The organism is Corynebacterium sp. HMSC08D02 (assembly GCF_001807505.1).
Taxonomy (GTDB): Bacteria; Actinomycetota; Actinomycetes; order Mycobacteriales; family Mycobacteriaceae; genus Corynebacterium; species Corynebacterium pseudogenitalium.
In genome coordinates this window covers 118,519-160,172 of sequence record NZ_KV789260.1, presented here as the reverse complement: position 1 = coordinate 160,172, position 41,654 = coordinate 118,519, and the positions used below count along the sequence as shown (strand labels likewise).

The 41,654-nt window shown below is 62.5% G+C and carries 46 protein-coding genes (1 of these 46 running past the window's edge); 25 read left to right on the top strand and 21 right to left on the bottom strand.

The window, feature by feature from the left end; translation table 11 throughout:
- Nucleotides 1-465 precede the first annotated feature (465 nt).
- Nucleotides 466-1,443: a pseudouridine synthase gene (locus HMPREF3170_RS11115; RefSeq protein ID WP_070479705.1), complete on the bottom strand. Its 978-nt coding sequence runs from the start codon at nucleotides 1,441-1,443 to the stop codon at nucleotides 466-468.
- A 22-nt stretch (nucleotides 1,444-1,465) separates the two neighbouring features.
- Between HMPREF3170_RS11115 and HMPREF3170_RS11795 the strand changes: the two genes are divergently transcribed.
- The 4 genes from HMPREF3170_RS11795 (at nucleotide 1,466) to HMPREF3170_RS11100 (ending at nucleotide 3,767) form a co-directional block, all read left to right on the top strand.
- Nucleotides 1,466-1,612: a hypothetical protein gene (locus tag HMPREF3170_RS11795; protein WP_168156154.1), complete on the top strand. Its 147-nt coding sequence runs from the start codon at nucleotides 1,466-1,468 to the stop codon at nucleotides 1,610-1,612.
- 76 nt (nucleotides 1,613-1,688) lie between these two features.
- Entirely contained in the window at nucleotides 1,689-2,582 is an 894-nt protein-coding gene (locus HMPREF3170_RS11110; protein ID WP_070361739.1) for a universal stress protein, read from the top strand.
- Between the two features lie 142 nt (nucleotides 2,583-2,724).
- Nucleotides 2,725-2,994: a GlsB/YeaQ/YmgE family stress response membrane protein gene (locus tag HMPREF3170_RS11105; RefSeq protein ID WP_070361740.1), complete on the top strand. Its 270-nt coding sequence runs from the start codon at nucleotides 2,725-2,727 to the stop codon at nucleotides 2,992-2,994.
- Nucleotides 2,995-3,134: 140 nt separating this feature from the next.
- Nucleotides 3,135-3,767, top strand: coding sequence for a TetR/AcrR family transcriptional regulator (locus tag HMPREF3170_RS11100; RefSeq protein ID WP_070361741.1), 633 nt, complete (start codon nucleotides 3,135-3,137; stop codon nucleotides 3,765-3,767).
- Here the strand turns inward: HMPREF3170_RS11100 and yidC are convergent.
- Entirely contained in the window at nucleotides 3,730-4,836 is a 1,107-nt protein-coding gene (yidC, locus tag HMPREF3170_RS11095; RefSeq protein WP_070479703.1) for a membrane protein insertase YidC, read from the bottom strand. The genes HMPREF3170_RS11100 and yidC overlap by 38 nt on opposite strands.
- A gap of 16 nt (nucleotides 4,837-4,852) precedes the next feature.
- Here yidC and HMPREF3170_RS11090 point away from each other — a divergent pair, with 16 nt between their 5' ends.
- The gene (locus tag HMPREF3170_RS11090) at nucleotides 4,853-5,644 is read left to right on the top strand and encodes a class E sortase (protein WP_070361743.1); all 792 of its coding nucleotides are present in this window, start codon (nucleotides 4,853-4,855) and stop codon (nucleotides 5,642-5,644) included.
- Nucleotides 5,645-5,647: 3 nt separating this feature from the next.
- On the top strand, nucleotides 5,648-5,800 hold the full coding sequence (locus HMPREF3170_RS11790) for a hypothetical protein (RefSeq protein ID WP_168156155.1): 153 nt from the start codon (nucleotides 5,648-5,650) through the stop codon (nucleotides 5,798-5,800).
- A gap of 4 nt (nucleotides 5,801-5,804) precedes the next feature.
- On the opposite strand, the gene HMPREF3170_RS11085 is transcribed toward HMPREF3170_RS11790, so the two are convergent.
- Nucleotides 5,805-6,365 (bottom strand): DUF2020 domain-containing protein, encoded by a 561-nt coding sequence (locus HMPREF3170_RS11085; protein ID WP_083291002.1) that lies wholly within the window; start codon nucleotides 6,363-6,365, stop codon nucleotides 5,805-5,807.
- Here HMPREF3170_RS11085 and HMPREF3170_RS11080 point away from each other — a divergent pair.
- Complete coding sequence (locus HMPREF3170_RS11080; RefSeq protein WP_070479701.1) at nucleotides 6,364-7,626, top strand: sensor histidine kinase; 1,263 nt, start codon at nucleotides 6,364-6,366, stop codon at nucleotides 7,624-7,626. The two genes, HMPREF3170_RS11085 and HMPREF3170_RS11080, sit on opposite strands and share 2 nt — an antisense overlap.
- A complete protein-coding gene (locus tag HMPREF3170_RS11075) occupies nucleotides 7,623-8,261 on the top strand; it encodes a LuxR C-terminal-related transcriptional regulator (protein ID WP_070361745.1) in 639 nt (212 codons plus the stop codon). Before HMPREF3170_RS11080 ends, HMPREF3170_RS11075 begins: the two co-directional genes overlap by 4 nt.
- On the opposite strand, the gene HMPREF3170_RS11070 is transcribed toward HMPREF3170_RS11075, so the two are convergent.
- Together HMPREF3170_RS11070 and HMPREF3170_RS11065 are read right to left on the bottom strand one after the other, a co-directional pair.
- Entirely contained in the window at nucleotides 8,258-8,578 is a 321-nt protein-coding gene (locus HMPREF3170_RS11070) for a histone-like nucleoid-structuring protein Lsr2 (protein ID WP_070361746.1), read from the bottom strand. The two genes, HMPREF3170_RS11075 and HMPREF3170_RS11070, sit on opposite strands and share 4 nt — an antisense overlap.
- A gap of 93 nt (nucleotides 8,579-8,671) precedes the next feature.
- Complete coding sequence (locus HMPREF3170_RS11065) at nucleotides 8,672-9,301, bottom strand: DUF6474 family protein (RefSeq protein ID WP_070361747.1); 630 nt, start codon at nucleotides 9,299-9,301, stop codon at nucleotides 8,672-8,674.
- A gap of 86 nt (nucleotides 9,302-9,387) precedes the next feature.
- Here HMPREF3170_RS11065 and HMPREF3170_RS11060 point away from each other — a divergent pair, with 86 nt between their 5' ends.
- Entirely contained in the window at nucleotides 9,388-10,866 is a 1,479-nt protein-coding gene (locus HMPREF3170_RS11060) for a TM0106 family RecB-like putative nuclease (protein ID WP_246814979.1), read from the top strand.
- 24 nt (nucleotides 10,867-10,890) lie between these two features.
- Here HMPREF3170_RS11060 and HMPREF3170_RS11055 read toward each other — a convergent pair whose 3' ends face one another.
- Nucleotides 10,891-12,066 (bottom strand): MFS transporter, encoded by a 1,176-nt coding sequence (locus HMPREF3170_RS11055; RefSeq protein ID WP_083291001.1) that lies wholly within the window; start codon nucleotides 12,064-12,066, stop codon nucleotides 10,891-10,893.
- Between the two features lie 519 nt (nucleotides 12,067-12,585).
- Entirely contained in the window at nucleotides 12,586-13,188 is a 603-nt protein-coding gene (locus HMPREF3170_RS11050) for a superoxide dismutase (RefSeq protein ID WP_070361750.1), read from the bottom strand.
- Between the two features lie 83 nt (nucleotides 13,189-13,271).
- On the opposite strand from HMPREF3170_RS11050, the gene msrA reads away from it, so the two are divergent.
- The 3 genes from msrA to HMPREF3170_RS11035 are packed head-to-tail and all read left to right on the top strand — an operon-like array spanning nucleotide 13,272 to nucleotide 15,567.
- On the top strand, nucleotides 13,272-13,913 hold the full coding sequence (gene msrA / locus HMPREF3170_RS11045) for a peptide-methionine (S)-S-oxide reductase MsrA (RefSeq protein WP_070479696.1): 642 nt from the start codon (nucleotides 13,272-13,274) through the stop codon (nucleotides 13,911-13,913).
- Nucleotides 13,913-14,641, top strand: a complete 729-nt coding sequence (locus HMPREF3170_RS11040) for a glycerophosphodiester phosphodiesterase family protein (protein ID WP_070479694.1) — start codon at nucleotides 13,913-13,915, stop codon at nucleotides 14,639-14,641. Before msrA ends, HMPREF3170_RS11040 begins: the two co-directional genes overlap by 1 nt.
- 20 nt (nucleotides 14,642-14,661) lie before the next feature.
- On the top strand, nucleotides 14,662-15,567 hold the full coding sequence (locus tag HMPREF3170_RS11035; RefSeq protein ID WP_070479692.1) for a DUF5926 family protein: 906 nt from the start codon (nucleotides 14,662-14,664) through the stop codon (nucleotides 15,565-15,567).
- A 39-nt stretch (nucleotides 15,568-15,606) separates the two neighbouring features.
- Here HMPREF3170_RS11035 and HMPREF3170_RS11030 read toward each other — a convergent pair whose 3' ends face one another.
- Together HMPREF3170_RS11030 and HMPREF3170_RS11025 are read right to left on the bottom strand one after the other, a co-directional pair.
- Complete coding sequence (locus tag HMPREF3170_RS11030; protein WP_083291000.1) at nucleotides 15,607-16,869, bottom strand: LCP family glycopolymer transferase; 1,263 nt, start codon at nucleotides 16,867-16,869, stop codon at nucleotides 15,607-15,609.
- On the bottom strand, nucleotides 16,866-17,561 hold the full coding sequence (locus tag HMPREF3170_RS11025; protein WP_070479691.1) for a CPBP family intramembrane glutamic endopeptidase: 696 nt from the start codon (nucleotides 17,559-17,561) through the stop codon (nucleotides 16,866-16,868). Before HMPREF3170_RS11025 ends, HMPREF3170_RS11030 begins: the two co-directional genes overlap by 4 nt.
- 18 nt (nucleotides 17,562-17,579) lie before the next feature.
- Here HMPREF3170_RS11025 and pheA point away from each other — a divergent pair, with 18 nt between their 5' ends.
- Nucleotides 17,580-18,470 (top strand): prephenate dehydratase, encoded by an 891-nt coding sequence (gene pheA, locus HMPREF3170_RS11020; protein ID WP_070479729.1) that lies wholly within the window; start codon nucleotides 17,580-17,582, stop codon nucleotides 18,468-18,470.
- 16 nt (nucleotides 18,471-18,486) lie between these two features.
- Here pheA and HMPREF3170_RS11015 read toward each other — a convergent pair whose 3' ends face one another.
- The 3 genes from HMPREF3170_RS11015 to HMPREF3170_RS11005 are packed head-to-tail and all read right to left on the bottom strand — an operon-like array spanning nucleotide 18,487 to nucleotide 20,603.
- Entirely contained in the window at nucleotides 18,487-18,834 is a 348-nt protein-coding gene (locus tag HMPREF3170_RS11015; RefSeq protein WP_070479728.1) for a metallopeptidase family protein, read from the bottom strand.
- Nucleotides 18,834-19,850 carry a septum formation family protein gene (locus HMPREF3170_RS11010; RefSeq protein WP_070479689.1) on the bottom strand — a complete coding sequence of 339 codons (1,017 nt, stop codon included), beginning with the start codon at nucleotides 19,848-19,850 and terminating at the stop codon, nucleotides 18,834-18,836. Before HMPREF3170_RS11010 ends, HMPREF3170_RS11015 begins: the two co-directional genes overlap by 1 nt.
- A gap of 3 nt (nucleotides 19,851-19,853) precedes the next feature.
- Nucleotides 19,854-20,603, bottom strand: coding sequence for a GntR family transcriptional regulator (locus HMPREF3170_RS11005; protein WP_070479687.1), 750 nt, complete (start codon nucleotides 20,601-20,603; stop codon nucleotides 19,854-19,856).
- Between the two features lie 88 nt (nucleotides 20,604-20,691).
- Between HMPREF3170_RS11005 and serS the strand changes: the two genes are divergently transcribed.
- Genes serS through glpK form a run of 4 tightly spaced genes read left to right on the top strand, consistent with a single transcriptional unit; the run spans nucleotide 20,692 to nucleotide 25,059 of the window.
- Nucleotides 20,692-21,945 (top strand): serine--tRNA ligase, encoded by a 1,254-nt coding sequence (gene serS / locus HMPREF3170_RS11000; RefSeq protein WP_070479726.1) that lies wholly within the window; start codon nucleotides 20,692-20,694, stop codon nucleotides 21,943-21,945.
- Nucleotides 21,945-22,766 (top strand): lysophospholipid acyltransferase family protein, encoded by an 822-nt coding sequence (locus tag HMPREF3170_RS10995; RefSeq protein ID WP_070479686.1) that lies wholly within the window; start codon nucleotides 21,945-21,947, stop codon nucleotides 22,764-22,766. The genes serS and HMPREF3170_RS10995 overlap by 1 nt, the downstream gene beginning before the upstream one ends.
- A gap of 1 nt (nucleotide 22,767) precedes the next feature.
- On the top strand, nucleotides 22,768-23,595 hold the full coding sequence (locus HMPREF3170_RS10990) for a Cof-type HAD-IIB family hydrolase (RefSeq protein ID WP_070479684.1): 828 nt from the start codon (nucleotides 22,768-22,770) through the stop codon (nucleotides 23,593-23,595).
- Nucleotides 23,596-23,598: 3 nt separating this feature from the next.
- Complete coding sequence (glpK, locus tag HMPREF3170_RS10985) at nucleotides 23,599-25,059, top strand: glycerol kinase GlpK (protein WP_070479682.1); 1,461 nt, start codon at nucleotides 23,599-23,601, stop codon at nucleotides 25,057-25,059.
- A 13-nt stretch (nucleotides 25,060-25,072) separates the two neighbouring features.
- Here glpK and HMPREF3170_RS10980 read toward each other — a convergent pair whose 3' ends face one another.
- Nucleotides 25,073-26,959, bottom strand: a complete 1,887-nt coding sequence (locus tag HMPREF3170_RS10980) for an N-acetylmuramoyl-L-alanine amidase (protein ID WP_070479681.1) — start codon at nucleotides 26,957-26,959, stop codon at nucleotides 25,073-25,075.
- Nucleotides 26,960-27,092: 133 nt separating this feature from the next.
- Here HMPREF3170_RS10980 and glf point away from each other — a divergent pair, with 133 nt between their 5' ends.
- On the top strand, nucleotides 27,093-28,271 hold the full coding sequence (glf, locus tag HMPREF3170_RS10975) for a UDP-galactopyranose mutase (RefSeq protein WP_070361762.1): 1,179 nt from the start codon (nucleotides 27,093-27,095) through the stop codon (nucleotides 28,269-28,271).
- Between the two features lie 240 nt (nucleotides 28,272-28,511).
- Here the strand turns inward: glf and HMPREF3170_RS11785 are convergent, their stop codons facing one another.
- The 4 genes from HMPREF3170_RS11785 to HMPREF3170_RS11455 all read right to left on the bottom strand — a co-directional run bounded on the left by HMPREF3170_RS11785 (nucleotide 28,512) and on the right by HMPREF3170_RS11455 (nucleotide 31,316).
- On the bottom strand, nucleotides 28,512-28,649 hold the full coding sequence (locus tag HMPREF3170_RS11785) for a hypothetical protein (protein ID WP_168161647.1): 138 nt from the start codon (nucleotides 28,647-28,649) through the stop codon (nucleotides 28,512-28,514).
- Between the two features lie 45 nt (nucleotides 28,650-28,694).
- Entirely contained in the window at nucleotides 28,695-29,849 is a 1,155-nt protein-coding gene (locus HMPREF3170_RS10970) for a Fic family protein (RefSeq protein WP_246814978.1), read from the bottom strand.
- A 395-nt stretch (nucleotides 29,850-30,244) separates the two neighbouring features.
- Nucleotides 30,245-30,961, bottom strand: coding sequence for a hypothetical protein (locus tag HMPREF3170_RS10965; RefSeq protein WP_070479677.1), 717 nt, complete (start codon nucleotides 30,959-30,961; stop codon nucleotides 30,245-30,247).
- Nucleotides 30,962-31,094: 133 nt separating this feature from the next.
- Nucleotides 31,095-31,316, bottom strand: coding sequence for a PspC domain-containing protein (locus tag HMPREF3170_RS11455; RefSeq protein WP_083290999.1), 222 nt, complete (start codon nucleotides 31,314-31,316; stop codon nucleotides 31,095-31,097).
- A gap of 356 nt (nucleotides 31,317-31,672) precedes the next feature.
- Between HMPREF3170_RS11455 and HMPREF3170_RS10960 the strand changes: the two genes are divergently transcribed.
- Genes HMPREF3170_RS10960 through HMPREF3170_RS10945 form a run of 4 tightly spaced genes read left to right on the top strand, consistent with a single transcriptional unit; the run spans nucleotide 31,673 to nucleotide 35,372 of the window.
- A complete protein-coding gene (locus HMPREF3170_RS10960; protein ID WP_070479675.1) occupies nucleotides 31,673-32,575 on the top strand; it encodes a siderophore-interacting protein in 903 nt (300 codons plus the stop codon).
- A 12-nt stretch (nucleotides 32,576-32,587) separates the two neighbouring features.
- Nucleotides 32,588-33,610: a FecCD family ABC transporter permease gene (locus HMPREF3170_RS10955; protein ID WP_070479674.1), complete on the top strand. Its 1,023-nt coding sequence runs from the start codon at nucleotides 32,588-32,590 to the stop codon at nucleotides 33,608-33,610.
- Nucleotides 33,610-34,605 carry a FecCD family ABC transporter permease gene (locus HMPREF3170_RS10950; protein ID WP_083290998.1) on the top strand — a complete coding sequence of 332 codons (996 nt, stop codon included), beginning with the start codon at nucleotides 33,610-33,612 and terminating at the stop codon, nucleotides 34,603-34,605. Before HMPREF3170_RS10955 ends, HMPREF3170_RS10950 begins: the two co-directional genes overlap by 1 nt.
- Complete coding sequence (locus tag HMPREF3170_RS10945; protein WP_070479672.1) at nucleotides 34,602-35,372, top strand: ABC transporter ATP-binding protein; 771 nt, start codon at nucleotides 34,602-34,604, stop codon at nucleotides 35,370-35,372. The genes HMPREF3170_RS10950 and HMPREF3170_RS10945 overlap by 4 nt, the downstream gene beginning before the upstream one ends.
- Before the next feature lie 9 nt (nucleotides 35,373-35,381).
- Here HMPREF3170_RS10945 and HMPREF3170_RS10940 read toward each other — a convergent pair whose 3' ends face one another.
- Nucleotides 35,382-36,335, bottom strand: coding sequence for an iron-siderophore ABC transporter substrate-binding protein (locus HMPREF3170_RS10940; protein ID WP_246814977.1), 954 nt, complete (start codon nucleotides 36,333-36,335; stop codon nucleotides 35,382-35,384).
- Between the two features lie 99 nt (nucleotides 36,336-36,434).
- On the bottom strand, nucleotides 36,435-36,989 hold the full coding sequence (locus HMPREF3170_RS11610) for a CBS domain-containing protein (protein ID WP_240492774.1): 555 nt from the start codon (nucleotides 36,987-36,989) through the stop codon (nucleotides 36,435-36,437).
- Nucleotides 36,990-37,251: 262 nt separating this feature from the next.
- Between HMPREF3170_RS11610 and HMPREF3170_RS10930 the strand changes: the two genes are divergently transcribed.
- Together HMPREF3170_RS10930 and HMPREF3170_RS10925 are read left to right on the top strand one after the other, a co-directional pair.
- Complete coding sequence (locus HMPREF3170_RS10930; RefSeq protein ID WP_070479670.1) at nucleotides 37,252-38,472, top strand: ATP-binding protein; 1,221 nt, start codon at nucleotides 37,252-37,254, stop codon at nucleotides 38,470-38,472.
- 102 nt (nucleotides 38,473-38,574) lie between these two features.
- Nucleotides 38,575-38,967 (top strand): hypothetical protein, encoded by a 393-nt coding sequence (locus HMPREF3170_RS10925; RefSeq protein WP_141742289.1) that lies wholly within the window; start codon nucleotides 38,575-38,577, stop codon nucleotides 38,965-38,967.
- Here the strand turns inward: HMPREF3170_RS10925 and HMPREF3170_RS11780 are convergent.
- Both HMPREF3170_RS11780 and HMPREF3170_RS10920 read right to left on the bottom strand, forming a co-directional pair.
- The gene (locus HMPREF3170_RS11780) at nucleotides 38,964-39,104 is read right to left on the bottom strand and encodes a hypothetical protein (RefSeq protein ID WP_168156157.1); all 141 of its coding nucleotides are present in this window, start codon (nucleotides 39,102-39,104) and stop codon (nucleotides 38,964-38,966) included. The two genes, HMPREF3170_RS10925 and HMPREF3170_RS11780, sit on opposite strands and share 4 nt — an antisense overlap.
- A 21-nt stretch (nucleotides 39,105-39,125) precedes the next feature.
- Nucleotides 39,126-39,641, bottom strand: coding sequence for a VanZ family protein (locus HMPREF3170_RS10920; protein WP_070479666.1), 516 nt, complete (start codon nucleotides 39,639-39,641; stop codon nucleotides 39,126-39,128).
- A gap of 434 nt (nucleotides 39,642-40,075) precedes the next feature.
- Here HMPREF3170_RS10920 and HMPREF3170_RS10915 point away from each other — a divergent pair, with 434 nt between their 5' ends.
- Nucleotides 40,076-41,654: the 5' portion of a glycosyltransferase gene (locus tag HMPREF3170_RS10915; RefSeq protein ID WP_256365846.1), read on the top strand. 371 nt of this gene lie beyond the right edge of the window; the window shows 1,579 of its 1,950 coding nt (coding positions 1-1,579); its start codon is at nucleotides 40,076-40,078; its stop codon lies off the right edge, out of view.

Here is a 41,654-nt window from a genome sequence, read left to right as displayed (position 1 = left end):
GCCGGCCTATAACTTCATTTTCTTGTGTGTGGTGAGTGTGTGTTGTTGTGGCACATACTCACCACACTTTTTTGTTTTGGTGGGGGTGTGCACCACGTGCGTGGGGGTGTGGTGTGGCTCGGGTGTGGGGGTGTGCGCACCAGATTCTTGCTTTGCCCTTAGTGCCAGTGTCGTTGTGTTTTACCAGTAGGTGTGTACGGCTTGCGGGAATGTGGTTTGTGGGATCCCAGGGGTGGTGACACAGGGACGCAGTTCTGTTGGTTGTTTGTGGTACACACCCAGGTTGTACAGGGGTGCGTGGTTTGTCATTGCGTGTATGGGTAGTACGGGTTGCTCGACACCAAATTTCCTTGCGCAGGGGGCGTGAGCTGGGGAAACGCCACCGCACAGTCTCGAAGACCCGGAATGTGGTGCACAGCTGCCTCGGCTACCGTTGGAGACACACTATTGGTACTCCGAGAGGGTTTATGGCCAGGGCACCGATGGGTCGGTCGTGAAGTGGACGGCCTTGCTGGAGAGCGGGTCGGTGAAGGCAACGGAAATGCATTCCAACAGCATTGGTTTGGTGAAGTCGTCCTCCCCAAAAGGATGTGGGACGGGGTAGATAGAGTCGCCGATGATGGGCACCCCGGCGTCCAACATCTGGATTCTCAGTTGGTGCGTGCGTCCACTGATCGGTTCGAGGAGATAGCGCCCGAGCGGTCCTTCCACTCCGTAGCGTTCTTGTAGCACTGTTTCCTCTTCTGACGGCAAACGGGACGCGCCAAGGAACATCGTTTCTGAATTGGGTTCCGCGCCGCGGACAATCTTGGAAGCAACTTCGCCGTGTTCTTTGACGATGTGATGCCGCCAAGGTCCGGCAGGTAGCGAAGGATCATAAGGAGCAACCGCGGAATACAGGCGGCGGACTTCTCGGCGGGCGAACATGTCCTGGTACGCCCCGCGGACTTCACGGCGCTTCGTCAGTAGCAACAATCCACTCGTCATGCGGTCGAGGCGATGCGCCGGTGTGAGCTCCTCGTTGCCGGTCTCGCGGCGAAGGCGGACGGTGAGGGTCTCCGTGATGTGGGCGGCGCGTGGCATCGTCGCCAAGAACGGCGGTTTGTTGACGACGAGGACGTTATCGTCTTCGAACACCACGGTGTGAGTAAACGGTACGGGAGTTTCGGGGGCGGGGCGTCGATAAAAGAAGACGTCTGTGCCTGGCTGCAAGATATCGTTGGGAGAGAGCGGGGTGCCGTCGCGCAGGACGACTTCGCCGACGGCGAAGCGCTGGAGGACGGCTGCGGCGTCGTCATCGGGGTGGCGGTGGCGCTGCCCCTTGATGACTTCGGTGAGGAAGTCGCCGGCGGTAATGGGGGCGTCGGGGACGCGGACTCGTGACGCGCCGAGGCCATCGCGCGGAGGCAGTGGCGGGGGCGACTTCCTTCGTTTTCTACTCATATCCTTTGCTAGATTAGTCGCTATGGATCTTGGAGCGATGTTGCAACCAGTACTGGCGTTCTTCAATGAAGGTATCGGGAAGGTGATCGCGGACGTGCTGCGAGCACTCTATGAGACGTTCTTCCCTGCGAACTCTGAGGGCGCGAAGCCCGTGGAAATTCCCAAATAAGGGCCACGATATCGATGTGGGTTTTGTCTACAATGGGGGTAGAAACTGCCTACCTTCTTGAGAAAGGGCGAAACACATGTCGAATGAAGAAATGGTCGTCGTAGCTGTGGACGGAAGCCCGGCTTCCCACAACGCGGTCCGCTGGGCGGCGAACACCGCCGCGAAGCGCGGCATCGCGCTGCAGCTGGCTGCAAGCTACACCATGCCGCAGTTCCTGTACGCGGAAGGGATGGTTCCGCCGAAGGAGCTGTTCGACGATCTGCAGAAGGAAACCATCCAGAAGGTCGAGGAAGCGCGTGACATCGCGCTTGAGGTCGCCCCAGATATCAAGATTGGGCACGCAATCGCGGAGGGATCCCCGATTGACATGCTGCTTGAGATGTCGCGTACCGCGACCATGATCGTGATGGGGTCGCGTGGCCTTGGCGGGCTTTCCGGGATGGTCCTCGGCTCTGTGTCTGGTGCGGTTGTCTCCCACGCAAGCTGCCCGGTTGTGGTGGTCCGCGAGGACAACAACGTGACGGAAGAGAATAAGTACGGCCCGGTCGTAGTCGGCGTTGATGGCTCTGAGGTTTCCCGCCATGCGACGGAGGTCGCCTTTGAGGAGGCGCACGCTCGCGGTGCGGAGTTGATTGCGGTGCACACGTGGATCGATACTCAGGTGCAGGGGCCGGGCGCTGGGTTCTCTGTCACGGACGAGCACTGGAAGGCTGTGCAGGAGGAGAAGGACGAGATCCTCAATGGCTACCTGGAGGACTCCGCCGCGAAGTACCCAGATGTGCAGATCCGCAAGGTGATTACGCGTGACCGTCCAGTCCGCGCGCTTACCGAGGCCGCTGAAGGCGCACAGCTCCTGGTCACCGGTTCCCACGGTCGTGGCGGGTTCAAGGGCATGCTGCTCGGCTCGACGTCGCGTGCGCTGCTGCAGTCCGCGCCGTGCCCGATGATGGTTGTTCGTCCGAACGACTAATCTCGCGGAACGCAACCAAGTCCCAGCGGTGCCGTTTCCAGATCGTTACCCGTTGGTGTCCGAATCGTAGTGGCATTATGCCCGAATGGGAGGCACCATGGTCAGTAGACATTAAACGATCGTTATAGAAGGAGACGTGCACATGCTGGGACTTGGCTTTTTCGGCTGGATTATTATCGGTGGACTTGCGGGCTGGATCGCTTCGAAGATTAAGGGCAAGGACGCCGATATGGGCATCGGCCTGAATATTATTGTCGGCATTATCGGTGGCCTGATTGGCGGCTGGTTGCTGGCGAAGTTCGGAGTGGACGTCGACAATGGCGGGCTCTGGTTTAGCTTCTTCACCTGCATCCTTGGTGCGGTGATCCTGCTGACCATCGTCAACTTTGTGAAAGGCAAACAACGCCAATAGCCAGTAGCGCGAAAAGCGCGTGATGTATGTACCGGCCGGAGGGACACACCCCCGGCCGGTATTTTTCTTTTCAGAAACTACGGTACGCGGTATGGTGAACGTACTGGTTTGTCTACTAGAGATTTTGGAGGAGCAGTCGCGTGAGCAGCGGTACAACCAGCAAGGCAAAGAGTGCTTCCAGGAGGCGGAATCGTCCCAGCCCCCGGCAGCGGCTGCTGGACGCCGCCACGAAACTCTTCCAAGAAGAAGGCATCCGCGTCATCGGTATTGACCGTATTTTGAGGGAGGCGGACGTCGCGAAGGCGTCGTTGTACTCTCTGCTTGGGTCGAAAGACAACCTGGTCATCGCGTACATTGAGCGGCTGGACGAGGAATACCGGCAGCGTTGGGCGGAGCGCACCGAGCACGTCTACGACGCGGATGGGAAGGTGCTGGCGTTCTTCGACATGGCGATTGAGGAGGAGCCGGACCGGGAATTCCGTGGCTCGCCGTTCCTGAACGCGGCGAACGAGTATCCGCGCCCGGACACGGAGTCGGAGGAACGCATCGTTGCGGCGTGTAAGAAGCACCGCCAGTGGATGTACGACACGATTACGCACCTGCTCAGCGTGAAGAACGGCTACAACTCGGCCTCGCAGACGAATGAGCTGCTGATCTTCCTCGACGGCGGACTGGCGGGAGCCCGCTTCGTGCGCGATACCGCGCCGCTGGAAACCGCTCGTTCGTTGGCGAAAGCTACGCTTGGGACTCCTCCTGCTGACTATTCGATTTAGCCTCCCGCTGCACTTTCGACCGCTCTTTCTCGATGGCCTTTTTGGCGCGCTTCTCGTCGCGCTTGGCCTCGGCTAGGGCGGATTTTTCTGCGCGGATGTCGCGGCGAACCGCTGGGATGGTCGTCGGTCGCACGAGCGCGCCAGCCTTCTTGCGGCGCCAGGCCCGTTTGCGCTCGCGCTTCTCCCGCTTCTTTTCGACGTACGCTTCGCGCGCCTCGCGTACATGGTTGCGGTGAATCTCTTCGGAGGGGAAACGCTTTACAAGCAACGCCCAGAGCAGAACGGTCTGTGAGGCGGTCCAGAAGTTGTTGACTACCCAGTACAGCAGTAGCGCGATCGGTACGAGGCCGAGCAGGCCCGCCGTGGTCAGGGACAGCGCAATGAAGGGGATCATCCAGTACAGGAACCGGTAGCTGCCGCGGGTGAACGCGTTTTCCCACTCGAGGGTGGTGCGGTTGCGGATCTGGGAGAGCAGCAGGTTGATGCTGGTGAAGCAGATGGCGGCGATGAGCATCGGTATGGCCAGGCCGCGAACGGCGTCGACCGTAGTGCCGAGGGAGGCAAACTGCTCTGGTGTCATGGAGACGTAGGCGGGGAGGGGGACGTCGAAAAGCGTGGTGTTGCGGAAGCTTTCGATCTCGTCTGGGGTGAGCAGGCCGATCCGGTGGGCGTCGCCGACGTCGGGGACGGCGAGCCAGTACAGCAGGCGGTACAGGCCGAAGAAGAACGGCAGCTGGATCATGGCGGGAACGCAGCCGGCGAGCGGGTTGTAGCCGTGCTCGCTGCGGAGTTTCTTGATGGCTTCGCGCTCCGCCTCGATGTCCTCGAGTGCGGTGGAGCTGCCGTAGCGGTCCGCGATGGCTTTCATGTGCGGGCGCATCATGTAGCTGGTGCGGCCTACCTTGTACGTCTTCCAGGAAAACGGTGCGATGGCGCCGCGCACTGTGATGACCAGCAGGATGATGGATGCGATCCAGGCGCCAGAGACGGGGGCGCCGAGGACGTCGGCGAGGAGCCAGTGCCAGAACTGCAGCACGGCGGATACGGGATAGACGAGGATTTCCATCATTCGCTAATGTTAGGCCATGGTTTACCAACAACCCAGACGCAAGGTGCGCGCCTCCCAGGTGTTCGGCGAGGTGCTGCTGACCATCGGGGCGTTGTTGTTGCTGTTCGCGTTTTACGAGTCCTATTGGACGAATATCGCTTCCGGCAAGATGCAGAACGAAGCGCAGGACACGTTGTCGGAGCAATGGAAGAACCCGCGCCAGCTGCGCGCGCCACAGCTTGGCGACGCATTCGCGCGCATGTACATTCCTGCGTTCGGGTCGGACTACCAGTTCGCCATCATCGAGGGCACCGACGAGAACGAGTTGTTGGTGGGTCCGGGCCGCTACCCGGACACGCAGATGCCGGGCGAGCCGGGCAACTTCGCGGTGGCGGGGCACCGCGTGGGCAAGGGCGCGCCGTTCAATGACCTTGGGGCGCTGAACAGCTGCGACGCCATCGTGGTGGAGACGCAGGATTCCTGGGTGACGTACCGCGTGCTGCCGATGGGCCTGGATCCGCAGGAACGCCGGGACGTGGCGGCGGGCTGCGTGCCAGCCGAGATCAACGAGCCGATCGCGACGGGCGAGTACCGCAACGTGGTGGGCAGGCACATTACGCTGCCGGGAGACGTGAACGTGATCAACCCGATCCCGGAGCAGCCCTCCATTGAGGTGCGCCCGGACATGCTGGGCATGATCACGCTGACCACGTGCCACCCGCAGTTTTCGAACGCGGAGCGCATGATCATCCACGCCGTGCAGACTGAGGTGCTGGCGAAAACACCGGGCGAGCAAACGCTGCCGCAGGCGATGTCGGAGGTGAAATAGACAATGTATGGAGCACTTTGGCGGATGCTGCCGGGGCCTACGCCGGTGAAGTGGCTGCTCGCGATCGTGATCGCGGTGGCCGTGTTCTTCCTGCTGATGGAAGTGGTGTTTCCGTGGGTGTCGGCACAGATGCCCTACAACGACGTTGCAGTGTAACGCCCTAGAGCTGCAGGTTCTTGATGGTCTCCTCGGCGACGAGCTGCGCCTTGATGGACTCGTCCTGGTTGGTGAACACGGTCACGGCGGTGTTGCCCTTGGCCACGGAGTAGGCGGCGCCGATCCGGTTGGGTACGGCCCCGCCGCCGTGGCGTCCGCCGTTCCACCCGGCTGGCTGGTTGGCGGGTTCGGTGTAGTCGATGGGTGTTGCCCAATCGACAACGGCCATGGCGTCCTCGGGGCTGTCCATGTGCCGCACGATGACGGTCAGCTGCGGCTCGGGCGGGTAGGACCAGAACTGGCAGGCTGGGGGGTCGAAGCGGGCGTCGATACCTACGCCGGTGACGCGCTGGCCGTTGGCGTCGGCGACCCAGTCGGTGTCGAGGTATGGGCAGGGCTGCCACGCGTTGCGGTCGGTGGCGGGCAGGGCGTCGAGAGGCAGGGCGGCTTGTTGCTTCTCGACGCCCCCTTCGCCCGCGGGCGCCGGATCCGGGTCGGGGGCGGCGCACCCGGCGAGGACGCCAAATGCCATGACTGCTGCGAGGGTGGGTAGTGTCAAACGCATGGGTTCCAGATTAGCTGTGTTGTCGCCGGGCCCCGGCGAAACCACTGAGGTGCCGGTAAACCGTTCTTTGGATATCGGTATCACGGTGTTGTCGGTGTCGCTGGTGCTGGTGTCGCTGGCGGCGCTGGCGCGGATGTCGCTGGATGAGGCGCTGCTGCACATCACTCTGGTGACGACGTTTTCTTTCCTCCTGTTCTACGGGATGACCGAGATGCACTACTGGGCAACCCCGGGCCGCGTGCTGTGGCTCGTGGGGCTGACCGGCGTGTGGATGCTGGACACGACGATCTCCGTGGTTGCGATGTACTGGGTGTTCATCCTGTTCTTCGTGTACATGCGGGCGTTCAACGACTGGCGAGGTATTGCCGGGGTTGCTGCTGGGCTTGTGATCACGGTGCTGGTACAGCTGCCGGATCATCTCACGCTGGGCAGCGTGTTGGGGCCGGCGCTGTCGGCGGTGGTGGTCCTGGCGATCAACTATGCCTTCACCACGATTACGAAGGTGAGCGACGAGCGCGCCGAGCTCATCAACGAGTTACTGGAGACACGCGAACAGCTAGCAACTACGGAGCGCGCAGCCGGTGTGGCGCAGGAGCGGGAACGGCTCGCGCACGAGATTCACGACACGGTGGCGCAGAACCTGTCCTCGATCCAGATGCTGCTGCACGCCGCGGAGCGCGACCTGTTGGCAACGGACCTTTCGGGGGAAGAGCTGGCGGCGCCGTTGAAGAGGATGGAGACGGCACGTAGGGCGGCGTCGAGAAACTTGGCGGAGACCCGTGCGATTATTGCGGCGCTGACGCCGGCGCCGCTGAGCACGACGTCGCTGGAGGAGGCACTGCGGCGCATCGCGGCGGACTTCGGTACGACGGGCGACATGGACATCGAGGTGGAGGTCGACGGTGAGCCGCAGCAGCTGCCAATGCGCATCGAGGCCGGCCTGCTGCGTATTACGCAGGGCGCGGTGTCGAACGCGGTGAAGCACTCCGAGGCGAGCCGCATGCGCATCACGCTGACGTTTGGGGATGACGAGGTCCGCCTTGATGTGGTGGACAACGGCAAGGGCTTCGACGTAGCGAGCCAGGCCAAAAAGCCCTCAGGGTTAGGCCATTTGGGCCTCGATGCCATGCGTTCTCGGGCCGAGGAATTGGGCGGTGAGCTGGCAATTGAGTCCCAGCCCGGCGGGCCGACAGCGCTTTCTGTGGCGGTACCGAGTAGTATCAAACAAAAGACTGACCAGGTGGAGAGGAAAACTTCATGATTCGTGTGTTGCTGGCTGATGACCATGAGATCGTCCGGCTGGGGCTTCGGGCCGTGCTCGAGGAGGCCGAAGACATTATGGTCGTCGGCGAAGTTGCCACAGCTGAGGGCGCGATCGCGATGGCGCAGGCCGGTGGCATCGACGTGATTTTGATGGACCTCCGCTTCGGCGCGGGCGTCGAGGGCACCCGCGTGACCACGGGCGCGCAGGCAACGGCGCAGATCATCGCCTCGATGACGAACCCGCCGAAGGTGCTCATGGTGACCAACTACGACACCGACGCCGACATCCTCGGCGCGATCGAGGCCGGAGCCGTCGGCTACCTGCTGAAGGACGCCCCGCCGGAGGAGCTCGTCGCCGCGGTGCGCTCCACCGCGCGTGGCGACGCCACCATGTCCCCGGTGGTGCGCGAGCGCCTCGAGACGCGCGACCGCACTCCGCGCTCCTCGCTCACGCCGCGTGAGCTGGAGGTGCTGCAGTTGGTGGCGGCGGGGTCGTCGAATAGGGAGATTGGCACGGAGCTCATGCTTTCTGAGGCGACCGTGAAGTCCCACCTCGTGCACATTTACGACAAGTTGGGTGTGCGTTCCCGTACTTCCGCCGTGGCATCGGCGCGCGAGCAGGGCGTGCTCTAGTAGTAGGGGTGGGCTTCGTGGAATGCTTCCACGATGCCGAGGGGGATCTTGCCGCGGTTGGCAATGGGCAGGCCTTCGGTCTGCGCCCAACGGCGGATCTCGGCGGGGTCAAGGGCCCGATCGGTCGCGTCGCACGCCTCCCTGGCTGCTTCGACGTACGGCTTGAGCTGCGCCAGGAAGCGCTCCGCGTTCTCCGGCTTGAGGTCCAGCACGTAATTCTTCCCCTGTAACCCGAAGCGGATCACGCGAACATCCGCCTCGTGCAGGGGCGTGTGGTCCAGGTCGTCGAAAAACTGGGTGATATTTTGCCGGGCCATGAAGGCTGTCCTTTCTCCGGTACTCCCAAGAGCGATACTTGGGAGTAGTGCTCGCGTTTGGAGGAAGTCTAGCAAATACTTTGGCCGATAATACTAATTAAGTTTCTTCTGCACTTCCGCGGACAGTTTCTGCAGGTCTTCATCAATAGAGTTGTGTGCCAGGCGCTGCTGTACCGGGTTCATGTGCTCGGCGTTTTCCACCGCGGTCTGCAGCTCCGCGAGGCGGACCTTCGCGTCGGTGGCGAAGCCCTTCGGCAGCTCGGCGGTCTTGACCTGGCCCTCGAGGGCGTCGACGCGCGACTTCAGCTGCCCGCCGCGCTCAGAAAAGCGCGAGACCTCCTGGGAGGACAGGCCGACGCTCTGCGCGCGCTGCTGCACCTGCTTTTGCTGGTAGGACGTCCAGCCCTTGTAGAACAGCGGCAACAGCACCGGCAGGAGCAGACGGGTCGCGCCGAGCCACTGCTTGGCTTTCTTCTTCGTAATGCCGGACTCCTCAATGCGCTGCAGATGTGCCTTCGCTAGCCGCTCCTCGTGCTTGCGCTTCTGCTTCAGGCCCTGCTTCTCTGCCTTCAGCAGGCGCTTCTCGGCCTTGTCCAGCAGCTTTGCGGTGCGGAAGTCCTGCTTCGCCTCCTCCTTGGCAAGCTTGCGGGCGTGCGCCTGCGCGGCCTTAATCTCAGCCTTGGCCTTCGTGCGTGCTTTCCGGATGGATTTGAACAGTCCCATGCGAGTTAACTCCTTTACGCTTCAGCGTTCGTTTGGACACCAACCTTACCTGTTTCTCCACTGCGCCTAGTAGAATATTGCCCATTGTGAGTACGTCGAAGCAGCAGGATGGCACACGCATGCGGCCGTCGGATCTTGTGGGGTGCCGCTTCCGGTTCCGCCGGAGGTGCCAGCTCCCGGACTACCCGTCGCGCGAGGAGGCCGAGGCGCACCTGCCGCAGCGCATCGCAGTGCAGGAGGCGGTACTCGCCCAGCTGCCTACTAAGCCAGCGCTTGGCGACGGCCGGCGCCGCCTCTTCACCCGCGCCGACGCCGCGGACGCCACCACCGAGGGCGTCTTCGACCTGATGCGCCGCGGCACCCACCTGATCACGCGGGCGACGCTCCATGGGGACATCGCCGGGGTGGCGGTCGAGGTGGACGTCGACATCCTGGTGCGCACCGCCGACGGGTACGTGCCAGTGATCATCTCGAACCACAGAGTCGCGCGCACGCACCCGACCTCGACGCTGCAGGCCGTGCCGGTTGGGCGCCTCGGGCTGGGGGCACCACTGCGGGTAGCGGGCAAGTACCGCCACCACACCATCGACGGCTACCGGCTAGCCATGGCGCACCTCCTGCTCGGGGAGCGCTCCGCGGGCCGCGGCGGCGTCATTGGGCAGGATAGGTCGCTGGCGTACGGAGTGGACGTCGAAAAGTATGTCGCGCCGCTGCTGCTCGCGCTCGCCGAGCCCACGCCCGAGCACCCAACCCGCTACAAACAGTGCGCCACCTGCAGGTTCTGGCCACTGTGCCTGCCTGAGCTCGAGGCGCGCGACGACATCTCGCTGGTGCTACCCGGCGGCAAGGGTGACCGCTTCCGCGCCCAGGGCATCACGACGGTCCAACAGCTTATCGACGCCCAGCTCGGCGAACCTTCCCGCATCGCCGAAGCCTGGCGCGCCGGGATCCCCCTGCTCAGGAGACCGGGACCGATCGGTATTCGCCGCGCGGACGTCGAGATCGACATCGACATGGAGTCCTACATGGACCAAGGCGCCTACCTGTGGGGCACCTTCGACGGCGAGCGCTACCGGCCGTTCGTGACGTGGGAGGAAGTCGGCGGCGACGCGGAGGAAGCCAACTTCGGTGCGTTCTGGCGCTGGCTCCTCGACCAGCGTGCCCAAGCCCACGCGGAAGGCAAAACGTTTGCCGCCTACTGCTACGCCGCCGCCGGCGAAAACCACTGGCTGCGCATGTCCGCGCAGCGCTTCGCCAGCATCGACGCCAAGGAAGTCCAGGAGTTCATCGCTTCCGACGAATGGGTCGACGTGTTCGCGGCGGTGCGCAAGCACCTCGTCGGCACCGACGGGCTGGGGCTGAAAGTGCTCGGGCCCATCGTCGGCTTCCACTGGGAGGACGACGACATGGACGGCGAAGCCTCCATCGACCGCCGCTTCGCCGCCGTCCGCGGCGACGAGGACGCAAAACAGACCCTACTGCAGTACAACGAAGACGACTGCCGGGCCACCCGTGCCGTCCGCGAATTCCTTGCCGCCGACGCCCCCGGCATCCCTTTGCTCTAGCTTTGGGGTTTAGCGCCTGGTGTTTTAACGCCTAGTGTTGCGGGCCACCGCCGCGGTAATCAGCACCAGCACCACAACGAGGCAGGCCAGCACCATCGTGAACCCGGCCCAAGGCAGCAGCTCGTACACCCAGCCCGACGCCGCCCCCACCATAGAGGACCCCATGTAGTACCAGAACACGTACATGCTGGACGCCTCCGCGCGGTCGCGCTCCGCGATGATGCCCACCCACGCAGAAGCCGTCGAGTGCATCGCGAAGAAGCTCGCCGTAAACACCAGCAGACCGGCCAGCAGCGCCACCAGGTTCGGTATCGCTGCCAGTACCAGCCCCGCAACCATCAGCGACGCCCCGCCAATCACCACGTGCCCGCGACCGTACTTGCCCACCAGCGCACCAGCACGCGACGCCGACCACGTTCCCGACAGGTACAGCAAAAACGCCAGCCCCACCAGCGACGGCGGCAGGCCAAAGTAGTCAATCGCGCGGAACCCCAGGTAGTTGTACAGGGAAACGAACACTCCCATCCCGATGAACGCCGTCGCACATAGCGCCAGAATCCGCGGGTTCCTCGCGTGCCGAACCATCGCGCGGAACTCATTACCCGGCCGCAGCTTCGCCTTCGGCGTGAAGTTCCGCTGCGCAGGAAGCAGGATCGCCGTTGCAATCGCCAGTGCAAGCGCCGTCACGCTACTGGCCGCGAGCGCCCACCGCCACGACGTGACCGCCAGCAACCCCGTCGGGATCAACCTACCCGTCAGCCCGCCGATTGTGTTGCCGGCGATGTACAAGCCCATCGCGCCGGGCAGGTCCTTGGCGTCGAGCTCCTCGGAGAGCCAGGTCATCGCAACGGCCGGGGTGCCGGCGATCGCGACGCCTTGCAGGGCGCGCAGGAGCACCAGCTGTTCCATCGACTGTGCCAGCGGCAATAACAGCCCAATGCCCGTTGCCACCAGCGCCGACACGATCAGCACGCGTCCGCGCCCATACTTCTCCGAAAGTATCGACGCCGGCACCACACACAGCGCCAACCCTCCCGTCGCCGCCGACACCGTCAGCGCCGTCGTGGACGGGGAAGCGTCGAACGCCTCCGCCAGGGTGGGGAGTAGCGCCTGGGTGGCGTAGAGGGCGTTAAAGATTCCGAGCCCGGCGAGCAGCATCGCAATCGTTGCGCGACGATACTCCGGGCTCCCTTTCTTCATGCTCCATATCCTGGCACTTTGTGGCGGGGACCTCAAGGAGCGTTCTAGATTGCTGCACCACATTCCTGTTTTCTGGTGGGCGGATTTGTAAAAGCCCATGTCGGTTTGTGTGCGTGGTGGAATGTGGTGCGCAGGTCGTGAGACGGCCACCCGAAAACCGCTCCCGTCGACCTCTTTCGGTCGACCAACCCTGGTCAGCGCAAAATCGACAAAACGTACCAAAATGACCGAAAACGCCGTGACCTGCATCGGTCGACCGGAGCAGGTCGACCGGAACGCAGAACCGCCGAAACAGGGAACAGGCCCAGCTAACCCCGCTCCCTACCCCCTCTTGCGCGGCAGGTTAGCCTACCCTAATATTCCTAGTGGGTCCTGGTTCCTTCAACGGACTCGTCGTGAATACAGATAAACCCGCCGTGTTTCATACCCCTGTATGAAACACGGCGGGTGGCCATGTAAAGCGCTCCTCGCGAGAGCGCCTTTAATCTAACAGAATTACATGGCGTTGTCTATACCGACTTACTTGGAAGCCGCTGCGAAGCGCTCGTTGACGTCGTCCCAGTTGACAACGTTCCACCAAGCCTTGACGTAATCGCCCTTGACGTTCTTGTACTGCAGGTAGAAGGCGTGCTCCCACATGTCGAGCATCAGCAGTGGGGTGAAGTCAACGGAGATGTTGCCCTGCTGGTCGGTGAGTTGCTCGATGATGAGGCGGCCTGCGATGTGGTCGTAACCCAGGACTGCCCAGCCGGAGCCGTGCAGGCTGGTTGCAACGCCGGAGAAGTGTGCCTGGAACTTCTCGAAGGAACCGAAGTCGCGGTCGATTGCCTCGGCGATTGCGCCGGTTGGTGCGCCGCCTGCGTTCGGTGCCATGTTCTTCCAGAAGATGGAGTGGTTGGTGTGGCCACCCAGGTTAAATGCCAGGTTCTTGGACAGTGCACGCAGCTTGTCCGGGTTGGCGTCGCCGTTGCGCTCTGCTTCGAGGGCCTCGAGGGCGGCGTTTGCGCCAGCGACGTAGTTCGCGTGGTGCTTGTCGTGGTGCAGCTCCATAATCTCGGCCGAGATATGTGGCTCGAGTGCGTCGTATGCGTATGGGAGCTCTGGAAGTTCGTAAACAGCCATTGTCAGTTCCTTTCGTTTGGGGTTGGTGACGTGCCCCATAATAGACAAGAATCACATTCCCGCAATGGCGTACGCTGATTTTTATGGGTTTCTTGTTTGCACCGGAGCCGAAGCTGGTTCCTGAAGATCGCACGTTGCCGGGTCGTGATGAGCCGGTGTTGGCGCATCCGCGTCCGCATGCTGTGTTGGGGACGCCGATTACTGGTCCGTGGCGCGAGGGCCAGCGCCGCTTGCTGGTGGGTATTGGGTGTTTTTGGGGTGCTGAGAAGATGTTTTGGCAGATGGAGGGGGTGGAGTCGACGTCGGTTGGGTATGGCGGGGGCGTGACGCCGAACCCGACGTATCGGGAGGTGTGCAGTGGGCAGACGAACCACGTTGAGCTGGTGGAGGTGGTCTACGACCCGGAGCGCGTCTCGTTGAAGGAGTTGGTGCGTGCGGCGCTTGAGGTGCACGACCCGACGCAGGGTTTCCGTCAGGGCAATGATGTGGGGACGCAGTACCGCTCGGCGTTCTTCACCGACACGGAGCACGAGGCGCAGGACATCAAAGGGTGGGTTGCGCACTACGGTGAGCAGCTTGTCGACGCCGGCTTTGCCCCAATTACGACTGAGGTGGGGTGGGGCGTCGATTATTACTTGGCGGAGGATGAGCACCAGCAGTATCTGCACAAGGTGCCGAACGGGTACTGCCCGCACCACTCGACCGGCGTGGAGTGTGGAATCTAATGTTGCCGAAGATTGTGGCGCATCGTGGATTCTCGGCGATGTACCCGGAGTCGACGCACCTGGCGTTCGAGGCTGGCCTGAAGCTGCCGATTCACGGCGTGGAGTGCGATGTGCGGCTGACGCGCGACGGGCGGCTGGTGGTGTTCCATGACGGACTGGTGGACCGCACGACGGACGGGATGGGGCGCGTGTCCACGATGGACTTCTGCGACCTGCGCGAGCTGAACTGCGGCACGAAGGAGTGCCCGCAGCAGGTGATGCTGCTCGAAGAGCTGCTCGAGCTGCTGCAGGACTACCCGGACAAGCACCTTTATATTGAGACGAAGCACCCGACGCGCTACGGCCCCGAGGTGGACGAGGCGACATTTCGGGCGCTGGCGTACGCGGGCATGCTGGATTCGGAGCAGGTCACAATCATTTCCTTCTCGCATAAGGCGGTGCGGTATTTCACGCGGATGGCGCCGGACCTGCTCACGTATTACCTGTTCCGGCTGCGTGAAGCGAAGTGGAACCCGAAGTCCGTGATGCTTTCGAGCCCGTACGGGATTGGGCCGGGGTTGGCGCATGTGCAGCGGCGCCCGGAGCTGATCGGCAAGTATGGATGCCCGACGTACGTGTGGACGGTCAACGACCCGAAGGATATGCGGTGGTGTGCCGAACACGGCATCGATGCGATCGCGACCGACCACCCACAGTTGGCGCTGCAGACGTACGCAGGGCTGCTGTAGCGCCTGTACGATGTGTGTCTATGGCTAAAAAGAACCGTAGAAAGCAAGAGAATCTCCCAGAGGGAATGAGCCGCCGCCAGGCGAAACTCGCTGCCCGCGCCGCTGAGCGCGAGGCGCTGCAGAAGGACCCACGCCCGTACGAGGGCCTGGCCGCTGAGGCCGAGTTGGTGGCGCTGCAGGAGTTCGTGCCGTCCGCGACCGCGCAGGTGATCGTGAAGGACACCCCGGTGCAGCTGGTGACGGTGCTGCCAGGCGCCGTTGCGGCGATGGTGCGCGAGGGCGGCGAGCGCCTGGTCGCGCTGCAGGTTGCTGCGCACTCCCAGAACCCGGGCCGTGACCTCGCGTACGCCCTGAACTGGGTGCTGAGTGCCAAGGAGGGCGAGCAGCTCCAGTCCACCGCGGCCGACGGCCAGCAGCCGACCCTGAAGGACATCTTCCCGGTTGACGCCGCCTTGGACGTCACCTCCTACGACGACTTCTCCTGGTGGTTCCCGGAGGATGCCCAGGTTCCGCCGCAGATTCAGCAGGCGATGGCGGCCGCGAACGACGCCGTCATCCCGTCCGTCGAGGTCAAGTCGGACGCGCCGGGCGCCGTGTGGTGGGTCAACCCGGGCGGCGGCAAGGCCCACATCCGCTGGGTGCGCACCGAGGATAACGAGAGCCAGATGCTCTCGGCGCTGGCGCGCATCGCGGCGCGCGGTGAGCTCAACCTGGGTGAAGGCACGAAGTTCGCTGGCGCGTTCCGCACCCATGGTGTTGTGGTCCCGGTGTGGGACCTGGACCCGGCGGTGGAGCCTGCGTCCTACGCGGATGCGTTGGTGGCGCTGAACAAGGCCATCGAGGCCGAGTACGCGAACGAGGCCCAGCTCAGCGCCGACGAGCGCAAGCAGCTGGACAACATCAAGTCCCGCCAGGTCACCATCTAAACAGAGGGCGACCGGGCTACACGGGGGCTATTCGGGGGCCTACCTGAGTGACGAGAAGAGCTGCTCGGCAGCGACCTCGTCCCACAGGATCACGTTGCCGACGTCCGCGTCCATAAACCCGCCCACCGGGATGGTTTCCGTGTTCAGACCCATGCTGAACGCCAGCCCGATGCGGGCCAGGTTCCATACGTGGTCCTTGCTGCCCACGGTGAACATGGCCGGGGCGGTCCACAGCAGTGGCAGCGCCCGGAACGGGTTGAGCAGCACGCCGGGAGAGAGGATGCGGCTGGTCAGGGCGCCGAGGAACTCGCGCTGGCGCCCGACGCGGTCCAGGTCGCCCTGGGCGGTGGCGCGGGTGCGCACGTACCCAAGGCCGGTCGCGCCGTCCATCGTTTGGCAGCCGGGCTCGACGAACAGGTTGGCCAGCGGGTCCTGGATGGGCTCCGCCACGCAGATTTCTACGCCGCCGACGGCGTCGACGATGTTTGCCAACCCACCCATGCCGATTTCCGCGTAGCGGTCCACACGCAGGCCAGTGGCCTGCTCAACGGTCTGGATGAGCAGCTGCGGGCCGCCGTAGGCGAACGCCGCGTTGATCTTTTCCTGCCCGTAGCCGGGCACGGCCACATAGGAGTCGCGCGGGATGGACACCAGCGTCGCCTTCCCGAACAGCGGCAGGTGCAGCAGCATGATCGTGTCGGTGCGGGTGGTGCCCAGGTCGCCGCCGGTGCCGAGGCGCGCCGCGTCCTCCTCGCTCAGGCCCGTGCGCGAGTCGGACCCGACGAGCAGCCAGTTCGTGCCCGAGGTGTTCGCGATGCGCTCGGCGGGCAGGGCGTCGACGCGGGAGAGTCGGGCGTCGACAAGGAAGGTGAGGGCGAGCAGCACCACGAGGAGGGCGGCGAGCAGACGGCCGCAGCCACCTTTTCGACGCCCCCTCCGCCGCTGCGTGCGCTGCCGTGGGGGTCGCTGTGGCCGCTGCGTGACCTGCATCGGGACGTGCTCGCGCTCCGGGCGCTGCTGCGGCGGCCTGTGCTGCGCTGGACGTTGCTGCGCCGGGTACTGGCGCGGCCGGTATTCGCGCGGTTCGTAGTCGCGCGGGTTGTACTGTCGTGTTTCCTGCGGCTCGCGCCGCTCCGGCCGGATGGCTGGCCGTTCCTGCCAGGCAGGGGGCCGTTGCTGCTCCCGCTGCGGGCGACGCTTCCGGATGGGGCGTCCGTAGCGGTCCACGAGCGGTTGGCCGTCCCTGCCAAGCACGAAGTCCTCGAGGTTATCCCGGGGATCGTTGGAATGCGGCGTATTCATGGCAACAGTGTAGACGGCAGGAGTGGGTAGGCGAGAAAAGCGACGGCGTCGATAAGGAAGTGTGCGAGGATGAGTGGCCAGACTTTGCCGGTGCGGTGGTAGTAGTAGGCGAAGACGGCGCCCATCGCGAGGTTGCCGAAGCCCGCGGAAACCCCCTGGTAGAGGTGGTAGGAGCCGCGCAGGATCGCGGAGGCGGCGATCGTGGCGGGTACCGACCAGCGCATCTGCCGCAGCCGGGTGCAGAGGTACATCACCACCACGACTTCCTCGGCGAACCCGTTGGCGAACGCCCACAAGAGGGAGGTGGGGATCTGGACGGCCTCGGTGGTGGGGATGACTACCTTGGACCAGCCGAAGTGCACCGCCCCGATGTAGAGCGCCAGCCCCGGGATACCGATAAGGGCCGCGAACCCGGCGCCGCGCAGCCAGTCGCGCCACTTCGGCGCCACCCATGCGGTGCCCAGCAGATACCACGCCAGGCCGCCCCACCCGATGAGCGAAAGGGCTGAGACCGCCTGGAGCGCCACGTCGAGCCAGCCGATGGAGCTCGCCTGGGAGTAGAGCGTCGTCGATTGCTCGTTGAGGGGCGCCTGCAACAGCGAGTCGACTAGACGCAGCGCGGCGCGCAGCCCGCTGGCGCCGAAGGTGACGGCCAGCACAAGGAGGACTTCGACGCGGTACCGAGTGTGCATGCAGGCTACAGTAGCCCCATGACAACGATTGCGTACCTCGGCCCGGCGGGAACGTTCACGGAGCAGGCCGTCTGGAACTTTGATCTGCCCGACGCACAGCTTGTGCCTGTGGATTCCCCGGCGGAGGCGCTCAACGAGGTGCGCGCCGGGCACGCGGACTACGCGGTGGTTGCGGTGGAGAACTCGGTTGACGGCGCGGTCACCGCGACCACGGATGCGCTGGCGGAGGCTCCCGGGGTGCAGATTTACGGTGAGACCGAGCTGGAGATCGCCTTCGCCATCATGACGCGCCCCGGTGCTTCACTTGTCGACGCCACCCGCTTCGCCACCCACCCCGTGGCCTACCAGCAGGTCAAGCGCTGGATGGCCGAGCACGCCCCGAACGCGACCTTCCACCCGGCGACATCGAACGGCGCGGCAGCGCAGCTCGTCGCTGAGGGTGAGGCGGACGTGGCCGCGGCCCCGGAGCGCGCGGCGGAGCTGCTCGGACTCGAGGTGCACGCGCGCAGCGTGGCCGACTTGTCCACGGCGCGGACGCGCTTTGTGCTGGTTGGTCCGTCCGGGAAACCAACGCCGCGCACAGGCAACGACAGGACGTCGATCGTGTTCCAGACCCCGAACGAGCCTGGCACGCTGGTGGCGGCGTTGCAGGAGTTCGCGTTCCGCGGCGTGCACCTTTCCCGTATTGAGTCACGCCCAACACGCAAGGAGCCGAACACGTACTCCTTCCACGTGGACATCGTGGGGCATATCGACGACACCGCCGTGGCGGAGGCGTTACGGGCTGTGTACCTGCGGTCCTCGCAGATTACGTATCTGGGTTCGTGGCCGTGCGCGCAGCAGGCAACCTGGCCGAGTGGTAACCCGCGCCTCGCAGAGGCCCAGTCCTGGGTAGACGGGCTGCGCTAAGCAGGGATAGCTTCGGCTAACCCCAGCCGAGTTCGTGCAGCTCGTGCTCCTCGAGCCCGAAGTAGTGGCCGACCTCGTGGAGGACGGTCACCTTTACCTCGTGGCGCAGTTCTTCTTCATCGCGGCACATCGCCTCGAGTGCGTCCTTGTACACGAATACCGCGTCCGGCAGGAACCCGCTGTGGTTTGAGTGCTGCTCAGTAAGTGGGATGCCCTCGAACAGGCCCAGCAGCGTGGGTTCGTCCGGGTTGAAGTCGCGGGCCAGCACCACCATGTTCGTCATGTGGCGGGCGAACTCCTCGGGGATGGTGTCCAGGGCGTCATTAATCATCTCCTCGAAGGCGTCCTGGCTGACCGGCTCCATCATGGTCGGGGCTGCTCCTCCCGAAGCGGGCGGCGCTCCGGGCGCTCCGGTGGCGGGTTGCCGTCGATCTTGAGCACTTCGCGCCCGGCGGTCGCGGACCCGGTCAGGGTAGCGAACTGCCCCTCCGGATTCGAAAAGACCAGCGCGCAGTTCACGCTGTGCGAGCCGCCCTCCCACGCGGACGGCTTCTGTGTGGTCCAGAACGGCTGTAGCGCGATCTGGTAGAGGTTTTCCTCCGCGCCCATGTACTTCTGGGCGGCGTCGGTGCATACGTCGCGCAGGTGGTTGTCCTGCTCCTCGATGCTCGGGGTGCGGTCGGGGAAAACTGGTGCGAGGTCCACCGTGCTGGTGATCTCCATCTGGTGTGGCTCGTTGCAATCCACGCTGCTCAGGCTGGAGGTGCCGTCGATGGCCACGCACTCCCCGGGATTAAAGGTGCGCGCCTGGTCCTGCTCGGACACGCGGCCCGTGGTCAGGATTGGGGTGCCGTCGCGGTCGGTTTCCTGCAGGCCGCACAGCATGGTGCGGTCACCCTCTTCCCACGCGGCCGCGGGCGGCAGGATCGGCGCGATCGAGTAGCGCCCGTTCGGGTCGAAGGCGCCGTTGAGGTAGCGCAGGGTTGCTCCTCCGCACAGCTCCTCGCGCAGCTGCGCCTGGCGGGTCTGGTTCGGCATCGGCGCAGACGGCCCGAACTCGGAGGTGGGATAGGTGGCCAGGTCCTCGCGCGCGGAGATTTCAAAGCGGTGCTCGAGTGCGCAGTCGGTTTGCTCGAAGGCGGTGATGTGGCCCTCGGCATCGGCTTCCCAGGTCAGGCAGGCGCCTTGGTCCGCCGTGGTGAACGGCGCTGGCTTGTTCTTGCTCTGTCGCTTCGGAGTGGACGTCGATACCCCAGATGAATCAGTGCCGCCTTGCGGCGCGGGCGACGCGTTGTAGGTGTAGGAGCCGAAGCCGACTGCACCCGCGAGCAGCGCGACGAGAAAGCCGCGCAGCGCTGTTGTCCTGCTAGCCATGTGCATTTCCTATCCCTCGAGGTTGCGCAGTACCTGTGTGAGCAGACTATAACGATCCGTCCGGTACACACTGGCACAGTATTCCACACGTGTGCCATGGCTTTGCGCATAGCGCACGATTCGCAGCAGCGCGCGGTTCGCTGGCACGTCGAGCAGCGGGGCGACGGTCGCGCCGGCATTCACGGCGGTCACGGTCTGCTCAGCTTTGGTGATGCCGAGGTTGTAACGCTTATCGAGTACCTCGTACACCGACGCCTGCAGTTCATGTTCCAGCAGGTCAGGGACGAGCTCGCCGTTGTACCAGCCGTCGTCGACGGCGTAGGGTTGGGCGTCGCCAAGCCGGAGGCGACGCAGGTGAATGTGCTCAGCGTGCGGCGAGGTGCCGAAGTACTCGGCGACCTCTCGCGGTGCGACTGCTCGCTCCGACAGCAAAATATTTGACGACGCCACTACGCCCTGCGCCTGCATCTCCTCAGAGAAACTGGCCAGCTGCAGCTTGCTCACCAGCGGGCTCGGCGCCACGAACGTGCCTTTGCCCCGGACCCGGCGGAGCTTGCCCTGGGCGACGAGGTCCCCGATCGCGCGTCGCACCGTGATCCGGGAGACCCGGTAGGTCTCCTCGAGGGCGCGTTCGCCGGGCAGCGGGTCTCCGGGGGACAGTTCGTTGCGGCAGTACTCTTCGAGGATGATGCGTAGCTGCGCGTGTTTCGGGAGGGGGCCTTCCTGGATTTCGGTGGGGGGCTGCTCGGGCGTGGACATACCCCCACCATAGCGCACTGGTTATTACCAGAGCGGGGCGGTGGTGCAGGTGGCGTATCGAGGGGCGGAACCGGGTAGAGTTGTGGGCGTGATTGATCTGAAATTTCTGCGCGAACATGCAAACGACGTCCGAGAGTCCCAAACCGCCCGTGGCGAGGATCCCTCCCTCGTCGATCAGCTGCTAGCGGCCGACGAGCAGCGCCGCGAGGCAATCCAGGCAGCAGATGAGCTGCGTGCGGAACAGAAGGCCTTCGGCAAGAAGATTGGCCAGGCCTCCCCGGAGGAGCGCCCAGTGCTGCTCGAGGGCTCGAACGAACTCAAGGCGAAGGTCAAGGCCGCCGAGACCAAGCAGGCTGAGGCCGAGCAGGCCGTGCAGGACCTGCAGTACAAGATCCCGAACCCGATCCAGGGCGCACCGGCTGGCGGCGAGGAGGACTTCGTGGTCCTCGAGCACGTCGGCGAGGTCCCGACCTTCGACTTTGAGGTGAAGGACCACCTCGAGCTGGGTGAGAACCTCGGCATTATTGACATGAAGCGTGGCACCAAGGTTGGCGGCGCACGCTTCTACTACCTGGTCGGCGACGGCGCCTGGATGCAGCTGGGCATGATGATGCTCGCCGCGCAGAAGGCCCGCGAGGCCGGCTTCAAGGTCATGATCCCGCCGGTTCTGGTCCGCCCCGACGTCATGCAGGGCACCGGCTTCCTCGACGAGCACGATGAGGAGATCTACTACCTCGAGCGCGACGACCTCTACCTGGTTGGCACCTCCGAGGTGGCGCTGGCCGGCTACCACACCGACGAAATTATTGACCTCTCGGACGGCCCGCTGCTCTACGCCGGCTGGTCCAGTTGCTTCCGCCGCGAGGCCGGCTCCTACGGCAAGGACACCCGCGGCATCCTGCGCGTCCACCAGTTCGACAAGCTGGAGATGTTCGCGTACTGCAAGCCTGAGGACGCCGAAGAGATGCACCAGAAGCTGCTCGGACTCGAGCGCGAGATGCTCGCCGCAGTCGAGGTGCCGTACCGCATTATCGACGTCGCCGCTGGTGACCTCGGCTCGTCCGCTGCACGCAAGTTCGACACCGAGGCGTGGGTGCCGTCGCAAGATACGTACCGCGAGCTGACGTCGACCTCGAACTGCACCACGTTCCAGGCGCGCCGCCTGTCCATCCGCTACCGCGACGAGAACGGCAAGACCCAGACCGCCGCCACCTTGAACGGCACGCTCGCGACGACGCGCTGGCTCGTCGCAATCCTCGAGAACAATCAGCAGGCCGACGGCTCGGTCAAGGTGCCTGAGGCGCTGCGCCCGTGGGTTGGGAAGGACGTACTGGTTCCCTAATGCGCACGATTGATGGACTGTTTGAAGTAGCAGACGGCTATACCGCCCCGCGGCCGCACAGCGGTGATATGCAGAACCGCTTCTACCAGCGGATTGTGCGCGCGGCAAAGCGCTACTTCCGGTTCGCCGGGACGAAGGCGACGGTCCACGGCCTCGAGCACGTCCCGCTGGACGGCGGGGCGATGCTGGCGATCAACCACACCGGCTACCTTGACTTCATGCTGGCGGGCATTGGCCCGTACCTGCGCGGGGAGCGCCTGGTGCGGTTCATGGCGAAGAAGGAAGTCTTCGGCATTCCGGTGCTGCGGTGGCTGCTGCGCAACATGGGACACGTCCCTGTGGACCGCTCGGCGGGCGCCGGGGCTATCGACGCCGCCGTTGCCGCCCTGCGCGAAGGGGCGATCGTCGGCATCTTCCCGGAGGGCACGATTTCGCGCTCCTTCGAGATTGCGGACTTTAAGACGGGCGCCGTGCGCATCGCTCGCCAGGCCGGAGTGCCGCTCGTGCCCTGCGTGATCTGGGGCTCCCAGCGCCTGTGGACCAAAGACCAGCCGAAACGGCTCGGACGCTCGGGCATTCCGGTCATCATCCGCTACGGGGAACCCGTTGCTGTCGACGGCACCGTTGAAGAAGCCACGGGTAGGCTCAAGGCAGCGATGGAAGCCATGCTGGAGACCACCCGCGCCGAGTACGACACGCGCTTCGGCCCATTTGAGCCCGGCGAGCCATGGATGCCGGCCTCGCTCGGAGGGAGCGCACCGACTCTTGAAGAAGCAGCCGAAATTCGCCGAAAAGAACGCGAGGCAAAGAAAGGGAAATAACATGAACGCCCCCAGCCTGATCATCAGTGACATCGATGGCACATTCCTCAACTCCTACGGGCGGGTGACGCCGCGCCTGTTGGAGGTCGTCGCGCGGGCTGTGCGCGGCGGAACCAAGTTCGGGCTGGCCACCGGGCGCCCCCACCGCTGGCTGCTGCCGGTGCTCGAGCAGCTGCCGTTCGAGCCGGTCTGTGTGGCCGCCAACGGCGCCGTCATCTACGACCCAGAACACGACGAAGTGGTGAAATCCTTCGCGCTGTCCCCGGAGAGTATGCAGGAGACCGTGGAGGTCGTCGAAAAGGTGATGGGGGAAGCCGACGTGACCGTGGGCTACGGGGTGGAACGGCTGAGCCAGAGCGCGCTCGACCCGGAGGAAGAGTGCTTCCTGATCACGCCGGAGTACAACCCGGACGCCTGGGACGCCCGCTTCGGCGTCGTCCACGTCGAGGAGCTGCTGGCAGAACCTGCGGCGAAGCTGCTCGTGCGCTGCCCGGACCTGATGGCGGCAGAGATGTTCGACATGATCGCCCCCGAGATCGACCAGGACATCGCGCACGTGACCTACTCCATGGAGGAGGGGCTGCTCGAGTTCTCGCGCCCCGGCGTGACCAAGGCGGCAGGTGTTTCCTACCTGGCGGCCCAATACGGGATCGACCCGTCTCAGGTGGTGGCGTTCGGCGACATGCAAAACGATGTTGAGATGCTGGCGTGGGCCGGCATGGGCGTTGCCATGGGCAACGCGACGGACGCGGTGAAGGACGCCGCTGATATTGTGACCGCAACGAATGATGAAGACGGCGTGGCACAAGTACTGGAGCACTGGTTTTAACTCATGACGTTGCTGGCGGCTATTGATCAAGGCACAACATCAACCCGGTTCGTAGTCGCCACTACGGGCGGCAAGGTGATCGCGCAGGCGCAGTTCGAGCACCGGCAGATCCTGCCGCGCGAAGGCTGGGTCGAGCACGACCCACTCGAGATCTGGCGCAACACGCGCCGCGCCATGAGCGACGCCGTGGCCAGCGCAGATATCGACGAAGCCGCCATCGCCACTTTGGGCCTGACCAACCAGCGTGAAACCGCCGTCATCTGGGAGCGCGCAACCGGTAAACCCATCTACAACGCCATCGTGTGGCAGGACACCCGCACTTCCTACGACGGCGACGCCACCGAGTTCCAGGCCACCACCGGGCTGCTACGCAACTCGTATCCGGCCGGGCCAAAGTGGGCCTGGATCCTCGACCACGTCGACGGCGCCCGCGAGCGCGCCGCCCGCGGCGAGCTGCTCGCCGGCACCATGGATACCTGGCTGATCTGGAACCTCACCGGCGGCCAGCGCGACCCTGACAACGCGCTGCACGTCACCGACGTGACCAACGCCAGCCGCACCCTCCTGATGGACCTGGAGACCCTCCAGTGGGACCCCGCCCTGTGCGAGGCCATCGGCGTGCCGCCCGAAATCCTGCCGGAAATCCGCCCATCCGTCGGCGACTTCGGCCAGGTCCGCAACCAGGGTCCGCTGGCCAACGTGCCCATTTGCGGCGTGCTCGGCGACCAGCAGTCGGCGCTCTTCGGCCAAGGCGGCCTCGAAGAGGGTGCTGCGAAGATGACCTACGGCACCGGCCTGTTCATGCTGCTCAACACCGGCACCACGCCCACCTTCAGCGAGACCGGCATGCTCAGCACCGTTGCCTACCAGTGCGCCGGGCAGCCCGCCGTCTACGCCCTGGAGGGCTCCGTCGCGGTGGGCGGATCGCTCATCCAGTGGCTTCGCGACCAGCTCGGGATCCTGCGCACCGCCGCCGAATCCGAGAAACTCGCCAGCGAGGTCCAGGACAGCGGCGGTGTCGTCATCGTGCCTGCGTTCTCCGGGCTGTTCGCGCCGCGCTGGCGCCCGGACGCCCGCGGCGTCATCACCGGTCTGACCCGCTTCGTGGACCGCCGCCACATCGCGCGCGCCGCCCTCGAAGCAACATGCCTACAGACCCGCGAGGTCGTCGAAGCGATGGGCGTCGAACTGCGCGAGCTGCGCGTCGACGGCGGCATGACCTCCAACGACCTCCTCATGCAGATGCAGGCCGACATCCTGGGCACCCGCGTCGTGCGCCCCGGCAACATCGAAACCACCGTCATGGGCGCGGCCTCGGCGGCGGGGATGGGCGCCGGGCTTCTCGACGCTCCACTTTCCCTCGGCACGCCCACAACCTGGGAAGATACGGCAAACGCGGCGACTCGCGAAGTGCTTGTCGCCGCGTGGGAAGATGCGGTACGCCGTTCCTATAACCTTGCCTAGCCGCTAGCCGTTGCTAGTGCACGCCAATGTTGATGGTGTTGGTGTGCTGGTTGTACGTGATGTCGCCGCCTTGGAAGTCGACGCGGAAGAGGCCGTCGCCAATCGGGTGCTCGGAGTTGACCGGCAGGCCGAGCGGGCCGGCGTCGAGACCTTGCTGGAGCCAGGCGTTCGCGATCTTCGTGAACATCGTGAACGCTTCGCCCTTCGCGTTGCGCACGGCGATGCCGTTCTGGAAGAAGCCGAAGTCGTTGCCGCCCACGCCGCCGACGCCACCGATGACGGCGCCGAGCGTCGGCTCGAACTGCTTCCACACCGCAGCCAGGTCGTTCTGGCCAGCGAACTTCAGCATCGGCTCGATGTACGGGGCGATTTGCTGCAGCGTCAGCCCCGGAGCGATCTCCACACCTGCGAGGTTCTGGATGCCTCCCGGCAGCAGGTCGTTCGCCTTCGCGTACAGGAAGATCAGGCCAGCCAAGGTGCCGACGGCCGCTGCGATCGCCACTGCGTCACCCGAGGCAATACCTGACAGGGAAATGTTGTCGGAGGAGCCCGAGTTGGTCACCTGGGTCGTGGTGCCGTCAGGGTTCGTGACGGTGTCCGATTCCTTCTTACCGGAGCCCAGTGCGTCGAGCAGGTCGCCGACCGTGGTGTCGGTGACCGGTCCCGTGTAGTCGCCAGGAGGGGTGAACTCGGAGGAGTTCTTCAGCGCGCGGTACTTCGTGTTCGCGATGGTGCGCACCGTGCCCATCTGGTTGTACAAGTTCTGACCTGGGCACTCGTTGTAGTGGAAGTCCCGGTGCGCGTTGATGTTCGGGAACATCCCGCCCTGGCCAGCGCGATACTTGCTGCCCTTGAAATCGAAGTCGGCGTAGTGGTAGCTCGAGCCCATCGGGTCGAACCCGGAGACAGCAGCCTTCCAGCCGATGATGTCGCCCAGCGCCTGCAGCGACGCCTGCGTCGGCACCGCGGTCTGGTAGTTGCCCAGCACGGACACGCCCCAGGTGTTCTGGTTGAAGCCACCCACGTGCGCGCCCTGGACCGCGCGGTCGAGCCCGCCGTACCGGCCCTCGTAGATGTTGCCGTACTTATCGACCATGGCGTTGTAGCCCACATCGCCCCAGCCCAGGGTGTAGGTGTGGTAGTTCCAGATGCCACGCACGATGCCCGGCGCCTGCGCCTCGGTGTAGTTGTTGGAGCCAGCGGTGTGGTGGACCGTCGCGGCCGTGACCGGCGCGGTGTATGTCGGGTTGCTGTTCTTGCCAGCGCCCCACTGCGCGCGCGTGATGACCTTTGGCATCCCGTAGGTGTAGGAGTCGACGACTGGCTTGATGGTGCCGTTGGTGGTGCCGGTGCCGCCGTCGATAAAGACGGCCTGGATGTCGGTGGCCGCATTCGGTGCGGTCGAGCCCTTGCGGCCGTTTTCCAGGAGGTCAACGTTGCCCGTGGAGACCTGAACACGCTTCGTCGGCTCCACGAAGATCGGCTCGGTGCCAAACGTGTCGGTGCCGGGTGCTGCATCGAGCGGATCCATCTCGAACCACTCCGTCCAGCTGCCGTCGGCACGCTGGGCACGCACGTAGGCGACGATGTCGCGGTCGCCCTTCCACGTCAGGCCAAACAGCGTGAACTCGCGGTCGCGGGTGAACTCCTTGACCACACGACGCTCCTCGGTCTCCTCACCCTGGGTGCGCACCGCTGCGTCATCCACGGTGATATTTGCACCCTTGGCGAAGGACTCGCTGGCGTTATAGACGTCCATCTGCGCCGGTGCCGCCGACTGGACCTGGACAATGTGGTTGCCGCCGAACGCTCCGGCGACAACGAGGGCCACGGACATCACCGCAGCCATCAGAGGGCGCATCCTGGAGGATTGCCCATTCAGGCGCTTCCGCTGTTGCACGTTTTAACTCCTGTGGCTATAGGGATAAAGGTTACTCCAGTGAAGTGTAGTGCAAGTTAAAGTCTCAAGTGATTCTTGAGGCTTGGCGTGTCGTGCGGAGGGGCGTCGAAAAGAAGTGTGACAAAATGGCCGTATGACTTACGACCTCATTGTTGTTGGATCCGGATTTTTCGGCCTCACCGTGGCAGAGCAGGCCGCCAGCGAGCTAGGCAAGCGGGTGCTCGTGGTGGAGAAGCGCAACCACATCGGCGGCAACGCCTACTCCGAAAAGGAGCCGGAAACCGGCATTGAGGTGCACAAGTACGGTGCGCACCTGTTCCACACCTCCAACGAGCGCGTGTGGGAGTACGTCAACCGCTTCACCTCCTTTACCGACTACCAGCACCGCGTCTTCGCGATGCACGACGGCACCGCCTACCAGTTCCCAATGGGTCTGGGCCTGATCAACCAGTTCTTTGGCAAGTACTACTCGCCGGACGAGGCCCGCAAGCTGATCGAGGAGCAGCGCGAGGGCCGCGATCCCGCCGAGGCTACGAACCTCGAAGAGCGTGGCATCGCGCTGATCGGCAAGCCGCTGTACGAGGCATTCGTGAAGCACTACACCGCCAAGCAGTGGCAGACCGATCCCACCGAACTACCGCCGGAAATCATCTCCCGCCTGCCAGTTCGCTACACCTTCAATAACCGCTACTTCAACGACAAGTACGAAGGCTTGCCCGTCGACGGCTACGCCGCCTGGCTCGAGAACATGGCCGACCACGAACTTATCGACGTCCGCCTCGACACCGACTGGTTCGACATTCGCGACGAATTCACCGGGATCCCAGTGGTCTACACTGGTCCACTCGACCGCTACTTCGACTATGCCGAAGGTCACCTCGGCTGGCGCACCCTCGACTTCGAACAGGAAGTACTGGACACAGGCGACTTCCAGGGCACCTCGGTGATGAACTACAACGACGCCGACGTCCCCTACACCCGCATCCACGAGTTCCGCCACTTCCATCCAGAGCGCACCGAGTACCCAACGGACAAGACGGTGATCGTGAAGGAGTACTCCCGCTTCGCCACGGACGACGACGAGGTCTACTACCCAATCAACACCCCCGAAGACCGCGCCAAGCTGCTGAAATACCGCGAACTCGCCGCCGAGGAATCCCGCAAGAACGGCGTCCTGTTCGGCGGCCGCCTGGGCACCTACCAGTACCTGGACATGCACATGGCCATCGGCGCTGCCCTGTCCCTGTTCGACAACCACCTGCGCCCCCACTTCGAGGACGGCGAGCCGCTGGACCAGAAGCGCGGGCACTAGGGGTTCGCTTGGGGTTTCGGCGGGGTCTTGAGGGGTGAGTGCCAAAGGACGCACCCGTTTATATCTAGAACATTTCTTACCTGCTAGTTTGAATGTCTAGGGTAATTCGGGTTGTGTCTATTGGCACTCTTTCTCTTGTACGCGCACCAAATTCCCGCGTCGACTTCGCGCGACCTGGGGAAACGTCTCGGCGCCCAACCGAAATTCGGGGATTTGGTGCGCGCAGCTCTTGGCCCTACGCTACGGCTTCTTCCTATCGGTGATGCGTACCAGGCAGCCAGCGGCTGCGCCCACCAGCGCGGCCCACCGAATATTCGGCACAGGTCCTGCCACGATCAGTGCGATGCATGCCAGCGTCGCCGTTGCCATCAAAGTCAACCAAGTGATTCTTGTCGAAGGCATCGCGGCGCTGGGCTCTGCGTCTCAAGTGCGTCGCCTCCGCTCGGCGAACTCATCGAGCAAATCCAACACGTCGGGGGCTCGCCAGGCGCGGGTGCGTCTGTCCAGCTGTGCTCCGGTAACGATGCCGACCTGCGCGAGTGCTTCGAGCGCATTTCCTGCTGAGGTCTGCGTCGCTCCTAATTCCTCTACCACAATCCGCGTGGTGATTACCGGCCGCTGCAACAACAACGGGAGCACTCTCCATACAAGGGCATCGGAGCGTGCGGCCAACTGTTGCTTCCACTCATCCAGCAGCGTATTCAGTTCATCTGCGATCCACGTGCCGTACTCGACGGCTTCGAGCGCACTTGCTGCGAAAAGGTTGACGATTTGGTCGGCGTCACCTTGCCGGTATGCGTCCAGTGCAGCAAAGTAGTCATCAATATGGGATAGCAAACCTGCAGAGATTGGCACCGACCCATTGACACTGATGCCGTGGGTTTTCAGCAACACATGAACGAGGGCTCTCCCTGTCCTCCCGTTTCCGTCCGCGAAGGGGTGGATGGTTTCCAACTGAGCGTGTGTAATCGCGGCCTGCGCCAACGCTGGGATGTCGCGGCGCGACATGAACCTCTCCAGATCCGCCAACAGCTCCGGTACATGATCGTGGTGCGGCGGAACGAACAATGCACCGCCCGGGTGGTGGTTGTCCGGTCCACCGATCCACACCGGCTGCTCGCGCAGTCGACCTGCGATCCTCGGTGCAGCGTCCTGCAGAAGCACACTGTGCATTGCCAACAACGTTTCAGTTGTTGCTGTATCAACTGCAATCGCCCGTTGCATCTGTCGAACATTCGCCACGATCAGCTTTGCATTGGCCGACCCCGAACCAGAAAGTTCCGCTTCAAATATCTTGCGAGACGAAGAGGTAAGCTGTTCAATTCTACTCGATGCGACGGCTTCACTGCGCAACAAAAGTGGGATAAAAGGAATGAGGTCTGTGGCGTGTGTGGCGTCGAAACGCGTCACCGCGATGGTTGCTCGATCCGCGGCTGCAAGCGTTTCAGGGCGTAGCTGCAATTCCTCGTCAGCGATGCGCGGGACTATGGCGCTCTCGTATTTTCGCGGCGTACGTAGCTGCGCCCGACGCGATATATTCTCGGTTGCAGCCTGCCACGGCAAAGTCTCATAAGTCACACTCGGCCACACCATACGTCATAAGTTAGCATGCAAAGTTGTGATGTCGTACCCAACCTATAAACTTAGACATCTATCCTTTGCTATTTGAAGCAACATCAAAGGATAGGTGGAAAGCGCACCTGCTCCCAATGATTGCCTCACCATCTGTACCGAATGGGTGAACAATTGCCAGCCTGGGCATGATGGCAGTGTCTAGAGCATCTGTCAGGGCGAAGTGGCATGGGCGCTCGGTTGAGGGCTTTGTGCTGTCGGTGGGGATGGACCTCCAAAATGACGAGTGAAACCATTTCAAAGTGCCGAACGTGCTGGTAGAAGACTATGAGCGGGTAGTGCTATCGATCTGATCGGTGCAGATCCGCCGGAAGGCACAAGCCACGCTTACACGTTTTTCCTCAGCAGCTGCGCGGGGATTCGCTGCGCGATGCTTGCTTCAGTAGATGTTCGCGGGTGCCTGCGCGGATAATCTCGAGAATGCAAGCAACCTTGACGGCAAGCTGCACCTCGTGGAGCATGTATGCCTCGACCGGGAGTACGGAATAAAACATTTGCGCAGCTTGAATAATGACCACAGCGCCAACCAGGTACTTCCAATTCATCTCATAAAACGCGAGCGTGGCCAGGGTACAGACGGTGCCTACCAAGATTGCCTCCGGGGACGGCCACGCATGGGCAGTGAGTAGCCGCCCCGCAGTAAGAATGAGAAAAGCGGCCGTGATCGCGCCGGGCATCGATAGCCTGCTCGTGTCTTGACGAAGTACTAACACGGGATTGGCCTGCTCTATGTGGGAAATGATGAGGACGTAGATTCCTGCGAGCAGTAACCCTGCCGGAAGCGGAATCCAAACGTGTATAAACGATTCTGGGCTGGGGGCCAGGACCATGGGCACAATGATTGCGATGAGGCCCAGCAGGCCGGCTGCGCTGGCGATAATCGAAAACTTCCGGGGTAGCGGTCGCAAAAGCAGCGCGGCTATTCCAAACACCAACGCCGAATACGGTCCAAAGACGCTGATGATGCTCGCTAACGGTGACTCTGGCTCCGATGCTGCATCCGGAACTTCGAGGAAGTAATCGAGAAGGATGGCTAGTAACGGAAGGAAATGAAACATGTGGAAACACCTAGCGGCATGTAGCTACTAATAGGTATGCCATAAATGTACGGGACTGCACCTGTACGTGTAGGACGTTGCCGATAGATTCGGTGGCGCGCGGTACCTGGCACGCCACCTCGTCTCTTGCTGGTCAGTCTGTAGGTCGCTCAGGTTCCGGCGGCTCAGGATTATCGTCGAGCGGATACAACAACCACTGGAGGATATAGGTGGCAATGGCGGGCAAGCTAAATAGTTGCGCGACTGCATACCACCAACGGATTGTGTCTGGGCTGCGACCGTAGCGTTCTGCGAGCCCTGCACAGACCCCTGCAATGACGCGTCCGCGTGATGTCCTGTAGTAAGGCCTGCGCATGTTATTCCCTTCAGACGAAATGGCGGGTCGAAATCACTGTGTCAGAGCTTAATGGATGGGTGCCGACGACGATATGAACAACGAGCGCGCTCACTCCTGGTGACAGGGAGTCTCTGGGCCGCTTGCGTCGGACAAGCACCAAACCGGTTCCGATCAGTGCGTCCTACCCATCGCTAAAGAGAATGTATCCGCCTTTTACTTCGCCGGGTCGACGAACGTCGATACGAGGTAGCGGTTGATGATGCCCCTGCTGTCACCTGCTTTGAAGGTGGCTAGCCGACTCCAGCTACGCGGGCGCTAGGGGACTGCGCGCTTCACACTTTCTATAGGTTAGGCAAGCCTATATAATTTACGGGGTGAGTTTTAGGTCTTTTCTTGCAACCGTCGTCCGGAGTGAACGTATTGCGCCGAGTTTCCAGCGGGTGACGTTCACCGGGATCGACGCCATGGGGCCCGCCGTTCCGATCAGAGATTTGCGTATCAAGCTGCTGATCCCGCCTGCCAGCGGTCTGTTCGAGCTTCCCGAAGAGGGGTGGTGGGACACATGGCGTGCGATGCCGGAGCACACGCGCGGACACCTGCGTACCTATTCCATTCGGGAGTTCCGGCGAAGTGCTGACAGCCCTGACGAAGTGGATGTGGATTTTGTTTTGCACAGCGATAGTCCCGGTCCCGCCTCGGCGTGGGCACAAGGCGCTCACCCTGGACAGCAGCTGCTGATTATTGGACCAACCCGCGACGATGATTCCGGTGTTGGTATTGAATTTAACCCCGGATCTGCTGGGATTGCCCGTCTTTACGGCGATGAAACCGCGTTGCCTGCAATGGCTCGTATCCTGGAGGATTGGCCCGAGGGGCTCGCTGGTTCGGTTGATATCGAGGTGCCCGCCGGCAATCACCTGCCCATCGACTCCCCTTCACAGGTTGATGTCCGGTGGCATTTTCGTGCAGAGGGGGACTTCGACTATGGAGGCTTGCTTCTTGCGCAGCTGAAACAGGAAGTTGGATCCCGTTGTGCCTTCGCTTCGTTGGAAAATGGAGAACCTGGTCTTGTGGATGAAGCCCAGCTCGATGAAGTCTGGGAGACACCCACGTATTCCAGCAGTGGAGAATTGATAGGTCCCACGTCGGATACTGCAGGGCACACCTATTACTGGATCGCAGGGAAGAACACGGCTGTGACGGCGATGCGGCGGCTCCTGGTGAAAGAGGCGGGTGTGCCTCGCCACCACGTGTCGTTTATGGGGTATTGGCGATAACGGGGTTACAAAGTGGATAAACGTGTAGGGCTTGTCGCTTTCCTTGCGGCTTCCACCGTGTGCGCGGCATTAGTGTCTCTTCTGTTCGGGGCGCGTGAAATGGGTTTCGGGGCGACGTTGGGCGCGGTTCGCGACGGAATTGTGTTGGCATTCTCGGGAGGAGCCGAGAGGCTTGAGGCCTCCAGCGACGAGGCGAAGATCATTGCACAGCTTCGGGTTCCGCGCACCCTGCTCGGCCTGTTGGTGGGGGCAGCCTTGGGCACAGCGGGGGCGTTGCTGCAGGGACACACCCGAAACCCGCTCGCAGACACAAACTTGCTGGGTGTAGGCCCTGGTGCGGCGCTTGCGGTGGCTGCAGCCATTTCCTTTCATGGCTCAATGACGGTGTTGGGCACTGTTGGGGTGGGATTCCTCGGCGCAATACTTGCGGTGGCGCTCGTGTTCACACTCAGTATGAGGAGCCTGGGATCGAGCCCGATCATGGTTGTGCTCGGTGGTTCTGCGCTGGGCGCGGTTTGTAGTGCGCTCACCAGTGGCATCGTGCTGACGAATACACAAAGCCTCAACGAGATGCGGTTTTGGACGGCGGGCGCTATCGCTGGGCGCGACATGCAGGTGGTCGCGGTGCTTGCCCCGGTGATTCTCCTCGGACTAGTGGGGGCCTTCGCCATGGCAAACAGGGTGAACCTCCTGAACTTGGGAGACGATGTGGCAAGCGCACTTGGCGTGAGCGTCCCCCTCTCGCGGGCCGTGGGCATCGTCCTGGTTGCATTGCTCACGGGTGCCGCGGTGGCTGGGGCGGGCCCAATCGGGTTCGTCGGTCTGGTTGTTCCACACCTTTTGCGCGCCTTCACGGGGCCCGATTACCGCTGGGTACTACCGTGTTCCGCGTTGGCTGGGGCCACGTTGCTTTTGCTTGCCGACGTTATCGGCCGCGTCATCGCCAGGCCCGGCGAATTGCAGGTGGGCATCACGCTCGCCTTCGTTGGTGCCCCATTTGCCCTGTACCTCTTGCGCAAAGGGGCGAAACTGTGATGCGGGTTTTCGTGACGAATGGTGTCCTTGCGGTGTTGGCTTTCGCCGCGGCCCTTGGCGGCGTTATAGTCGGGGACTTCGGGCTTACGGTGCGGGATGTCGCTTCTGCGCTCATGGGCCAATCCACAGAATTGGCTCGTACGGTGATTGTTCAGTGGCGTCTGCCGCGGGTGGTAACTGCTTTGGGAGTAGGAGCTGCGCTTGGTTTTGCGGGGGCGATCTTCCAGACCATCACGAGGAATCCATTGGCGAGCCCAGACATCTTGGGCGTCACTTCGGGTGCCTCCGCTTTCGCATTGACTGCGTTACTTGCTGGTGGAAGCTCCGGAATGCTGCTGCATCTTCTGGGGGTCCCGCTCAGTGCGTTCCTCGGTGGATTAGCAGTGTCTGCGGCAATCTGGTGGCTGAGCCGTGGCGCGGGTCTCGGGTCTTTCCAGCTTGTCTTCGCCGGGATCATTATCAATGCACTGGCGATGGCATATACCTCGTTCCTGCTCGTTCGCGCCGACTATCGTGACGTGGGCAAGGCGCAGGCGTGGGTGACCGGCTCGGTGGGTTCTGCTAGCTGGCGCGATGCACTCGCCGTACTTATTGCGCTGGCAGTCGTCGTTCCGTTCTTGCGGTGGGCAGCCTTCAATCTGCAGGCGCTCTCGCTCGGGGAGGATACGGCTGCTGGCCTCGGGGTGGAGCCCCGGCATATGCAACTCATCCTCATGCTCATGGCTGTAGTGCTGGCATCGGTGGCCGTCGCGGCGTCTGGTCCGATAGCTTTTGTGGCGTTTGTTGCGCCACAGATTGGACGCAAGATCACACAAGCAGCAACGCCACCTTTAGGAACAGCGATGCTCGCTGGCGCGGCGATTGTGTCTGGCGCAGACTTAGCAGTGCGCACCCTGGTGCCGGGGAACTTGCCGGTGGGCATAGCTACAACTGCGATTGGTGGCGCAGCACTGCTCTACACACTGCTACGCGCAACACGAAAGGTGTCCGTATGATGCTTCAGGTTCGAAATCTCAAGGTGAGTTATGGGGCTTCCGTCATCGTTGACGGCATTGATCTCGACGTGCCCCAAGGCGGTGTCACCACAATCATCGGCCCCAACGGTTGCGGCAAGTCAACGCTGTTGCGAGCTACAGCAGGGCTTATTGCGCGCGATGGCGGCACGGTAATGCTGAACGGCGTAGACACGTCGAAAATGAAGCGCCGAGAGATTGCGCGTCAGCTAGCAGTATTGCCACAGACGCCTGTCGCCCCCGAGGAACTGACGGTTCGTGACTTGGTCAGCCGCGGACGCCACCCGCATCAGTCTTGGCTACGACAGGCTTCTGCTGAGGATGCGCGTGCGGTTGATGCGGTGATGGAACTGACCAATATTGCAGAGTTTGCAGATCGTCCACTCGAACGGCTTTCTGGCGGACAGCGCCAGCGTGCCTGGATCGCGATGGTCTTGGCGCAGGACACTCCGCTCGTGTTTTTGGACGAGCCGACGACATACCTCGACCTGTCTCACTCCGTCGAGGTCTTGTCGCTCGTACGTCGACTCGCTGATCAAGAGGGGCGAACCGTGCTCATGGTGTTGCATGATTTGAACCTCGCAGCACGCTACTCGGATCAACTTATCGTGATGCAGCGTGGCGAGGTTCGTGCGGTCGGTGCGCCTGCCGAGGTGGTCACGGAGACTTTGCTGAACAGCGTTTTTGATCTGCCTGCTGTCGTGGCAACCGACCCGGTAAATGGGGGCCCACTGGTTGTCCCCCGGTAAGCACCACTTCTAGAGCGACTTTTTGATTTGCTCGATTGCGTACGGGATGGTGAGGGGGTTCGGCATGCTCATTGCATTGGCGGTATCGGTGTCTAGCCAGTAGACCCCGCCACGCTTGTTGACATCAAGGTCCATGAAATTCTCGTCGTTCTTCAGCGCATCGATTGCGCCGTAGTAGTCCAGCACGAAGAGGTAGTCCACGTCGTTGAAGTCGACGTAGTTTTCAGGCGACCAGTCGAGGAAGAAGCTGGAGCCATCGCCGTTGAACTTCTCTGGGATCTTGAAACCAAGCTTTTCAATGAAGGAGCCGCGGCCGTCGCCCGAGGTGTATACGCCAAACTTTCCGTCGTAAGGCATGCCGATTACCGCTGTTTTGCCTTGCAACTCAGGGTGAGCTTCGCGGAAATCTTGGAAAGCCTGCTCGGAATCGGCGATGAGTTTTTCGCCTTCGGCTTCCTTATTCAACGCCTTGGAGATTTCCTTAATCTGCTCATCCCACGGCACTTGCCAATCTTCGTATGCATCCGAGTGGAAGGTAGTTGGCGCAATTTGCTCGAGCAGCGCCTTCTTGTCAGCTTCGAGACCACTGTTCACCGCAATGATCTTTGTCGGGTTGAGCGAGGCAACTCTTTCGGCAGTGTCGGTGCTGAACTCGGTGGTCGTATCCCGGATCGGGTTTGGGTCGACTGTGAGTTTGTCCTTGGCCCATGGTCCAAGTCCGGAAGGGTCTCCCGAACCTTCCTGTTGCCAGGTGGCGTAACCGACCGGTTGTTCACCGAGCGCAAGGACCGTATCGACGTCGCCGAGACCCATTGTCACAATGCGCTCCTCTGACCCGTTGGCATTGGAGGTTTCGGGAGCGGTTGTCGAATCGCTTGATCCGGTGGAGCAGCTGGCAAGCATGAGCGCCGCAGTGAACGTGGCTGCGATCCCCTTCAGGGCGCGAGGGGTAAAGAGTGTCAAGGTTGCACCTTTCGTAGGTGGTTAAAGAATTTCGCGTTAGGTCTCCCTGACCCAACGTGACCACTCTAAGGTATGCCTTGCCTAATGGGCAATCCTTGTCTAGGCGCTCGGGACCGGGTCGACGAACGTCGATACGAGGTAGCGGTTGATGTCGGAGCGGTTGATGATGCCCACGACGGTGCCGTCATCCGCCACAACCAGCGCCTTCTTTAGGTGTTTATCGGCGAGGACGGAGGAGATGTGCCCGAGGTCGTTGTTGACGTTGACCGTGATGACGGACTTGGTCGCGATGGAGACGATTGGCCGGTCGAGGACTACGGCGACGTCGGTACCGAACTCCGTCGAGTCGTTGTGCGCGAGCAGCGCATACGGTGTGGTGAGCGCCTGGACGGAGTCGCCGATGACGTCGAGCACGTCGCCGTCGGAGACGAAACCCGCGGTGGGCGTCATGACGGCCGCGCCCAGCATGTATGCCGTGGCGAGCCACTGGACAGTCGAGACGCCAATGTTGAAGTCGGCCATGATGTTGGTGAAGCCGACGTTGAGGAACGTTTCATTAAACGTAGCGATAAACGCAGCAAGCGCCGCCGCAAACATAATGGACAGCGGCCGATTTTCTGCAGCCTGAGCTGCCGAGGATGGAGACGTAGCCATGAAGCCTCTCTCAGTCGAGCGGATAGGAATGGCTTCGGTGGCGTTAGCAGATTTACGCGCGGCTATCCCGGCAGCGGGGCCGCACAACGTGTCTCGTATTCCAGGCGGGGGCAAGGCTGTAGCAGATTTTCGGTTTTGGTAGGAGTGGATTTCAAAGTGGCGAGTAAAACCATTCCAAACTGCCGAGTAAAAGTATTTCAAAATGACGAGTGAAACCATTTCAAAGTGTGGAATAGGCAGTTCATGGCTATGATTTATCCTCATGGTGGATTCGTATATTGCCCGCATTGCGGACGCTCAATTAGAGGCAGCGCTTCGGCGGCAAGGTGGGGTGCTCATCCAGGGACCAAAAGGCTGCGGGAAAACAGAGACGGCAAGCCGACAAGCGGGAAGCATTTTGAATGTTGAAACCGATCCCAGCGTCCCACTGGCGATGGCTACCGATCCGCGATGGCTGCTCGATGGGGAGGCACCTCGCCTTGTCGACGAGTGGCAACTGCATCCTCGCCTGTGGGATTTTGCACGACACGAAATTGATCGGCGCAAAGCGAAAGGGCAGTTCATTTTCACAGGCTCGACAGCGCCTGGGGTGAACGCGACTCGCCACTCCGGGGCAGGTAGATTTGCGCGATTGACGATGTCGACCATGACGCTATTTGAATCCGGCGAATCGGATGGCTCGGTGTCTTTGCGGGATGTCGTTGCTGGTAAGTCTCCTGCTTTTGCAACTCCGCCACTCGCATTTGCGGATTTAGCGAATCGGATGTGTCGTGGTGGCCTGCCCTACAATATGGATCTTTCTTTGGAAGATGCCATTCAAAACGTCCGCGACTACATGCAAACAGTCGCGGACGTAGACATTCACACGGTTGGGGATGTGACTCGTGACTCGGAACGGGTTCGTAGAGTTTTGCGCTCTATTGCAAGAGCCGTGGGGACAGAGCTTGGCCTACAGATGATTGCAACCGACGTCGAAGTGAGTCGCGATACGGCGCGTGACTACCTTGACGCGCTTTCTCGGATTTTCGTCTCCGTGGATCAGCCAGCCTGGTCGACTCACCTGAGGTCAAAAGCAACGTTGCGAAAGTCTCCCAAGCGTCACCTCGCTGACCCTTCGTTCGCCATGGCTGTGCTTGAGCGAGGCCCACATCATCTGATGCAGGATCCCCGCTATTTTGGGCAACTGTTTGAGTCGCTCGTTGTGCACGAACTACGCGCGTTGACTGGCAAGACGGTGTACCACGCAAGGCTGAATACCAAGCTCGAAGTGGATGCTGTAGTCAGCTTTGACGATGTTGATCTACTCGTCGAAGTGAAGCTTGGCTATACGCCAGAGATTCTTGACCACGCCGCAGATACGCTTAAACGGTTTGCGGATCAGCTTGAACGGGAAACAGTTTTGCTCATCGTGACCTCAGGGGGTCCGGTCCACAGGCGTGCGGACGGTGTGATTGTTGCGCCGATTGGGGCGTTGGGTCCGTAGCGAAGGGGGTGACGTGCTGTTCCGCGGGTGGTGGTCACTGAAAAAGTTGGGCGGGGAACTTTTTCAAAAGGATAGGAGGGGAAACCTCTGTACCATGTGCACATGGAACCTCGAAGCATTCTCCGGACCTACGCGACGGCGATGGTTGTGTGTCTTGCGCTGGCGATCGGTACGCAGATCCTGCTCGGTAGCTCCGTGGAATTCATGACTATGACCATGGTGTGCGGCATCGTGGAGGCATCGACGGCGCTGCTTGCGCTGGGCGGTGCGGTCTGGTTCACGCAAGCTGCGTGGGGGCGCGGCTACAGAAGGGCAGTTGTGACGGTGTGGTTAGCCGCGGTGTGCCTGGTGGTCGGGTGGGGGTCGATGGCGGTGGCGCGGTGGGAAGAGTATCGGGCGGAGATGTCCCTGCCGATCATCAACCTCTTTATGTTCCTCATTCCCATCGGCCTGGTGGTGTTGTTGAGCGCGGTCCAGCTGGTGCGGAGGCGCTAGCGCTGCGCACCTTTAATAAGGAACACCACTCCCACGATCGCGCAGGCGGCCGCGATGATAGCGCCTGTCGAGCCTGAGATGAACATGACAGCAAACGCTGAGAGCAAAATTCCTGCCCCGCCAATCAAGAAATCCATAGGTTGCAAGGCTAGTGCATGTCAGTAGACTTCGGTGACCTTGGAGGGGTCGCCGAGGCGCTCGCCGACGAACACGAGGCCGAGGAAGCACAGTGGCACGACGTAGCCGAGCACGATCCAGAAGGTGTGCAGGCGCGGGCCGCATGCGCGCGCGATGCCGACGCCCACCAGGGTGCCCACGGTGTTCATGAGGAGGTCGTCGATATCTGAATAGCCGAGCGAGAAGATGTATTGTCCCGTTTCGACGGCCAGGCTCAGCCCGAACCCGAACAGCACGGCCCAGCGGGCGTCGCGGAAGGCAACGTATGCGAGCACGCCGACGGGGATGAAGAAGGCGATGTTGCCGCCGTAGCCGAAGAGGGGCGCGAACCAGGATTGGGCGTCGTGAAGCTCGGCGAGGGGTTGCAGTGAGAGGCCGCGGCGGCGTTGGTTGGCTGGGTCCCAGAGGTAGCCGATGCGGAAGAACGCTTTACACATTGTTAACGCAATGACGACGCAGCAGTAGGCGGCGAGTGCTCCGAGGGCTTTGCGGTTCATGGTTGCAAACTAGCACAGTTTCACACCAGTCACAGGGGTAACGGTGGGGGCGTCGAAAAGTCACTCTGAACTGCGTAAACGGAAAAGCGAGATAGTGGGTGAAAATAAATGCTTGACTTTCACCCACTAATTCTTTAAAGTAAACAGCAAGTTAACAAACGGTCAACAAAGTAAATGAAACCGAAGGGAGAGTGTCATGAAGTTCCTCAAATACTTGCTCACGTACGATACGCGCACGATCCTTGAGGCGATCGACCGCGCATCGAACTAACAACTAACACAGAGCGAACGCGAACTGGCGGGCACCGACGAGGGGGTTGGTGCCCGCCAGATTTTTATGTGCACCCACATATGAGAGCGCCGAACATGCACCGGCGCCCGCGAACGCACTACGCTTAGGGCGAAACTCTAATTAGGCACCGAAAGTGAGACCTGTGGAAACCACGACTGCAGTAGAAGTCCTTCAGCGAGTGCTGATGCCGAAGAAGGGCGAACCGCACGACGTCCGCATGCTGTACCTCATCGAGGCAGAGCAGAACAAGCAGCGCTTGACGTGGGCGGACCGGACGAGCGTATCCATCCCCGCCGGGGAGGAAGTTTCCTTCGAGACGTACTTCAATGCGTTCCCGGCATCCTATTGGCGGCGCTGGTCGCAGCTGGAAAACGTTGTGCTGGCGATGGAGGTTGAGGGGCAGGCGACTGTCTCCATTTACCGCTCGAAGCACGACGGCAAGCGCATCGCTGTGCAAAACGCTGAGGCCAGCGACGGCGTGCTGGAGGTAGTGCTGCCGCTGCGTAACTTCGAGGACGGCGGCTGGCTGTGGTTCGACGTCACGGCGGAAACGGACACGACGATCCGCAACGCGGGTTGGTTCTCCGACAAGGAGCCGGAAGCACAGACGATGCCGGACGGCAGCAAAACCGGCCCGGAGCCGAAGCAGGTCGCGGTGGGCATCCCGACGTTCAATAGGCCTCGCGACGCCGTCAACGCCCTGCACGCGCTGGCAGAGGACCCGTTCGTGCTCGAATCCATCTCCGATGTGCTGATGCCCGACCAGGGCGACCAGCACCCGTCGGACCTGCCGGACTTCAAGGAAGCGGAGAAGAACCTGCAGGGTAAGCTGCAGATCTTCCGCCAGGGCAACCTGGGCGGCTCGGGCGGCTACGGCCGCATCATGTACGAGGCGCTGCGCACCACGGACGCCCCATACATCCTCTACATGGACGACGACATCGCGATCGAGCCGGATTCGATCCTGCGCGCGGTGCAGGCCGCCCGCTACGCGAAGGCCCCGATCCTGGTCGGCGGCCAGATGCTGAACCTGCAGGACCGGTCGCAGCTGCGGACGACGGGAGAGGCCGTCGATAAGGATGTGTTCATGTTCCGCGCCGCGGAGCACGCGGTGTACGACCACGACTTTGCCAAGTACCCGCTGGGCTACCTCGGCACTGAGGAAGAAGAGCTGGACCCTCGCAAGACGACGTCGCGTGCCCTGCACCGCCGCGTCGATGTGGACTACAACGGCTGGTGGATGAACCTCTTCCCACGCGTCGTCGCGGAGAAGCTCGGCCTTCCGATGCCACTGTTCATCAAGTGGGACGACAACGAGTACGCCCTGCGCGCCAAGCAAGCCGGCTTCCCGACGGTCACCTGGCCGGGCGTCGCCATCTGGCACATGGCCTGGGCCGATAAGGACGACGCCATCGACTGGCAGGCCTACTTCCACATGCGTAACCGCCTCATCGTCGCCTCCCTGTACGGCCCGGATTCCCCGGACGCGATGCTGAAGAACATGCTGAAGTCCACCTACAAGCACATCATGTGTATGGAATACTCCACCATGGCCATCCAGCTGGAAGCCATGAAGGACTTCCTCGCCGGCCCGGACCAGCTCTTCGACATCCTTGAGACCTCACTGCCGCGCATCCAGAAGATCCGCGCCAACTACGACGACGCCAAGGTCGTCTCCTCCGCAACGGAGCTGCCAGCGCCGACGGGCGCGCCGGGCGTAC

Bases quoted from the DNA above. Each gene is read 5' to 3' on its own strand.
- HMPREF3170_RS10995 (WP_070479686.1), top strand. From the start codon at position 21,945: ATGCGCACGATTGATGGACTGTTTGAAGTAGCAGACGGCTATACCGCC.
- msrA (WP_070479696.1), top strand. From the start codon at position 13,272: ATGGGTTTCTTGTTTGCACCGGAGCCGAAGCTGGTTCCTGAAGATCGC.
- HMPREF3170_RS11040 (WP_070479694.1), top strand. From the start codon at position 13,913: ATGTTGCCGAAGATTGTGGCGCATCGTGGATTCTCGGCGATGTACCCG.
- HMPREF3170_RS11085 (WP_083291002.1), bottom strand. From the start codon at position 6,365: ATGCGTTTGACACTACCCACCCTCGCAGCAGTCATGGCATTTGGCGTC.
- HMPREF3170_RS11055 (WP_083291001.1), bottom strand. From the start codon at position 12,066: ATGAAGAAAGGGAGCCCGGAGTATCGTCGCGCAACGATTGCGATGCTG.
- HMPREF3170_RS10930 (WP_070479670.1), top strand. From the start codon at position 37,252: ATGGTGGATTCGTATATTGCCCGCATTGCGGACGCTCAATTAGAGGCA.
- HMPREF3170_RS10990 (WP_070479684.1), top strand. From the start codon at position 22,768: ATGAACGCCCCCAGCCTGATCATCAGTGACATCGATGGCACATTCCTC.
- HMPREF3170_RS11075 (WP_070361745.1), top strand. From the start codon at position 7,623: ATGATTCGTGTGTTGCTGGCTGATGACCATGAGATCGTCCGGCTGGGG.
- HMPREF3170_RS11030 (WP_083291000.1), bottom strand. From the start codon at position 16,869: ATGAATACGCCGCATTCCAACGATCCCCGGGATAACCTCGAGGACTTC.
- HMPREF3170_RS11610 (WP_240492774.1), bottom strand. From the start codon at position 36,989: ATGGCTACGTCTCCATCCTCGGCAGCTCAGGCTGCAGAAAATCGGCCG.
- glpK (WP_070479682.1), top strand. From the start codon at position 23,599: ATGACGTTGCTGGCGGCTATTGATCAAGGCACAACATCAACCCGGTTC.
- HMPREF3170_RS10950 (WP_083290998.1), top strand. From the start codon at position 33,610: ATGCGGGTTTTCGTGACGAATGGTGTCCTTGCGGTGTTGGCTTTCGCC.
- HMPREF3170_RS10965 (WP_070479677.1), bottom strand. From the start codon at position 30,961: ATGTTTCATTTCCTTCCGTTACTAGCCATCCTTCTCGATTACTTCCTC.
- HMPREF3170_RS11065 (WP_070361747.1), bottom strand. From the start codon at position 9,301: ATGGGACTGTTCAAATCCATCCGGAAAGCACGCACGAAGGCCAAGGCT.
- HMPREF3170_RS11115 (WP_070479705.1), bottom strand. From the start codon at position 1,443: ATGAGTAGAAAACGAAGGAAGTCGCCCCCGCCACTGCCTCCGCGCGAT.
- HMPREF3170_RS11110 (WP_070361739.1), top strand. From the start codon at position 1,689: ATGTCGAATGAAGAAATGGTCGTCGTAGCTGTGGACGGAAGCCCGGCT.
- HMPREF3170_RS11005 (WP_070479687.1), bottom strand. From the start codon at position 20,603: ATGTCCACGCCCGAGCAGCCCCCCACCGAAATCCAGGAAGGCCCCCTC.
- HMPREF3170_RS11070 (WP_070361746.1), bottom strand. From the start codon at position 8,578: ATGGCCCGGCAAAATATCACCCAGTTTTTCGACGACCTGGACCACACG.
- HMPREF3170_RS11780 (WP_168156157.1), bottom strand. From the start codon at position 39,104: ATGGATTTCTTGATTGGCGGGGCAGGAATTTTGCTCTCAGCGTTTGCT.
- HMPREF3170_RS11035 (WP_070479692.1), top strand. From the start codon at position 14,662: ATGGCTAAAAAGAACCGTAGAAAGCAAGAGAATCTCCCAGAGGGAATG.
- HMPREF3170_RS11010 (WP_070479689.1), bottom strand. From the start codon at position 19,850: ATGCACATGGCTAGCAGGACAACAGCGCTGCGCGGCTTTCTCGTCGCG.
- HMPREF3170_RS11795 (WP_168156154.1), top strand. From the start codon at position 1,466: ATGGATCTTGGAGCGATGTTGCAACCAGTACTGGCGTTCTTCAATGAA.
- HMPREF3170_RS11080 (WP_070479701.1), top strand. From the start codon at position 6,364: ATGGGTTCCAGATTAGCTGTGTTGTCGCCGGGCCCCGGCGAAACCACT.
- HMPREF3170_RS11090 (WP_070361743.1), top strand. From the start codon at position 4,853: ATGGTTTACCAACAACCCAGACGCAAGGTGCGCGCCTCCCAGGTGTTC.
- HMPREF3170_RS11050 (WP_070361750.1), bottom strand. From the start codon at position 13,188: ATGGCTGTTTACGAACTTCCAGAGCTCCCATACGCATACGACGCACTC.
- HMPREF3170_RS11790 (WP_168156155.1), top strand. From the start codon at position 5,648: ATGTATGGAGCACTTTGGCGGATGCTGCCGGGGCCTACGCCGGTGAAG.
- HMPREF3170_RS11025 (WP_070479691.1), bottom strand. From the start codon at position 17,561: ATGCACACTCGGTACCGCGTCGAAGTCCTCCTTGTGCTGGCCGTCACC.
- HMPREF3170_RS10925 (WP_141742289.1), top strand. From the start codon at position 38,575: ATGGAACCTCGAAGCATTCTCCGGACCTACGCGACGGCGATGGTTGTG.
- yidC (WP_070479703.1), bottom strand. From the start codon at position 4,836: ATGATGGAAATCCTCGTCTATCCCGTATCCGCCGTGCTGCAGTTCTGG.
- HMPREF3170_RS11015 (WP_070479728.1), bottom strand. From the start codon at position 18,834: ATGGAGCCGGTCAGCCAGGACGCCTTCGAGGAGATGATTAATGACGCC.
- HMPREF3170_RS11105 (WP_070361740.1), top strand. From the start codon at position 2,725: ATGCTGGGACTTGGCTTTTTCGGCTGGATTATTATCGGTGGACTTGCG.
- pheA (WP_070479729.1), top strand. From the start codon at position 17,580: ATGACAACGATTGCGTACCTCGGCCCGGCGGGAACGTTCACGGAGCAG.
- HMPREF3170_RS10920 (WP_070479666.1), bottom strand. From the start codon at position 39,641: ATGAACCGCAAAGCCCTCGGAGCACTCGCCGCCTACTGCTGCGTCGTC.
- HMPREF3170_RS11455 (WP_083290999.1), bottom strand. From the start codon at position 31,316: ATGCGCAGGCCTTACTACAGGACATCACGCGGACGCGTCATTGCAGGG.
- glf (WP_070361762.1), top strand. From the start codon at position 27,093: ATGACTTACGACCTCATTGTTGTTGGATCCGGATTTTTCGGCCTCACC.
- HMPREF3170_RS10945 (WP_070479672.1), top strand. From the start codon at position 34,602: ATGATGCTTCAGGTTCGAAATCTCAAGGTGAGTTATGGGGCTTCCGTC.